This is a genomic window from Paraburkholderia phenazinium (genome assembly GCF_900141745.1).
Taxonomy (GTDB): domain Bacteria; phylum Pseudomonadota; class Gammaproteobacteria; order Burkholderiales; family Burkholderiaceae; genus Paraburkholderia; species Paraburkholderia phenazinium_B.
In genome coordinates, this window is the sequence record NZ_FSRM01000001.1 from 1,032,995 (window position 1) to 1,089,363 (window position 56,369).

The following is a 56,369-nucleotide window of genomic DNA, read 5'->3' on the forward strand; positions in this document are numbered from 1 at the left end:
GGCGAGCTTTGAAATTCCATCGGACAGACCCACGGCGAGCCGTGCAACGCGCTCGCCACCCGCTTCGCGCATTTCGTCGAGCAGCGTCTCGCCGATCTGAAAGATCTGCTCCGCGCGATTGAAGGCCGCCTCACCGGCCTCCGTCATGACGACGCCGCGCCCCGCGGGTTTCAGTAACTGGCGCCCGACCGATTTTTCCAGCTCGCGCACCTGGGCGCTGATGGTCTGCACGGCCATGTCGAGGCGCTCGGCCGCACGCGCGAAGCCACCTTCCTTTACGACGATCCAGAAATAGTAAAGATGGCGGTAGTTCAGCATGGGCGGCGTAAGTTCGATAAAAACGATCCGTCTTTCAGCTTATCACTGAGTTATTCGAACTCATGAGGCCGCAGCCCGAACCAGGATCTGCGTCGTCCGGAATCCCCGACGCCTGTCGTCCAGATTTCCGGAAAGCTGGACGTCCCGTTCGCCGGAATCTCAAAAACCCTTTATAAATCAAAGCGAAAGACTCGCTATCCAGCTGGCATCGACCTTGCAAAGTAGAAGCGCGGCCGCACAGGCCCGACAACTAAAGCATGGAGACAACGATGTCCGATTTCCCCTCCCGGTATTTCTGAATTCGTCGTCTTGTCGCGGCCCGATGCCGTGCACAGGCGATACGTCTATGCGTTCGCATGATGCGCAGCGTGGCAGGCCATTGGCTCATCCACATCGCAGGAATCGTCATGAAGAAATCCTTCCATAAAGTGCTCTATGTCCAGGTGATCGCCGCGATCATCGTCGGCATTGCTCTCGGCCATTTTTCACCCGCTCTCGCTATCGACATGAAGCCGTTCGGCGATGCCTTCATCAAGCTGATCAAGATGGTGATCGGGCCGATCATCTTCTGTACCGTCGTGACCGGCATCGCCGGCATGCAGGATATGAAGAAGGTTGGACGGGTCGGCGGCAAGGCGCTGCTGTACTTCGAAATCGTTTCGTCGTTTGCGCTGGTACTCGGTCTGCTGGCCACGCACCTGCTGAAGCCGGGCGCTGGCTTTAACGTCGATCCTGCGACGCTCGACGGCAAGGAAGTCGCTTCATACGCCGCCAAGGCGCACGGCCAAAGCACCGTCGATTTCCTGATGCACATCATTCCGAACACGATCACGGATGCGTTCGCCCAGGGTGAGATCCTGCAGATCCTGCTGATTGCGATGCTGTTCGGCAGCGTGCTTGCGACGCTCGGCGAGCGTGGCAAGGTGGTCACGGATCTGGTCGAAAGCCTGTCGAGCGTGCTGTTCGGCGTGGTGCGCATCATCACGAAGCTCGCACCGATCGGCGCGTTCGGCGCGATGGCCTTCACCATCGGCAAATACGGTATCGGCTCGCTGCTGCCGATGCTCAAGCTGATCGGCACGTTCTATCTGACCTCGATCGTGTTCGTGGTGGTCGTGCTCGGCGCGATTGCACGGATGGTCGGCTTCAGCGTGCTGCGCTTCGTGGCGTACATCAAGGAAGAAATGCTGATCGTACTCGGCACGAGTTCCTCGGAAGCCGCGTTGCCGCAACTGATGCTGAAGCTTGAAAAGCTCGGTTGCTCGCGCTCGGTGGTGGGCCTGGTGGTGCCGACCGGTTACTCGTTTAATCTCGACGGCACCAACATCTATATGACGATGGCCGTGTTGTTTATCGCCCAGGCGACCAACACCGATCTGACGCTGACGCAGCAACTCACCTTGCTGGCCGTGACCATGCTGACGTCGAAGGGCGCAAGCGGTGTGACGGGCGCCGGCTTCATCACGCTGGCGGCGACGCTTGCCGTGGTGCCGACCATTCCGCTGTCGGGCATGGTGCTGATTCTTGGTATCGACCGCTTCATGAGCGAATGCCGCGCGTTGACGAATATTGTCGGCAATGGCGTGGCCACCGTGGTGGTGTCGGCGTGGGAGAAGGAACTGGATCGCAACAAGCTGCGGGCGGTGTTGCGTGGTGAAGTGGCTGCGATCAAGGAAACGGAAACCGCGGGTGCCTGAACCCGAGCAGCGCGGCGGGCGGAGCGTTGAGGTGATATACCGTCGGCATATGCCACAATAACCGTACCCTACCGACCGGAATCCACTAACGTGACGCGCCGCCTGCTGATCCTCTTCGCGCTCGTCGCCGGGCTCGTGGCAGCGTGCGGGCTCACGTGGAGCATCACGTGGCGGGGAGGCATCGACACTTTGCGACGCAACGCTGCCGTGCGCGTCGACCGCACGACCAACGCACTCAAGAGCACGCTTGAGCGCTACGAATCACTCCCTTATCTGCTGGCCGAGCATCCGTTCGTGCAGGACGTGCTCGTGAGTCCAACCGCGCCCAACGTCGAGCGTGCCAATCGCTACCTCGAAGATCTCAACGTCCACGCCCGGGCCACGGCAACCTACATCATCCAGACGGACGGGTTGTGTGTCGCGGCTAGCAACTGGCACGAGCCCGATAGCTTTGTCGGCGCGGGGTATCAGTTCCGGCCGTATTTCGTGGATGCGGTGAAGGGTGGCGTAGGCCGCTTCTTCGGCATCGGCACGATTTCGCACGATCCGGGCTACTACATCTCGCAGCCGGTGCGGCGGGACGGCAAGATCGTCGGCGTGGCGGTCGTCAAACTCAATCTGGAATGGTTCCAGGGTGTGGATGCCGCGGAGCCGCTGATCGTCACTGACGATCACGGGGTGATTTTCCTGTCGTCGGTGCCGGCGTGGAAATATCACACGGTGCGGCCGTTGTCGGGCGCGGTGGCCGATTCGATCTATCAGACGCGCCAGTACGCGCAGCAGGAGATTCCGCCGTTGCCGGTGACAATCGAACGCACGCTCGAAGGCGATGCGCAGATCGTGCGTGTGGGTGGCGGGCGGTATGCGCCGCGCTATCTTGCCTCGCGGCGTGCAATAGGCGAGCCCGACTGGCAATTGATCACCATGGCGAGCGTCGCCCCGGTCGATGCCGATGCGCGCAACGCTGCCATCGTCACGGGCTTCGGTTACATCACGCTGTGCCTGCTCGCGTTCTACTGGAGAATGCGGCGCGCCCGTGTGCGCGAGATGATGCGCAGCCGCGAGTTGTTGCAATGCGCCTATGCGGACTTGAATCAGCGGGTAGCGGAGCGAACGGCGGACCTGTCGCAGGCGAACGACCAGTTGAAGAAGGAAGTGAGCGAGCGCACGCGCGCCGAACAGGAGTTGCGCGCAGCGCACGATGAGCTGATCCAGGCGAGCAAGCTGGCTGCGCTCGGTCAGATGGCGGCGGGCATTACGCATGAGTTGAATCAGCCGCTTGCTGCATTGCGAGGGTTCTCGGACAACACACGAGTGCTGCTCGAGCGCGGCGATCAGGCCTCGGCGCGCGAGAATCTCGAAGCGATCGCGGCGCTCACCGAGCGCATGGGCAAGATCACCAATCAGTTGAAACTATTTGTGGGACGGGCACGGCCGCGTAGTGCGCGGGCGCCGCTCGCGCGGGCGCTGCGCAATGTGCTGACGCTGCTGCAAAAGCGTCTGCAGGGCGTGGACGTGACTTTGACGGTGGTCGAGAACGAGGCGGGCGCGCAGACCCAGACGCGGACCCGCTTCGATCCGTCCGACGAGCATCCGGAACTCATCGCAAACTGTGATGACCTGCGGCTTGAGCAGGTGTTGATCAATCTGCTTGGGAATGCATTGGATGCTGCGGGGGATCTGGGGGAAAGTAATCTCGCGGCCGGGCGTCCGTCGCTCACCGCAACGCTCCCTCGCATCGAGATCGAAATCGAAGCTGCCGCGGCGACGTTATCGATCTCGGTCCACGATAACGGCCCCGGCATTCCGGATGACGTCCTGCCGCGCCTCTTCGAGCCGTTCTTTACGACAAAGGAAATGGGCCAGGGATTGGGACTCGGCCTCGCGATTTCTTCGTCAATTGCGCGTGACGCCGGCGGTTCGCTCGTGGCCCGCAATGCGCCGGACGGCGGCGCGCTGTTCGTGCTGACGCTACGCCGGGCGCGTGTGCAGGCAACCGATCCGCTCATTGCGGGGTCCTGAATTCAGACGGCTTCAGATGCGCCTGGACGCTTTTAGGTGGTGAGGACAATGGTCAACAATAGTTTGCCCGTGCTGTATATCGAGGACGACGAACTGGTGCGTCGCGCGAGCGTGCAAAGCCTGCAGCTCGCCGGGTTCGACGTCATTGGACATGCGTCGGTCGAATCAGCGGCGCGTTCGATCAACGCGGATTTTCCGGGCGTGATCGTGAGCGATATCCGCTTGCCCGGCGCGAGCGGTCTCGATCTGCTCGCGCAATGCCATGAGCGTGCGCCCGAAGTGCCGGTGATTCTCGTCACCGGTCACGGCGATATCTCCATGGCCGTCCAGGCAATGCGCGACGGCGCCTACGATTTCATCGAGAAGCCATTTGCCTCCGAGCGTCTGATCGAGACGGTGCGGCGCGCGCTGGAACGCCGCACGCTGGTGCTGGAGAATCACGCGCTACGCCGTGAGCTGGCGGGGCAGAACGCGGTGGCGCCGCGCATCATCGGCCGTAGTCCGGTGATCGAACAGGTGCGGCGGCTGATCGCGAATGTGGCGCCGACCGACGCGTCGGTGCTGATCAACGGCGATACCGGTGCGGGCAAGGAACTGATCGCGCGCAGCCTGCACGAACTGTCGCCACGGCGTGACAAGCCGTTTCTCGCGGTCAATTGCGGTGCTCTGCCGGAACCGATGTTCGAGTCGGAGATGTTCGGCTATGAGCCCGGCGCTTTTACCGGCGCGGCCAAGCGGCGCATCGGCAAACTCGAGCACGCTTCGGGCGGCACGCTGTTTCTCGACGAGATCGAGAGCATGCCGTTGGGGTTGCAGGTCAAATTGCTGCGGGTCTTGCAGGACGGTGTGCTCGAGCGGCTCGGCTCGAACCAGCCGATCCGCGTGAATTGCCGCATCGTCGCGGCTGCCAAAGGCGATATGACCGAGCACGTCGCTGCCGGCACGTTCCGGCGCGACCTGCTGTATCGCCTGAATGTCGTGACGATCGCGCTGCCGCCGCTCGCCGAGCGTCGCGAGGACATCGTGCCGCTTTTCGAGCATTTCCTGCTCGACGCCGCGGTGCGTTATCAGCGCCCTGCACCGATTCTGACGGATCGTCAGCGCGCGGGTCTGATGCAGCGCGACTGGCCAGGCAACGTGCGGGAGTTGCGCAATGCGGCTGACCGGCTTGTGCTCGGAGTGGCGGAAGATCCGGTAGCGGCGTCGGTCGATGCGGCGGAGGATTCGCAGTCGCTCAAGGAGCGCGTCGAGCAGTTCGAGCGGGCGGTGATTGCGCAGGCGCTGGAGCAGACCGGCGGCGCAGTGGCGGTGGCGGCGGACCGCTTGCAGTTGGGCAAGGCGACGCTTTACGAGAAGATCAAGCGGTATGGGCTGGCGGTGAAAGGTGACGGCGAGCGGTGAAGTCCCGGATCGCATAGGACCCAACGAGTGCGCCCCAAAAGCAACGCGCCGGTAGCGACAACTCGCTACCGGCGCGTTTTGTATCTGGTGCTTTCGTGCTTTGCTGCTTCAGGCCGCGTTCAGCGCCTTTTCGAGCAGTTGGTCCAGCTCGGCGAACTGCGGCTCGCCCACATAGCGCTTGAGAATCGTACCGTCCTTGGCGACCAGGAAGGTTGTCGGCGTCAACTGGATGTTGCCGAACTGCTTGGCCGCTGAGCCGTCGTCCATCGCGACCTTGAACGGCAGGCGGCGGGTCTGGCTGTAGTTGACCACGTACATCGGCGCGTCGTAGTTCATTGCGACGGCGACGAATTCGAGTCCCTTGCCCTTGAAGCGGTTATACGTGTCGACCATCTTCGGCATTTCCTGGACACAGGTGTCGCAGTTGGTCGCCCAGAAGTTGATCAGATAGACCTTGCCCTTCAGGTCGGCCGTCGAGACTTTCTGGCCCGACAACAGCGTGAAAGTCGCATCCGGCACGTGCTGCTGGCCGTTGAAGGCGAAATAGCCGGCAATCGCGATCGCACCCGCGACAGCCGCCATCGCGATGTAGCGGATCGGGCTGGTGCGCTTCGATGCGGAAGGAGACGGGGTAGGGCTCATGAACGGGACCTCGAGATTCGCGCAGCGTGCGCGGAACGTAGCCACGGTATTGTAGCGCCAATCCCGCGAGGCGGCAGGGCGCTGTCGACACCCTGCCGGGGGTGCTTCTATCGGCGGATAATGGGGTTTTAAGCTTCGAGCCTTCCTGACAGCTTCGTCATGTTCCTATCCGCTTTCTGCCTGCCATTCCTGCGTCTTTTTTCCACCTTCCCCTTGAGCTTCGTTGTCCGGCTGCGTCACCTCTCTTCCGGCTTACCGACGACGGCGGCAACGCGCGCCATCCTGCGCATGAGTCTTTGCGTGGTCGCCGCGGGCGGCTTGCTGGCCGGCTGTTCGCCGACCTACGACTGGCGCACGGTCATGAATAACGACAACGGTTATACCGTCGACCTGCCGGCCAAGCCGGGCAGCGATACGCGGCAGATCGACGTGGCCGGGACTTCGATGAAAATGGCCATGCAGACCGCCGAGGCCGGGCCGGCCGTATTCGCGGTCGGCACGCTGATGCTGCCTTCGGACGACCCGCAGGTGCAGCGCACGGCGCTCGACTTCCTGCGCGACGGACTGGCCCGCAATGTCGGCACCGCGCCGGCCGCGCACGCGGTGCAGATTCCGATGGCCGCCGGTGGTCAGGTGCCGGGCCTCGAGATGACGCTGAGCGGCAAGGCTGGCGAACAAAAGGAGACTCGCACGATCTATGCGCGCTTCGTTGCCCATGGCCGGCATGTCTACCAGGCGGCGATTATCGCCAGTCAGCCGTTGCCGCAGGAGCAGGTCGACCAGTTTTTTCGATCGTTCCAGCTTTATTGAAGACGCCATTTAGCTGCTTCGCGCGGCGTGCAAGGGTGTCGTAGATCGATGCACACAGTGAAAGTTCCTTCGCAGGTTATGACGCTAATAGCCGGATTTTATGGGGATTTTTCCATCACCTGCCGCGCCTGTGGATAACTTTGTGGAGAACTTGGCGGGAGCGGGCCGGGATGCCCGTCCCACGGGCGTCCGGTCACTTTTCCCTGCTTCGGGGACAACCAAAAAACCCAATAAAATCAACGGCCTCTCCAAAGCGCATCAAGTCTACCTTTCAATTGCCTGCGAATTTTCCAGAAATACTTTCGTGTGCATAAGTCAAGTCTTGACAGCGATTTTTTTGCTCTATCCAGCGGCGAATGCACGACGATATTGGACGGCTTCTGCAATTTGAGCGCCACTCGGCGCGTCGGCACCGGCCAGATCTGCAATCGTGCGGGCCACCTTCAGCACGCGGTAATAGGCGCGTGCCGACCAGCCGAAACGATCGCCCGCTTCGCGCAGCAGCGCTTCGCCGGCTGCGTCCGGCCGACAGACCTCGTCGACTTCGCGGCCGCTCAGTTCGCGGTTGGTTTTGCCCTGACGGGCCAGTTGCCGGGCGCGAGCTTCGCCTACCCGCGCGGCAATGGCTACGCTTGGCTCGTTGGTGTTGCTCGCGCGCGCGGAGAGTTCAGCCGGCGTGAGCGCGGGTAACTCGATCTGGATGTCGATGCGGTCCAGCAACGGCCCCGAAAGTTTGCGCAAATAGCGCGCGGCGATTTCCGGCGTGCAGCGGCAGCGTCCGTTCGGATCGCCGCGCCAGCCGCACGGACAGGGATTCATCGCGGCGATCAGCTGGCAGGCTGCCGGGAAATCGGCCTGCAATGCCGCCCTCGAAATGGTGATGCGTCCGGCTTCGAGCGGTTCGCGTAACGTCTCCAGCACGTGGCGGTCGAATTCCGGAATTTCGTCGAGAAACAGCACACCGAGATGCGCCAGCGTGATTTCACCTGGCTGCGGCGGATTGCGCCCGCCCACCAGCGCCGCTGCGCTCGACGAGTGATGCGGCGCCCGGAACGGCCGCTGCCGCCATTGCGCCGGTGAAAAACCCGACATGCTCGCGGACAGCAGCGCTGCAGAGGTGAGCGCTTCGTCGTCGGTCATCGGCGGCAACAGGCTCGGCAGGCGTGCCGCCAGCATCGACTTGCCGGCCCCCGGCGGCCCGACCATCAGGACATGATGACCACCCGCCGCGGCGACTTCGAGCGCCCGGCGCGCGGCGCGCTGGCCGATCACGTCGGCCATATCGGCGGGCGGCACGACGGGGGCCGTGTCGAGTGCAGGTGCGGCGACTGGCGTGAGCCGGCTGTCCGGGACCCCTGCCAGATGCGCGCATAGCGAGGGCAGATCGGCGGCGCCGTAGACGTTGACGCCCGGCACCAGGGCGGCCTCCGCAGCGCTTGCCGCCGGCAGATAGAGTTCGGCCGCCACCTGCTGCGCGTTGCTTCGCGCGGTTCCACATGCCATCGCAAAGGCCCCGCGCATGGGACGCAGTGCGCCTGTCAGCGACAGCTCGCCTGCGAATTCCCGATGCATCAGCGATTCCGCCGGAATCTGCCCACTCGCGGCGAGGATACCCAGTGCAATAGGTAAGTCGAAGCGGCCAGATTCCTTCGGCAGGTCGGCTGGCGCGAGATTGACGGTGATACGGCGCACGGGAAAGTCGAAGTCGCAATTCTGCAGCGCGGCGCGCACGCGCTCGCGGCTTTCGCGTACTTCGAGATCGGGAAGGCCGACGATCGAAAAAGAGGGTAATCCGTTGGCGAGGTGAACCTCGACCGTTACTTCAGGCGCGCGGCCAGCGGCCGGCGCGCGACTGCGCACCACGGCAAGCGACATGTTTTCTCCCGTCAGACGGCGCGCCGGTAGCGCGCACGACTCTCTAAAACGCTGATGACGTCACGGCTCGCTTGCCAGTGATGTGCAATTCAGACTTCGCGCAACCTCAGGACGTGTGCGTCACCGGCAGCTTCTGTTCGATCTCGGCCACGCGCCGCTCCAGTTCCTCGAGGCGGGCGCGCGTACGCACCAGCACCTGGGTTTGCGTATCGAATTCTTCGCGCGTTACCAGATCGAGCTTTGAGAAGCCCTGCGACAGCATGGCCTTGACGTTGCGTTCGACATCCTTCGCGGGCGAGTTCTTGAGCAGATCGCTGATGCGAGCCTGGAAATCGTTAAAGACGTCGTTCGGTTGTTTCATGGTGTTCCCCTTAAATGCACAAAAAGTGTGCATGTGTCATTACGTCTGTGCCCCGGATCGGCGGATGAGCGTTTTTGGTGCATGACCGACCGGTCGGTACGGTTCCATGTGCGCCTTTGGTGCGCGTATTCGTGTCCGTGGCCTGCGAACACTCTAGCAACGATCCAGACGGCGCGCCACCGTCCCCCGCCAACGTTGGCCATCCGGCCAGGGGGAGCGCGGGGCCGCTACCGGCACCGGTTCCAGCGAGTGTGACACTCACATGGCATGCGAGTTGCTGTTACTGCCCGGCGCGCACTGCCGGGTGGTTTTACCGGCACTGCATCGATCCGGTTCGAGTACCAGCCGCGTATCGACGCAACAGTTCAGGGGAAACCAGGTTTCGCAAACGGGTTACGCAACTACAGCGAGGATTTCATGAAACTGATTACCGCAATCATCAAGCCGTTCAAGCTCGATGAGGCGCGCGAGGCCTTGTCGGCAATCGGCGTCTCCGGAATCACGGTGACAGAAGTGAAGGGCTTTGGGCGTCAGAAAGGCCACACCGAGCTGTACCGGGGCGCAGAGTACGTCGTCGATTTCCTGCCGAAGGTGAAGATCGAGGCCGCGGTCTCGGACGACATCGTCGATCAGGCGATCGAAGCGCTCGAGCGTGCCGCACGCACAGGCAAGATCGGCGACGGCAAGATTTTTGTCACGCCGATCGAGCAAGTGATTCGGATTCGCACCGGGGAGACCGGGGCGGACGCCCTGTAAATAGAACGATAGCGACTCGCTACAAGAGGAAAATTAAGATGCGCAAACTATTGATGTCCATGCTGATGGCCGGTTCGCTGCTCGCGGGCGGTATCGGCGCCGCCCTCGCGGACGACGCTTCAGCACCCGCAGCCGCCTCGGCGCCTGCCGCCGATACGACGGCCAGCGCGCCGGCCGCCACAGCATCGGCACCGGCAGCGGACGCCTCCGCACCGGCCACCGCGGCTGCTGCACCTGACGCGTCGGCAGCCGCTGCCGCAGCCGCCCCGGCTGCTCCGACCGCGCCGTTCTCGGTCGACTCGTCGAAGATCAACTCCGGCGACACCGCCTGGATGCTGACCTCCACCGCGCTCGTGCTGTTCATGACGATCCCGGGCCTGGCACTGTTCTACGGCGGCATGGTCCGCAAGAAGAACGTGCTCGCAACGCTGATGCAAAGCTTCGCGATCACCTGCGTCGTGACGATCGTCTGGGTGGTGCTGGGCTACAGCCTGGCGTTCACGCCTGGCGGCATGTTCATCGGCGGCTTCTCGCGCGTCTTCATGGCCGGGATGAACTATATCCACGGCGACAAGGCGACCACGCTGACGGTAAGCCACCTGGCTCCTACGATCCCGGAAACGGTCTACTGCGTGTATCAGATGACCTTCGCGATCATCACGCCGGCCCTGATCACGGGTGCGTTTGCTGACCGTATGAAGTTCTCGGCGATGCTGGTGTTCATGACGCTGTGGTCGATCATCGTCTACTCGCCGATCGCTCACATGGTCTGGGAACCGACCGGCTGGCTGGCTACGGCAGGCATCCTCGACTTCGCGGGCGGCACGGTGGTGCACATCAACGCCGGTATCGCCGGTCTGGTTTGCTGCCTGGTGCTCGGCAAGCGTGTCGGCTACGGCAAGGAAGTCATGGCTCCGCACAATCTCACGCTGACGCTGATCGGTGGCGCGATGCTGTGGGTGGGCTGGTTCGGTTTCAACGCAGGTTCCGCAGTGGCAGCAGACGGCCGTGCCGGCTTCGCGATGTTCGCAACGCAGGTTGCAACGGCAGCCGCAGCACTCGCATGGATGTTTGCTGAGTGGATCGCCAAGGGCAAACCGTCGGTACTCGGCATCGTGTCGGGCGCGGTTGCAGGTCTGGTGGCGATTACGCCGGCTTCGGGCTTCGTCGGCATCGGCGGTTCGCTGGTGATCGGCATTGCTGCTGGCGTGATCTGCTTCTGGTCGGCTACGTGGCTCAAGGGCAAGCTCGGTTATGACGACTCGCTCGACTGCTTCGGCGTGCACTGCGTTGGCGGTATCGTCGGTGCACTGCTGACCGGCGTGTTCGCGGTCAAGGACATCGGCGGCGCGGACGGCAGCGTGATCCTGCAGGCCAAGGGCGTGTTGACGACCCTGATCTACAGCGGCGTGGTGAGCTTCGTCCTGCTGAAGGTGATCGATCTGGTGATGGGTATCCGCGTGACGGAAGAAGAGGAACGCGAAGGCCTGGACGTGAGCCTGCACGGCGAGCACGTCGAATAAGGTTTCAAGGATTTCAAAGCTTTACGATTCACGATCACGAATCAAGCGCAGCGACTTTGGCCCGCCTTCTGGCGGGCCTTTTCTTTGGCGCCGGTTGCGGTGCTATTGCTGGACTATTCGCGGATGAATCGCGGTAGACTGCATCCGAGGAGCAGTTTTCGCCGCCTATCGCGCTCATAGCGAGAATGCATCCGTCCCTGCTTGCGAATGGAGAAACCGTCCCCAAATGGACGAAGCATTTGCTCTACAATCTTTTTTCTCCAGTCTGCGAGTGATCAATGGTTCCGCACCTAGTTACGGCGTTAAACGGCCCGCTGCTCGATCTCGAGCGGAAGATCCTCGACGCTACACCCGCCATCGAACGCTGGTTCCGCCTGGAATGGCAGGAACACACGCCGCCGTTCTATTGCTCGGTCGATCTGCGTAACGCAGGTTTCAAGCTCGCCCCTGTCGACACCAATCTGTTTCCCGGCGCGTTCAACAACCTGCCGCAGGAAGTGTTGCCGCTCGCTGTGCAGGCGGCCATGGCTTCGATCGAAAAGATCTGTCCGGACGCGAAGAACCTGCTGGTCATTCCGGAGCGCCACACGCGCAATGCGTTTTATCTGGAGAATGTCGCCCGTCTGGCGACCATCATGCGGCAAGCCGGGCTCAACGTCCGGTTCGGTACCCTCGACGAGAGCGTCGACGGGCCGGTCACCATTGCGTTGTCGGACGGTCAGAAGATCGTCCTTGAGCCGCTCGAGCGCTCGGCACGCCGGCTTGGCCTGAAGAATTTCGATCCGTGTTCGATTCTTCTGAACAACGATCTTTCCGGCGGCATTCCGCCGGTCCTTGAAAACCTGCACGAGCAGTATCTGCTGCCTCCGTTGCATGCCGCGTGGGCGGTGCGTCGCAAGTCGACCCATTTCTCCTGCTATGACGACGTCGCCAAGAAGTTCGCGAAGATGGTCGAGATCGACCCGTGGATGATCAATCCGTACTTCGCGCACGTAGAAGGCGTCGATTTCCAGGAGCGTACTGGCGAAGAGGCGCTGGCCGATGCGATCGACGGCGTGCTGAAGAAGATCGCCAAGAAATATCGCGAGTACGGCATCTCCGAGAAGCCGTATGTGGTCATCAAGTCGGATGCGGGCACTTACGGCATGGGCGTGATGACCGTGCACGACGCCTCGGAAGTCGCCGCGCTCACCAAGCGCGAGCGCGCCAAGATGGCAACCACCAAGGACGGTCTCGAAGTGCACGACGTGATCGTGCAGGAAGGCGTCTATACGTTCGAGCGGATCGGTGAGGAAGTCGCCGAGCCGGTCGTGTACATGATCGACCGGTATGTGGTGGGCGGCTTCTATCGCGTGCACGGCAGCCGCGAGCGCGATCAGAATCTGAATGCGCCCGGTATGCACTTCGTGCCGCTCGGCTTCGAGCATACGGCTTTGCCGGACGCTCATGCGAAGCCCGGTGTGGCACCACCGAACCGTTTTTATATGTACGGTGTGGTGGCGCGGCTTGGCTTGCTGGCCGCCTCGGTGGAACTGGAAAAGACCGATCCGGAAGCGATCCAGGTCTGATTCGCGGCCAAGGTCTCGCTTCACACCTGGTTGCTGTGGCGTCGAGGTTACGCCTCGTTACGCCACACCGGACCGACGGGCGGCGCGCTTCATGCCGCCGCCCTTTGTTTAACGCATAATGCCAAGCCCATCAGTGCGCATCAGGACTTCCATGGACATTCTCTTTATCGCCGACCCGCTGGATCACTTCAAGATCTACAAGGATTCGACCTACGCGATGATGGCCGAGGCGGCCCGGCGCGGTCACACGCTCTACACCTGCGAGCCGAAGCATCTCGCATGGACCGGTGCAGACGTCGAGGCGAATGCGCGGCGCTTTGCGATTGTCGGCGACGAGTCCGATGGTCATCGCGAGACCTGGTATGCCGCCGATGCCGCTGCCCCGCGCTCGCTGAAAAGCTTTGCCGCCGTGGTGATGCGCAAAGATCCGCCGTTCGACATGGAATACGTGACGTCCACGTGGCTGCTGGAGCTTGCAGAACGCAGCGGCGCCCGCATCTTCAATAAGCCGCAGGCGATTCGGGATCATTCGGAAAAGCTCGCGATCGGCGAATTCCCGCAGTTCGTTGCGCCAACGCTCGTGACGCGCGACGCCACAAGATTGCGCGCGTTTCACGCGGAGCATGGCGATGTGATCCTGAAGCCGCTCGACGGCATGGGCGGCATGGGCGTGTTTCGCGTGAAAGCGGATGGCATGAACCTCGGTTCGATCATCGAGATGCTGAGCCACGACGGCGCGCGTTCGGTGATGGCGCAGAAATTCATCCCCGAGATCAAGGACGGCGACAAGCGCATTCTGCTGATCGGCGGCCAGCCGGTGCCGTATTCGCTCGCGCGCATTCCTCAGGGCAATGAGGTGCGCGGCAATCTTGCCGCGGGTGGGCTCGGCGTGGCGCAACCGCTGACCGAGCACGATCGCAAGATTGCGGAGACGCTGGCGCCGGTGCTCGCGGAGCGCGGTCTGCTGCTGGTGGGCCTCGACGCAATCGGTGATTGGCTCACCGAAGTGAACGTGACGAGCCCGACGTGCTTTCGCGAAATCATGGATCAGACCGGTTTCGACGTCGCCGGAATGTTCATCGACGCGTTGGAGCGGGCGGTCGGATAAGGCAGTCGCCCTGACGGGTTGCCCAGGTGGTCTGTCAGGGCGGCGTCGAGCGAACAAGTGGCGGAAGCGCGAAAATGAGCCTGTTACAATGCCCGCTCTTTAGCGGCGGCCCGCGTCGGTTAGGATCGCCGGCAGGCGCGCCGCTCGAAACCTCAGATTTCGCGCGGGCATGAAGCGCTCGTTCGCTGCGGGGCCGTCTCGGCCTGGCAGGTAGGCAGCGCGGAACGCGGATCCGACCCTCAGACCATCGGCCGGTCGAGGGCGTGACGACCGGGTTAAAACCCGGGCCACGGTTCAGGGCCGTTTTTTGCAGCAAGGCTGACATGGCAGGCATTCTGATCATTGCGCACGCCCCTCTCGCAACGGCGCTCAGGGACTGTATCGCACACGTTTACGGGGGCTTACCGGCCCGCATCGGCGTCATCGACGTCTCACCGGACTGCGATCCTGTGGAGGTCGTGGCATTCGCGCACTCCGAGATCGATCGGCTCAGGGAAGAGAACGGCGCCCTGGTGTTGACCGATATGTTCGGCGCGACGCCTTCCAATATCGCCGCGCGGCTCGCGTCGCTGCCCGATGTGCGCGTACTGGCCGGCGTGAATCTGCCGATGCTGCTACGCGCGGTCTGCTATCGCGCGACGCCGCTCGACACGCTGGTCGACAAGGCGCTGGCCGGGGCGACCAAGGGCGTCCAGGCGGTCGCGCCGGGCACGCCCGCGCCAGTGTGCGCACCGCCTGTGATGGGCGATTGCGTGCCTGCCATGCTGCCGGAGAGCGATCTCACCCACAAGCAGGGCACGACGAGCCTGTAACGGTTTCGGTTTCATCTTTCATAAACATCATTACCCGCGCTTCGGACCATTACATGCTGCAACAGGAAACGACTATCGTGAACAAGCTGGGGCTGCACGCGCGCGCGTCGGCCAAACTGACGCAACTCGCGGGTAACTTCCAGGCGGAAATCTGGATGAGCCGCAACGGGCGGCGCATCAACGCGAAAAGCATCATGGGAGTGATGATGCTGGCCGCGGGCATCGGCAGCACGGTGCTGATCGAAACCGAAGGCTCAGACGAAAAGGAAGCGATGGACGCACTACTGAAACTGATCGCTGATAAATTCGGCGAAGGTCAGTAACGCGGCGCGTTTACAGATTATTTGGGTCGTCACGCCGCGGTTTTCCGCGGCGTTTTTTTTAACGCGTCACAATCGACGCGGTAACACAGCGTGTTGCGCTGCACACTGACCAGGCAGGCGCCAGTAAGCTGCGGAATTTATAATGACGTGCAAGGTCTGAGAGCATTGCAGCGGTCTACCGCGGCATCACACAACTAGAGGAGGTGCGCGTGTCGTTCACGCTGCATGGAATTCCCGTGTCACGCGGTATCGCCATCGGGCGGGCTTATCTGATCGCCCCGGCTGCACTCGACGTCGACCACTATTTAGTCGAGCCCGCCCAGATCGAAGGCGAGGTCGAGCGTTTCCGCTCGGCCCAGCAACTCGTTCATCAGGAGCTCGATATATTGCGCAACGATCTCGCGGCGGATGCGCCGAGCGAGATGGGCGCGTTTATCAACGTTCATTCAATGATCCTGAACGATGCGATGCTCGTCCAGGAAACCATCGATCTGATCCGCACGCGCCGCTATAACGTCGAATGGGCGCTCACCGAGCAGCTGGAGCGCCTGTCACGCCACTTCGACGACATCGAAGACGAATACCTGCGCGAGCGGAAAGCCGATATCCAGCAGGTAGTCGAACGCGTGCTGAAGGCGCTGGCTGGGGCAACGGCTGCGAGTCTGGTCGACAACGTGCACGGCACATGCGACGAAATGATCGTGGTTGCGCATGACATTGCGCCGGCCGACATGATGCAGTTCAAAACGCAAACGTTTCAGGGCTTCGTGACGGATCTGGGCGGCCGTACCTCGCATACGGCGATTGTTGCGCGCAGCCTCGGCATTCCGGCTGCGGTCGGCGTGCAGCACGCCAGCGCGCTGATCCGTCAGGACGATCTGATCATCGTCGACGGCGATCATGGCATCGTGATCGTCGATCCCGCGCCGATCGTGCTCGAGGAGTATTCGTACCGGCAAAGCGAGAAGGCGCTCGAGCAGCGCAAGCTGCAGCGTCTGAAGTTCTCTCCCACGCAGACGCTCTGCGGCACGCGCATCGAACTGTGTGCGAACATCGAACTGCCCGACGATGCGAAAGCGGCGGTGGATGCGGGTGCAATGGGCATCGGCCTGTTCCGCACCGAGTTCCTGTTCATGAATCACAAGGACAAGCTGCCGGCCGAAGAGGAGCAGTTTGCCGCCTATCGCCGCGCGGTGGAACTGATGAACGGGCTGCCGGTGACGATCCGCACGATCGACGTGGGGGCCGACAAGCCGCTCGATTCGATGAGCGGTGGCGATGGCTATGAAACCGCCGCCAACCCGGCGCTGGGGCTGCGTGCGATCCGCTGGAGCCTGTCCGAGCCACAGATGTTCCTCACGCAGTTGCGCGCCATCCTGCGAGCGTCGGTGTTCGGCACGGTGAAGATCCTGATTCCGATGCTTGCGCATGCGCAGGAGATCGACCAGACGCTCGATCTGATTCGCGAGGCCAAACGTCAGCTCGACGACGCGGGTCTTGCCTACGATCCGAACGTGCAGGTCGGCGCGATGATCGAGATTCCTGCCGCGGCGATCGCGTTGCCACTGTTTTTGAAGCGGCTCGATTTTCTGTCGATCGGCACGAACGATCTGATCCAGTACACGCTGGCGATCGACCGCGCGGACAACGCGGTGGCGCATCTGTATGACCCGCTGCATCCGGCCGTGCTGCATCTGATCGCCTTCACGCTGCGCGAAGCGAAGCGCGCGGGTGTGCCGGTGTCGGTGTGCGGCGAGATGGCAGGCGATCCGGCGCTGACGCGTCTATTGCTCGGTATGGGCCTCACCGAGTTTTCGATGCATCCGAGCCAGTTGCTGGTCGTGAAGCAGGAGATCCTGCGCTCGCACGTGAAGAGTCTGGAGAAGCCGGTAGCGGATGTGCTGGCTTCGTTCGAGCCGGAAGAGGTGCAGGCTGCCTTGAAGCGGGTCGCGGCGGTGTGAGCTTGGTTCCTCGCCGCGTGCGCAGGCGTGCACTTCGCGCTTGCACGCGCGGGGAAGCGCTGATCGATTGAGCTTAACTCTACGATGGACGATGCGCGTGGCCGCAGACCGGGCAATCCGGCTGGCGCGCGATGCGCATCGTGTTCCACTCCATTCGCAGCGAATCGAGCATCATCAGGCGGCCGACGAGCGGTGTGCCGATTCCCGCAATCAAACGCAATGCTTCGGCGGCCTGCATCGCGCCGATGATCCCCACCGTCGGCGCAAATACGCCCATGGTCGAACAGGCCACTTCTTCGAACGGCTGGTCCTCCGGGAACACGCACGCATAGCAGGGCGAGGCGGCGTCGCGGAAGTCGAACGTGCTGATCTGCCCATCGAAGCGCAGTGCAGCGCCCGACACGAGCGGCACCCGGTGCGCAAAGCACGCGCGATTGATGGCGTGGCGCGTCGCGAAGTTATCGGTGCAATCGAGCACAACCGTCGCGTGCGGTACCGCTGCGTCGAGCCACGCATCGTCGACGCGTTGCGCGACTGCATCCACTATCACATCAGGATTGAGTTGGGCGAGCGCGTCGCGCCCGGACTCGACCTTGCTGCGACCTACCGAAGCCGTCACGTGCAGAATCTGGCGCTGCAGGTTGGTGAGATCGACGGTATCGGCATCGACAAGCGTCAGCTTGCCCACGCCCGCTGCGGCCAGATACATCGCCGCTGGCGAGCCCAGCCCTCCCGCGCCGATAACGATCGCATGTGCATCGAGAAAGTGCTGTTGCGCCTCGATACCGAGTTCGTCGACAAGAATATGGCGGGAATAGCGGAGAAGTTGATCGTCGTTCATGGCGGGCGCCGAGGTGTGTCGCGCGGAGGCGGCAAACACGCCAGCCGCATTCGAGGTCAGGCGTTGCCTGCTGCGCGAGCATTCGTTCTGTTGATTCTAATCGCGCTGGAGAAAAGGGTCTTCGCAACGTGTCGCGCTGCGAAGACCCTTAGATGAAACTTGCTGCTTAGTTGGCTTGCGATGCCGGAGCCGGCGCGGAAGCCGGCGTGCTCGCCGATGCACCCATGCCTGGAACCGGAGTGGTCGGCTTGACCGCCACCGGCGCCGAAGCGGATTGCTCCGGCTTGTTCTGCGCGAGACGGCGTTCGGAGAGCGACTTCGATTCCTGTACCGGCTTGCCTTCCAGCTTGTTCAGGCCTTGTTGCAGCATGAAGTCGTCGGCCGAACCGAACTCGACCGGCTTGCGGTCGCGGTCCTTCTGGCGTTGTTCCGGCGTCTTCTTGTCGTTCTGCTCTTCAAGCGCGCGCAACTGGTCCATGCGATCCTGCTCGCGTTGTTCCTGTTCCTTCTTCTCGTCCGGATCCTGAGTGTTTGCCAGGTGGTTCGAATAGTCCACTTCGCGCGTCACGAGTGCGTCGTCCGGATCGCCGTCCGCGTACTGGTCAACCGCAACGTCCGGGCGGATACCCTTGTTCTGGATCGAACGGCCGCTCGGCGTGTAGTAGTACGCCGTGGTCAGGCGCAGCGCGGTGTCGGCGGTCATCGGACGCACCGTTTGCACCGAACCCTTGCCGAAGGTCGTCTTGCCGACGATCAGCGCACGATGCTGATCCTGCAGCGCACCGGCAACGATTTCCGATGCCGACGCCGAGTAGGCGTTGGTCAGCACGATCATCGGCACGGTCTTGAAGATCGGCGCTTCGTCCTTCAGCGGGTCGCTGTCAAACGACGGCAGACGGTAGTTATCGTAGGTATCGCGGTAGACCTGCTTCGAATCCGGGATCTGCCCGTTGGTCGAGACCACCACCGAATCCGGCGGCAGGAAGGCGCCAGCCACGCCGACCGCGCTTTGCAGCAGACCGCCGCCGTTGTTGCGCAGGTCGAGCACGAGGCCCTTCAGGTTCGGCTGCTGGCGTGCGATTTCCTGCAGCTTTTCGGCCAGGTCAGGCGTGGTGCGTTCCTGGAAGCTGGTGATGCGGATGTACGCATAACCCGGCGCCAGGATCTTCATCTTCACGCTCTGCACCTTGATGATGGCGCGCGTGACCGTGAGCGGGAACGTGCGGTCATCGGTCTTGCGGAAGATCGTGAGCGTAACCTTGGTGCCCGGATCGCCGCGCATCTGCTTGACGGCCTGGTCGAGCGTCATGCCGCGCACCGGCTTGTCGTTGATACGCGTGATCAGGTCGCCCGGACGGATACCGGCGCGAAACGCCGGGGTGTCTTCGATCGGCGAGATCACCTTGATCAGGCCGTCTTCCGCCGAAATTTCAATGCCGAGGCCCGCGAAGCGGCCCTTGGTCTGTTCCTGCAGTTCTTCGTAATCGGTCTTGTCGAGATACGACGAGTGCGGGTCGAGGCTCGACACCATGCCCTTGATAGCGGCCGTGAGGAGCTTCTTGTCATCGACCGGTTCTACATATTCGTGCTTGATCTGTCCGAAAACTTCGGCAAACAGCCGCAGCTGATCGAGCGGCAGCGGCGCGACGGCGCTGCTGGCGGGTTGCTGGGCCGAGGCGGAAAGTTGCAATGTTGCAAAAACGCCGGTAGCAAGGCCCGCGGCAATCAGGCCGATATTTTTCAGGTTCTTTCGCATAGAGTCTGTTGCGGTCGGAAGCGCGTGGCAGCGTCAAAGAGATGGGGACGGACAAGTATAACTGCACACACCCGCCCAGGCAGTGCACAGCGATAGTAATCGCAATTCGACAGCGCAAGGCGCGCCGGGTTCTGGGGATTTACGCTGGGGAGCAGAGAAATGTGCGGTAACGGGTGAACGGTGATGTCCTGGATCGGCAGTGTACCTTGCGCTGCGTACACCGGCCGGTTCGGGCGAGTGTACACAGCGTGTTTCCTGCAGCGTTGTATTGCGCTTTATGCAGCCAATGCCCAGGGCAAATCGGGAGGTCAGGAGGTCCGTGTGAGGCCAATGAGGCCTACGCGACAGGAAGCCGTTGAGGAGCCCAAACGAGCGGCGCAAACGGCGCCGCTCGCGGGGTTCAGCCCGCCTTGCCTTGCTTCGCGACAGCCGCCGCGGCCTTGGCAATCGCTTCCTGGTCGCCCAGATAGTAGTGCTTGATGGGCTTCAGGTTTTCGTCCAGCTCATACACGAGCGGCACTCCGTTCGGGATGTTCAGGCCGACGATGTCATTGTCCGAAATGTTGTCGAGATACTTCACGAGCGCCCGGATCGAGTTGCCATGCGCGGCGATCAGCACCTTGCGGCCCGATTTGATGGCCGGCGCGATCGATTCGTTCCAGATCGGCATCACGCGGGCCACGGTGTCCTTCAGACACTCGGTCAGCGGCAACTCTTCGCGCGGTACCTTGGCGTAGCGCGGGTCGTTATACGCGGTGCGCTCGTCGGACGGGTCGAGTGCCGGCGGCGGCGTGTCGTAGCTGCGGCGCCAGATCAGCACCTGCTCGTCGCCGAACCTGGCGGCGGTCTCCGCCTTGTTCAGACCCGACAGCGCGCCGTAGTGCCGTTCGTTCAGACGCCACGAATGGACTACCGGCAGGTACATCAGATCCATCTGGTCCTGCACGTGCCAAAGGGTGCGGACCGCGCGCTTGAGGACGGACGTGTAGGCGATATCGAACGTGTAGCCCGATTCCTTCAGCAGCACGCCAGCCTGCTGCGCTTCACGATTGCCTTGCTCGGTCAGGTCGACATCGACCCAGCCTGTGAAGCGGTTTTCCTTGTTCCACGTCGATTCGCCGTGGCGGATGAGAACGAGTTTGTACATAAGATGGCCGGTCGGTAGTAAGGAAGCGGTAAAGCGCGGCGCACGCGGCCCGAATGGGCCGTCGCCATCGCGTCAGGCGGTTATTTTATAATGGTCGGATTGCCCCTTTCTGATTTTTCCGATTTCTCTCTTTTTCGGCGGATTTTCCGTGAAGTTTTTCACCGATTACACAAACCTTGTACTCATCGCGATCGTCCTCATCTCCGGTGGGTTGCTCCTGTGGCCGACCATCAGCCGCCGGGGTCGCGGCGGCCTGACCGCAGCCGCTGCCACCCAGCTGATCAACCGCCGCAACGCCGTAGTCATCGACCTGCGGCCGTCGGCGGAGTTCGCGAACGGTCATTTGCCCGCAGCGCGGCATCTTGAGTTTGCCGAGTTGCAGGCGAAGGTTGGCCAGCTCGTGAAGAACAAGAGCAACCCGGTACTGCTAGTCTGTCAAAACGGCCAGCAGTCGAATAAGGCGGTACGCGTCGTGCAGGACGCGGGCTACGCCGAAGTCCATGTGCTCGAAGGCGGCCTGAACGCCTGGCAGCAGGCCGGCATGCCGGTTGTGAAACAAGGAGCAGCGAAGTGAACAAGGTAATCATGTACAGCACCCAGGTGTGCCCGTATTGCCAGATGGCCGAACGTCTTTTAAAGTCGCGCGGCGTCGAGATTGTCGAAAAGGTGCTGATCGACAAGGACCCGGCCCGGCGTGAAGAGATGATGAGCCGCACAGGCCGTCGTACGGTGCCTCAGGTGTTCATCGGCGAGACGCACGTGGGCGGCTATGATGACCTTTCCGCGCTCGATCGCGCGGGCGGCTTGATGCCGCTGCTCGAAGCTGCCTGAGCGCGGGTTGATTCCAGCGGGTTAATTCCGGCTTCACGCGGGATTGATGCCGGGTTCACGCGCCGAACTGGCAAAACAGCACCAGAACAAGCCGTTGTGTCGGCGCCCGGGTTGGGCGGCGCGCAACGCACCGACCCGGCGCTCCATGGCAGCATGGCGCGCCGCAAATGACCATATTCAGGGAATATCCAATCATGTCCGACGAGAATAACCAGCCGTTCTTCAACATCCAGCGCATCTACCTGAAGGACATGTCGCTCGAGCAGCCGAATTCGCCGGCCATCTTCCTCGAACAGGAAATGCCGTCGGTCGAAGTCGAAGTGGACGTAAAGGCCGAGCGCCTCGCCGATACCGTGTTCGAAATCCTCGTCACCGGCACCGTGACGGCCAAGGTGTCGGACAAGGTCGCGTTCCTGATCGAAGCCAAGCAGGCTGGCATTTTCGATATCCGCAACATTCCGGCTGAGCAGATCGATCCGCTGGTCGGCATTGCTTGCCCGACGATCCTGTTCCCGTACCTGCGTTCGAACATCGCCGACGCGATTACCCGCGCCGGTTTCCCGCCGATCCACCTCGCCGAAATCAACTTCCAGGCCCTGTACGAGCAACGTCTCGCGCAGCTCGGCACGCAAGAAGGCGCGGCGCAGAACGGCGTCACGCACTAAGTGTTGCGCGCAGTGCCGGGTATGAAAGTCGCCGTTCTCGGCGCTGGTGCATGGGGCACCGCTCTCGCGGGCCATCTGGCGGTGCGGCACGATACGGTGCTGTGGGCGCGTGAGCCGGCGCTGGTCGCCGAGCTTGCTGCAACCCAGGAAAACGCCCGCTATCTGGCGGGCGTTGCTTTGCCGGCCGGGCTTCGATATGAGGCCGATCTGGAAGCGGCACTGAGCCACGCGTTGGCTGACGACGCGTTGTGCGTCGTCGCGACGCCGGTGGCCGGTTTGCGCGGTCTGTTTCAGGCCATGCGTGCTGCCGGCAAGGTGCCGGCTCACGTGGTCTGGTTGTGCAAGGGTTTCGAGGCCGATACGCAGTTGCTGCCGCATCAGGTCGTCGCAGCTGAGCTGGCCGGTCACAGCAGCAATGGTGTTTTGTCCGGGCCCAGCTTTGCGCGTGAAGTGGGGCAGGGCTTGCCGGTCGCATTGACTATCGCGAGCGCATCGGCTGCCTGTCGCGAGCGAACCGTGGCGGCGTTTCATCATGGCGCCATGCGTATCTACACGGGGGACGACCTCGTGGGCGTGGAAGTGGGCGGTGCGGTGAAAAACGTGCTGGCGATTGCTACGGGGATCGCCGATGGCCTCGGTCTTGGCCTTAATGCTCGGGCTGCGCTGATCACGCGCGGTCTGGCCGAAATGTCGCGCCTGGGCGTGACGCTCGGTGGCCGGGCCGAAACGTTCACCGGTCTCACGGGTCTCGGCGATCTGATTCTGACGGCCACCGGCGATCTGTCGCGCAACCGCACGGTCGGCGTGCAACTGGCTGCGGGACGCACCCTTGACGATATCCTCGGCGCACTCGGTCACGTGGCCGAGGGCGTGCGCTGTGCGCAAGCTGTGCTGGCGATTGCGCGGGCTCATTCGATCGACATGCCGATTACCGAGGCTGTCTGCGCGGTGCTGTTCGATGGTGTCGCTCCGCGCGATGCCGTAAGCGCGCTGCTGCGGCGGGACGCCAAAGCCGAGTAGGTCGGCGCGGCGGTCACGGTCACGCTTTGACCGGCGTAACGGCTTACGTAGCAAGCACATCCGTCTCAACAACGGTTCAGCCTTCTGCGGATCGGCGATCCGGGCCCTTTCAGGCCCAATAGCCCGTTCCGGATCGCGCTGAACCGTTGTCCTCTCTTCGCTGTCAACGTCTTATCGGCGTTTCGAATGGCGAGGTTCTCCATGCTCCTATCCGGTCAATGTTCGCTCGAAGCGCGCGTCGTCGATATCACGACGCTGACCGTCGACGCGATCGTCAATGCGGCTAATACGTCATTGCTGGGCGGCGGGGGCGTCGACGGTGCGATTCATCGCGCAGCGGGGCGTGCGCTGTTGCGCGAATGCGAGATGCTGGGTGGTTGTGCCACCGGCGACGCGAAAATCACCGCCGGCTATCAGTTGCCCGCCAGGCATGTGATTCACGCGGTCGGTCCAGTCTGGCACGGCGGCGGCCGAGGCGAGGCCGAACGACTGGCGTCGTGTTACCGGCGCTCGCTTGAACTCGCCAGCGAGGCGCAGTGCGCAAGCATCGCGTTTCCAGCGATTAGTTGCGGTATCTACCGTTTTCCGGCGGACGAGGCGGTAAGCATTGCGGTGGGTGCGGTGCTCGAGACCTTGCCGCGCGTGCCGGGAATCGAACGTGTGCTGTTTGCGTGTTTCGACGATGCGATGTTCGCCCGCTATCAAACCGAACTGGCCAGGCGGGCAACGCTGTTGCGTCAGGCGCCGCCTTCGAAGCCGGCTTGACGCCACGCTTCGAATACCACCACGGCCACGGTATTCGACAGGTTCAGACTGCGATTGCCCGGCCGCATCGGCAGACGCACACGCTGTTCGGCGGCGAACTGTTCGAGCACGCCGTCCGGCAGGCCACGCGTTTCCGCACCGAACACGAACCAGTCGCCGGGCAGGAACGCATGCGCGTGAAACGCGCCCGAACCGCGCGTCGTGAACGCGAACATCCGCGCCGGGTCTGGTGTTTCGCTGGCGATGAACGCTGCCCAGTTGGCATGCACATGCATCTGCGCGTACTCGTGATAGTCGAGCCCGGCGCGCTTCATTTTGGCGTCGTCGAGTGGAAATCCGAGCGGTTCGATCAGGTGCAGACGAGCACCGGTATTTGCGCACAGACGGATGACGTTACCGGTATTCGGTGGAATTTCGGGTTCGACGAGGACGACGTTGAACATGATGTGAGCCAGTGGAAACTAGTTTTTCGGTGTGCGCAACGCGACGAAGTTCGTTACGCGCCGCGCCCCGGCGGCCTTCAGCACGTGTGCGAGGGCTTCGAGCGTGGCGCCGGTCGTCATGACATCGTCGACCACGGCGACGTGCAGGCCGCGCACCGGTGCGGCGACTTCAAACGCCCGGCCGACGTTTTGCCGGCGCGCATCCAGATCCAGTCGCGATTGCGGCGCGGTTTCGATCACGCGAGCGACCAACGTGGCGTCGCTGCGCACCCGAAGCGTACGCGCGAGCGGCTTCGCAATCTGCCATGCCTGGTTGTAACCACGTTCGACGAGGCGCTTCGCCGCAAGCGGGACCGGCGCGATCACGTCGGGCCATTCGGAGGCGCTTAGCGAATCGCCCGCGAGACGTGCAAGCCGCTGCGCAAACTCGTCGGCCAGCAGCAGGCGAGCACGAAACTTCAGGCCCACAGCGAGCGAGTCGAGTGGCGCGCGATAGTCGGCCAGCGCGAGCGTCGCGTCGAACGGCGGCGCCGTGGCGACACAGTCCGCACACCGGTAACCGGCGTTCCTGCCGCGACGCGAACTCGGCAACGGAACCGCGCAGACCAGGCAACGCAGGCGCGATTCGTTCGCATAAGCCTCGTCACAGCCTCGACAGAGTGCACTCTGCGACAAATTGCCGCAGAGTGCACAGAGATTCGGCAGGACGGCATGAACAAGGCGCGGCCATGAAGATCCCAGCCGGGTTGCAAGTTTTGCAACCCGGCCGCAAGGTGAAAAAGCCGACACCTGGAATTGCATTGATGGGCCGCCTGCGAAACGCCAGTTACGATGAGTGAAAGGGAGCGAGCGAGTATACTTCGGGCTCTTCGTCCGCGTGACCCCCATGTCCTCAACTCCCGCAAAATCTGGCCGTCCGGCCTATGATTCCCGGCGCCTTCAGCGGATTTTCGATCGCCGCGCCGCCACTTTCGACGAGGTTGCGTTCCTGCCGCGCGAGATCGCCCAGCGTATGCGCGAGCGTCTCGATTACATCAAGGTCAGTCCGGCCGCCGTGCTCGATGCGGGCTGTGGCGCGGGCGACGACCTGCCTGGTTTGCGCGAGCGTTTCCCGGAAGCACCGGTGTTCGGTACGGATCTTTCCCGTGCCATGCTGACCCGCGCGCTGGCGCACGACGCCGGCGACACGAGCTGGCGGCGCTTTCTGCCGGCTTCGATCGGCAAGGCGCTCGGCGCACGCGGCCCGCGCTTTGCCCAGGCCGATTTCTCCGCTCTGCCCTTTACGCCCGGCGCGTTCGAATTCATCTGGTCAAACCTCGCCTTGCACTGGCATTCGCGGCCCGATCTCGTGTTTCCCGAATGGCAGCGCGTGCTCAAGGTAGGGGGGCTGCTAATGTTCAGCACGCTTGGTCCCGATACACTCAAGGAACTGCGTGGCGCCTATGCCGAAGTGGAGGCGGCGCACGGTGTGCCTTCGGCAAAGCATGTGATCGATTTCGTGGACATGCACGATCTGGGCGATATGCTGGTGGACAGCGGCTTCGAGATTCCGGTGATGGATCAGGAAACGCTCACCATCACCTATCAGTCGCCGCAGTCGCTGCTTGCGGATGTGCGCCGTTGGGGTGCCTATCCGTTCGAGCGCGAGGCTGCGGCTTATCCGGGCATGGGCGCCGGGCCGGTGTCTCGGCGCTTGTACAAGGCCCTGCTGGCGGCGCTGGAGGCGCGCCGGCGGGCCGACGGCACGCTTGCCCTGACGTTCGAGGTGATCTACGGACATGCATGGAAGGCTGTGCCACGGATGACCGCCGAAGGTCACGGGATCGTGCGGCTCGAGGACATTGGCCGGGGTCCGTCGAAGAATCGTTGAACCGGAAAGAGGGCATCTGTTATGTCTGAAATTACCGGGACAAAAGTGTTTCCCGAGGTGCGTCAAAACGGCGCAGAGGCTTGTCGGGACTGGCTTGCGGGCCGATAGGGCGTTGCTTGTGGATGCCATAGAACGCGCCTATAATGCGTCAGTTTGTCGCTCGGAGTTCCCACATCCGCAGCGGCAGGCCCGAGGCGCTGGGCAGCAGGAAAGGGCGGTAGGCAACGGTAACAGGCAGGGTTAAGAGGCAACTCGCAGGAGACAGCGATGGCGTCATCTGATCTGCTGGTGGAGTCGGAACCGGTCCTCAAAGACTGGACGATGAAACGCAACTGTTCGGTGTCGCCCAGGCAGTTCGTATGGTTCTATGTGTCGCTTGCGGTGTTTTCGCTGCTGATTGCTTTCATGCTGGATCTGATCGGCGCCTGGCTGGTGCTGCCGTTCACCGGCATTGAGTTGGTGGCGGTCGGTATCGCTTTTGCAATTTACGCACGTCATGCTGTGGATTACGAACGCATCAGGCTGTTTCCGAACCGGCTGGTAATCGAGCGGGTAAGCGCGGAGCAGGTCACGCAGTTCGAATTCAATCCACGCTGGGTGCGGATCGAGCCGGGCGCAACGCCGCGTGACCACATCAAACTGGTTTCGCGTGGCCAGACGATCATGATCGGGCAACACCTCGCGCAGTATCGGCGCGCGCAATTTGCAGGTGAATTGCGCATGTGGCTCAGGCGTTGTTAGACGCATTGAGGCTCGCGCCGTTCAGGAGGAGCGCGAGGCAGCCTTCCAGCGGGGTCGAGGGTTTGAATGGAAAATTTGGGTAAGGAATCTATGAAAACAATCAAGCGAGCCCTGATGGGCGGGCTGGCGCTTACCGGGATGTTCTTTGCCGGTGCCGCGCTGGCAGTGGGTGACAGTCCTGGCGGCCCCGCCGTCAACGAGATCAACCTCCAGCCGCCTGCAACCGCTATCGCTGAGGAGCTCTATCACCTCCACACGTTCATGCTGATCCTCTGTACGGTGATCTTCATTGGCGTGTTCGGCGTGATGTTCTATTCGGTCTTTGCTCACCGCAAGTCGAAAGGCCATAAGGCCGCCCATTTCCACGAAAGCACCACCGTTGAAATCATCTGGACGATTGTCCCGTTCGTCATCGTCGTGCTGATGGCGTTGCCCGCCACCAAGACGGTCATCGCGATGAAGGACACCACCAACTCCGACCTCACCGTGAAGGTGACCGGGTATCAGTGGAAGTGGAACTACGACTACGTGAAGGGTCCGGGCGAAGGCATCAACTTCTTCTCCACGTTGACCACGCCGCGTGCCGAGGTCGACGGCGAACAGGCCAAGACCGATACCTATCTGCAGGAAGTCGACAACCCGCTCGTGGTGCCGGTCGACAAGAAGATCCGCATCATCACCACCGCCAACGACGTGGTCCACTCCTGGTACGTGCCGGCCTTCGGCGTGAAGCAGGATGCGATTCCGGGCTTCGTGCGCGACACGTGGTTCAAGGCCGACAAGGTTGGTACCTTCCGCGGCTTCTGTACGGAGCTGTGCGGCAAAGAACATGCGTTCATGCCGGTCGTCGTCGAAGTGCTTTCGGCTGACGACTATGCGAAGTGGGTCGCCGACCAGCAGAAGAAAATGGCCGCCGGCGCTGACGATCCGAACAAGACCTACACCCTCGCTGAATTGATGGAGCGCGGCGGCAAGGTCTATGCGGCGAACTGCGCGGTCTGTCACCAGCCGACCGGCAAGGGTGGTGGCGCGTTCCCGGCGCTCGACGGCAGCAAGGTTGCCAACGGCCCGATTGCCCAGCACGTGAGCATCGTGCTGAAGGGCAAGAACGTGATGCCGTCGTGGGGGCCTACCCTGAACGACGTCGAAATCGCATCGGTCATCACATTTGAGCGCAACTCGTGGGGCAACCACACGGGCGACATTCTCCAGCCGAAGCAGGTTGCGGATGCGCGCAATGGCAAGCTGCCCGAAGGTGGGGACCACCTCGCGGGCGCGGCAGCAGGCGCAAGCGGTGCGGCCGCCGCTAGCGGCGCTGACGCAACATCGGGCGCTGCAGCGGCGTCGGGCGGCGACGCCGCGTCAGGCGCGGCAGCAGCCCCGGCCTCCGGCGGTTCGGATAGCGCAGCAGCGTCGCAACCGCAGGCAGCCTTGCCGGCCAACGTCTACTTCGAGACCGGCAAGAGCACGCTGCCGGGCGACGCGCAGGCAGCAGTCGCGGCGGCTGCGGATTACGCGAAGGCGCATCCGGATGCCAAGTTCACTCTGTCAGGCTTTACGGACGCCACCGGTTCGGCCGAGCTCAATGCGAAGCTCGCCAAGAGCCGCGCGGAAGCCGTGCGCGATGCGCTGAAGTCGGCTGGCATCGCTGAAGACCATATTATTTTAAAGAAGCCGGAAACGGTCACGGGCGGCAGCGACCCCAAAGAGGCTCGCCGTGTTCAGATCAGTTCCGCAGCCTGACGTGTTCATGGTCAGCACCGCAGTATTCGCTTTAGGAGATTGTCATGTCTAGCGTTGGACACGATGTAGTCGCGGGCCACGAGCACGTACACGGTGATCCGCATGCGCATGGGACGCCGCATGGCTGGCGTCGCTGGCTGTATGCCACCAACCACAAGGATATCGGTACGCTGTACCTGATCTTCTCGTTCACCATGTTCCTCTCCGGGGGCGTGATGGCGCTGATGATCCGTGCCGAGCTGTTCGAGCCGGGCCTGCAGATCATGCGCCCCGAGTTCTTCAACCAGTTGACCACCATGCACGGCCTGATCATGGTGTTCGGCGCGATCATGCCGGCCTTCGTCGGTTTCGCGAACTGGATGGTGCCGCTGCAGATCGGCGCATCGGACATGGCCTTCGCGCGGATGAACAACTTCAGCTTCTGGCTGCTGCCGGTTGCCGCCGTGCTGCTGGTGGGCTCGTTCTTCGCGCCGGGTGGTGCAACGGCTGCGGGCTGGACGCTGTACGCGCCGCTTTCCACGCAGATGGGACCGGGCATGGACTTCGCGATTTTCGCGGTCCACTTGATGGGTGCCTCGTCGATCATGGGCGGCATCAACATCGTCGTGACGATCCTGAACATGCGCGCGCCGGGTCTGACGCTGATGAAGATGCCGATGTTCGTCTGGACGTGGCTCATCACCGCTTACCTGCTGATTGCCGTGATGCCGGTTCTGGCAGGGGCGATCACCATGCTGCTGTTCGATCGCCACTTCGGCACCTCGTTCTTCAACGCAGCTGGCGGCGGCGATCCGGTGATGTACCAGCATATCTTCTGGTTCTTCGGGCACCCCGAGGTGTACATCATGATCTTGCCGGCGTTCGGGATCGTGTCGCAGGTGATCCCGGCGTTCTCGCGCAAGCCGCTGTTCGGCTATAGCTCGATGGTGTACGCCACGTCGTCGATCGCAATCCTGTCGTTCATGGTCTGGGCGCACCACATGTTCGCCACCGGCATGCCGGTGACGGGGCAGTTGTTCTTCATGTACGCCACGATGTTGATCGCTGTGCCGACGGGCGTGAAGGTGTTCAACTGGGTTGCCACGATGTGGCGCGGTTCGCTGACGTTCGAAACCCCGATGCTGTTTGCGGTGGGCTTCCTGTTCGTGTTCACGTTCGGCGGTCTGACGGGCCTGATGCTCGCCATGGCGCCGCTCGACATCCAGTATCACGGCACTTATTTTGTGGTGGCCCACTTCCACTACGTGCTGGTGGCGGGCTCGCTGTTCGGGCTCTTCTCCGGCTGGTACTACTGGTCGCCGAAGTGGACCGGCTGGATGTATAACGAGACGCGCGGCAAGATCCACTTCTGGGGCTCGATGATCTTCTTCAACCTCGCGTTCCTGCCGATGCACTTCGTGGGTCTCGCAGGCATGCCGCGTCGTTACGCCGACTACCCCGCGCAGTTCACCGACTGGAACCAGGTCATCACAATCGGTGCGTTCGGCTTCGGCCTGACCCAGGTGTACTTCCTCTTCGCCGTCGCACTGCCGGCTTACCGCGGCGGTGGCGAACTCGAGAAGGCCAGCGACAAGCCGTGGGACGGCGCCACGGGCCTCGAATGGACCGTGCCGAGCCCGGCTCCGTTCCACACGTTCGAACATCCGCCGACGGTCGAGTAAGCCGAACGGCGTTCCCGGTCCCGGCGCAAGCCGGACCGGGTGCAGCGAAGCGGTAGAGTCGTAGCGTGGTAGAGCGGTGTTCCTTATCAGTGATGTGTCGAGAAACTCCAGCATGACCCGGAATCCCATACAAAGACGTACGCCCGAGCAAATCCGCGCGGGCAACTTGCGGCTCGGTTTGATCATGTTCGCTATCGCCGCCGCGTTTTTCGTGGGTATCTTCGTCAAGCGGAGCTTCTTCTCCTGAAGACGATCGTTGTCGTAGGCGAAGGAAGATGACGGTAATGAGCGACAACGGCGGTAAACGCGACGGCAGCAGCACTGGAAAGAGCAGCTTTGGACAGTCGATGAAGGCTGTTTTCTGGGCGTTTTTCGGCGTGCGCAAGCGGCGCGATCTGGAATCGGACGCAGCGCAGCTCAACCCCTTGCACGTGCTGGCAGCCGCCTTGATTGGCGCGGCCATCTTTATCGCCATACTGATTTTCGTCGTCCGTGCGGTGGTGGGGTAAGTCGGCAACACCGGGCCAAAGATGGCTCCGAAATTAGAGTGAAGCGATGCGGTATCGACGCATCGCCGAAGAGACAGCCGGACTAAACCGGGTCAAGCGGAACAACTGGACTGAAGTGGAGAATCAAGAATGAGCGGTCAAAACGAGAGCCCGTACTACTTCGTACCGCATCCGTCGCGGCATCCGATCAGCGCGGCCATCGGGCTGCTGGTCATGCTGTCATCGCTTGCGGCGTGGATCAACGGCGAGAGCTGGGCGCCTCTGACGGTGCTCGCTGGCTTGCTGTGGTTGCTCTACACGTTGTGGCACTGGTTCGGCGACGCGATCTCCGAGTCCGAAGGCGGCATGTACGGCAAGAACGTCGACAAGTCGTACCGCTGGAGCATGAGCTGGTTCATCTTCTCCGAAGTCATGTTCTTTGGCGCATTTTTTGGCGCACTGTTTTACGCTCGCGAAATTGCCTTGCATCAACTGGGCAGCCTTGACTACAAGCTGATCTGGCCGGATTTCTCGGCTGTGTGGCCGAACAACGGTCCGGCAGCGCTGGTGTCGAATTTCAAGTCGATGCAACCGTGGCCGGTGCCGACCATCAACACGGCGCTGCTGCTCTCGTCGGGCGCGACGCTGACCGTGGCTCACCATGCGCTGCGTGAGAACCATCGCAACAAGACGATCGCCTGGCTGGCCGCGACTGTCCTGCTGGGTCTGTGCTTCCTGTTCCTGCAGGGCTTCGAGTACTACCACGCGTATAACGAACTGAACCTGACGCTGTCTTCCGGCGTGTATGGCTCGACCTTCTTCCTGCTGACCGGTTTCCACGGCTTTCACGTGTTCCTCGGCGGCACGATGCTGACGGTCGTACTGGTGCGCGTGATTCGCGGCCACTTCACGGCGGATCACCACTTCGCGTTCGAAGGCGCGGCCTGGTACTGGCACTTTGTGGACGTGGTGTGGCTCGGGCTGTACGTTGTCGTGTACTGGCTGTAAAGCTTGCCGGCCCGCGCGTAGTATTTTTTACTGGGTTTTGACACCGGACACGTGGGCATTTGAATTGCCGGATTCGCTGCAGATCGCGAAGCCACCGCGTAGTATTCCGGACTGACGCAGCGCCGCCCTCGACCCTGTCAGGGCGGCGTTTTGTTTATGGCGCGGAGTTGTTGCGTGGTACGCGCAGAGGTGAAGTTTGCGCGCGCCCGGCCTAGCGGCCGTAAGGAATACCGGTCGACTGAATCCAGCCCATCCAGTGAGCGAACAGGATGAACAGGAACAGCGAGATCGACAGGCCCACGCGAGTAGCCAGCGACCAGACCATGCGTTTCGTCTTGCCCTTGTCGTGCACCATGAAGTACAGCGCCGAGGCCATGCTGGCGATGATCAGGGCAAAGGCGATGGGAACGAGAATGTGCATGAAATCAGCTGAAATTCAGGAGCGCGAAGGCAATATGGCTATTATCGCACCGTGCGTTGCACCGCGTGTACCGTCGGGGCAGGCGCGATGAAGATCCGCTGGTTGCCCGCGCTGCTGATTCTGATCGTCGTGGCGGTGACGGTGCGGCTGGGGTTCTGGCAGCGTGACCGCGCGCATCAGAAAGAGACGCTGCAGGCCCACATCACGCAGTTCGAAAACGCGCCGGCCGAGCCGATCAGCAGCGCTCCGCTGGCACTGAAAGACATCGAGTTTCACCGGGTGCGCGCGCGTGGCAGTTTCGTCGCCGACAAGGTGGTCTATCTCGACAATCGCCCGTATAACGATCAACCGGGCTTTTACGTCGTGATGCCGTTTAAACTCGCTGATGGTGGCTACGTGCTGGTCAATCGCGGCTGGTTGCCGCGCAACATCAATGACCGCACGGTGATCGAGCCGTATGTCACGCCGCCGGGGCAGATCGAGATCGAAGGTATTGCGCGGGCCGATGCGACCCGCGCGTTCGAACTCGGGCAGGGCGGATCGGCCCCGCATCAGGCGATCCGGCAGAATCTCGACGTGGGCGCTTATGCCGCGGAGACTGGTCTGCCGCTGCAGCCGTTTGTGATCCAGCAGTTGAGCGACGATGGCGACAAGCTTGTGCGCGACTGGCCTGCACCGGATACCGACGTCGAGCGCAACTACGGCTATATGCTCCAATGGTGGGGCATGGCCATCGCGGCGGTCGCGTTCGGTTTGTATGCCGCGCGGCGCGCCGCGAAGAAAGAGCACGCGCCCAGCGCGTAAGCTGTGTCGTGCAGACAAATGCATCGCGCGTGGCCGGCAGCTTGACCGCTCGCGCCGCGCAATCATTGAAAGAGGTTCGGTAGTGTCGACGCAAACTCCCCGTTCGCCGCAAGCCGGCAAATCCGCTGCTCGTCCTGCGGTCACGCCTGGCCAGCCGCGCACCAAAGGTTCATGGCAACGCGGCCGCTGGATGATGCTGCTGATCGCGCTCGTGTGTGCCGCGCCCGTGATTGGCTCGTACTTCACGTACTACGTCATCAAGCCGACCGGCGGCACCACCAGCTACGGCACGCTGATCGAACCGCAGCGGCCGATTCCGGAAGAACTGGTCGTGACCGGGGAAGACGGCAAGCCGGTGAAGCTCACGTCGCTGCGTGGCAAATGGCTCATGGTTTCGGTCGACAACAGCGCGTGCGACAAGGCCTGCGCGACCAAGCTGTATTTCATGCGCCAGATACGCGCAACCCAGGGGCCAGAGCGCGAGCGGGTGGTCGAGGTATGGCTGCGCACGGACGCGGGCAACGTGTCTGACGTGATCCAGAAAGCCTATCCGGACACGCGCAAGCTGATCGCCGATCCGGCTGCCCTGGCTGCATGGCTGCCCGTCGACACCGGCACGACGCTGACCGATCACATCTTCGTGGTCGACCCGAACGGCAATCTGATGATGCGTTTCCCGAAAGATCCGAACCCGAGCAAGATCAAGGGCGACATCACGAAGCTGCTGAAGTGGTCGAGCATCGGTTGATGCGGCGTTTTATCGCACGGCCGGGTGTACCGCGGATTGGATCGTCTGTAGCACCATTGGCCGCTATGTTTCCAGCGAGAAGGTAGAGAGATGTTCGTATTGCAACTGGGCCTGATTGGCTTGTGCATTGCGTTGTTGCCGCTGTCCTATATATGGGTCAAGGCCGACGACAATAAATTCCGCAAGCTGGTGTGGGTCACCACTTTCCTGACGCTGGACCTGGTGATGTTCGGCGGCTTCACGCGCCTGACGGACTCCGGTCTCGGCTGTCCTGACTGGCCGGGTTGTTATGGAACGTCCTCGCCGTTCATCGCTCACGCTGCTATCGCCGCCGCTCACCAGGCTATGCCTACCGGGCCTGTCAGCATGACAAAGGCCTGGATCGAAATGATCCACCGCTATTTCGCCATGGCGATTGGCGTGCTGATCGTCGCGCAGATGCTGATCGCCTGGGTCGCGCGCATCAAGCGTCGGCCGTTGCATGTTTCGCCGTGGTGGCCGACTTCGTTGCTGCTGCTGATTCTCGTGCAGGGTGTGTTCGGCGCGTGGACTGTGACGCTCAAACTGCAACCGGTGATCGTGACCACGCACTTGCTGCTCGGCCTGGCCTTGCTCGGTATGCTGGGCTGGCTGGCTGCGCGCCAGACGCCGCTGCCGGCCTATGAGCCCGAGGCCGCGCAGTGGCGCGCGGCGGCGCTCGCCGGGTTGGCGCTGCTGGTCGTGCAGATCGCGCTCGGCGGTTGGGTCAGTACGAACTACGCGGTGCTCGCCTGTACAGATTTCCCGACCTGCAACGGTCAATGGATCCCGCCGATGGATTTCGCGCACGGCTTTCACCTATGGCGCGCGCTGGGCATGACGGGCGACGGTGAGATGATCACCCAGGATGCACTGGTGGCGATCCACTGGACCCATCGAACTTTCGCCATCGTCGTGATCGCCTATCTGCTGTGGTTTGCGCTGAAGGTGCGTCGCTTCGAATCGCTGCGGCGGCCCGCTGACGGCGTGCTGCTGGTAGTGCTGATCCAGTTCCTCACGGGCCTCTCCAACATCGTCCTGCAATGGCCGTTGCCGATTGCAGTCGCCCATAACGGGGGCGCCGCGATCCTGCTGCTCCTGCTCGTTATGCTAAACTTTCGAATCGCTTCTAGCCGTCCCGGCCGCGCCGCGTTGCCTGCGCGCGATGCCGCGCCAGCGTGACCCCACATGGACAGCACAACTCTTTCCCAGACCCCCGGTAGCCGGATCTCCCAATACATCGCGCTCACCAAGCCGCGCGTCACGCAGCTTGCCGTGTTCTGCGCTGTCATCGGTATGTTCCTCTCCACGCCCGGTATGGTGCCGTGGACGGTGCTGATTGGCGGCACCGTCGGTATCTGGCTGCTGGCCGGTGCGGCGTTCGCCATCAACTGCCTCGTCGAACAGAAGATCGACGCGAAGATGCGCCGTACGTCGTGGCGCCCGTCTGCCCGCGGTGAAATCACCACTCCACAGATCCTGCTGTTTTCCGCCGTGCTCGGCGGGCTCGGCATGTGGACGCTCTATACGTTCGCCAATCCGTTGACGATGTGGCTCACCATTGCCACTTTCGTCGGCTACGCGGTCGTCTATACGCTGCTGCTCAAGCCAGCTACGCCGCAGAACATCGTGATCGGGGGCGCTTCGGGCGCCATGCCGCCTGCGCTTGGCTGGGCCGCGGTCACGGGGCATGTGCCGGGCGACGCATGGATTCTGGTGCTGATCATCTTTGTCTGGACGCCGCCGCATTTCTGGGCGCTCGCGCTGTATCGCCGCAAGGACTACGAAAGCGCCGGTCTGCCAATGCTGCCGAACACCCACGGCGAACAGTACACGCGGCTGCATATTTTGTTGTACTCGGTGATCCTGTTCGCGGTCGCGCTGATGCCGTTTATCTCGGGCATGAGCGGGATCGTGTATCTGGTGGCGGCGGTGCTGCTCGGTGCCGTGTTCCTCGCCTACGCGTGGAAGATCTATCGGGAGTACTCCGATACGCTCGCGCGTCAGTTGTTCCGTTACTCGATCATCTACCTGTCGCTGCTGTTCGCCGCGCTGTTGATCGATCACTATGCACGTGTCCTGATCGGCGCGTAACACCATGCTCACAAACCGGTTTGCGCGTCTCGCGCGTGCTGCCTTGATGGCCTGTGCGCTCGGTGGCGCGATCCTGGCCTCAGGCTGCGGCAAACCCGCCCCCTCGTTCGAGAATCTCGACATTACCGGCAACACGCAATTCGGCACGGACTTCTCGTTGCCCGATGCCAGCGGCAAGACGCACACGCTCGAGGACTACAAGGGCAAGGTCGTGGTGCTGTTCTTCGGCTACACGCACTGTCCGGACGTCTGTCCGACGACCATGGCCGAACTCGCGCAGGCACTGCAGCAGTTGGGCCCCACAGACGCAAGCCGCGTCCAGGTGCTATTCGTCACCGTCGATCCCGATCGCGACACTTCAACCGTGATGTCGCAGTATGTGCCGGCCTTCAATCCGACCTTTGTCGGCTTGCGCCCGGCCGATCAGGCGCAACTCACCAAGGTGACAAAAGACTTCCGCGTGTACTACGCGAAGGTGCCGGGCAAGACGCCGGACAGTTACACGATGGACCATACGGCTGCCAGCTATGTCTTCGATCCGGACGGCAAGTTGCGACTGTTCGCCCGCGATGGCCAGGGCGCCGAACCTTGGGTGCACGACATCAAGCTACTGCTTGGTTAAGGCGTAGCCCCATCTGTCGTCCGCTCGTCCGCATACCCATATGCGATAGCGGTATTTCACTTCTCGCAGAGCCTATGAGACCATTCGCGACCCAGCTGATGGCGCGCGTATTGCGCCGCCAGCCGTTCACCCGAATCTGACATCGATCAGAAATAGCGAGATTTACATGCAGCGCAGAAACATCCTCAAAGCCCTCTCCGCAGTTGTCGCCTCCGCAGCTCTCGTCACAAGCGTCGGCGCTCACGCCGACGACAAGGTCATCAAGGTCGGCACCATCAGCGGTCCCGACGCGCAAATCTGGGCGGTGGTCCAGAAAGTGGCGCAGCGCGAAGGCCTCAACGTGAAGGTCATCGAATTCAACGATTACGTCCAGCCGAACGCCGCTCTCGACGCAGGCGATCTGGACGCCAACAGCTTCCAGCACCAGCCCTACCTCGATAGCCAGGTCAAGCAGCGTGGCTACAAGATCGTCAGCGCGGGCCTGACCTACATTTCCCCGCTCGGCATCTATTCGAAGAAGTTCAAATCGCTGAAGGATCTGCCGCAAGGTGCGAAGGTCGCAGTGCCTAACGATCCGTCCAACGAGAACCGCGCACTGCTGTTGTTGCAGGCACAAGGCGTGATCAAGCTGAAGGCTGGCGCCGGCACGAACGGTAACAGCGCCACGCCGCTCGACGTCGCCGAGAATCCGAAGAAAGTGAAGCTCGTTGAACTGGACGCCGCGCAGTTGCCGCGCTCGCTGTCCGACGTGGACGCTGCTGCGATCAACACGAACTACGCGCTTGCCGGCGGCCTGCAGCCGACTAAAGATGCGATCGCGCTCGAGGACATCCATAGCCCGTACGCGAATCTGATCGCCGTGCGCACGCAGGACAAGGACAAGCCGTGGGTTAAAAAGCTGGTCGCGGCTTATCAGTCGGATGACGTGCGCCAGTTCATCAAAACCCAGTTCAAGGGTTCGGTGGTGCCGTCGTTCTAAGCACGCTGCAGCCACGACGAAGCGCCGCAACGCAAAGTGCCATGGGAGACCATGGCACTTTTTTATTGGGCTTCGCATTGAGGTTCATATTGCGCTTCGTTCGGTGCACCTACAGATCGCGCTCCCAGCGTTCGACCGTCAACTCATGACCGAAGCGCATCTCCGGCGCCACGTCGGCGCAGACAAAACCGGCACGCTCGCAGAGCCGCCGGGATTGTTCGAGCGTCGTGACCGTGGCCAGGGTGAGCCGGGTGTAGCCCGCACGCCTGGCGAAGCGCACACACTCGTCGACCAGTTGCGTGCCGATGCCGAGCCGGCGCATGTCGGGCTCGATATACAGCATCGTGATCCGCGCCACCGTGGCCGATACGCCTGCCACCATGGCCGCGCCGACGATCGCATTGTCCTGTTCGACGATCCAGCACATCTCACGCACCGGATCGTGATGCTGGGTGAAGTCAGCGACGATGCCAGCAAGCAAGCCTTCGAAAGTCTGATCCCAGCCGTGTTCGCTCGCAAACAGGAGGGCTTGCCGGTGCACGAGCCAGCCATATTCGCCTGCGCGCGGCGCCCGTAGCGTCACGACGCCGCGGCGCGGTTGCTCGTCGAGCAGTCGCTCGACGAGCTTCATCGCGCCGATCAACTCTTCCTGCGAGCTTTCCGCGAGGCGTTCCAGTGCCGACATGACTTCTTCGATGGCGGCGACGTCGAGCGGTTCGTAGGCGGCGTACCCCTGGTCGGTGAGCGCGATTAACGACTGCCGCGCGTCGCTCTCCGATGGACGCCGTGTGAGCAGATTGCGGCGTTCGAAGCTGGTGAGCAGGCGGCTTAGATAACCGCTGTCGAGTCCGAGATTGCGCGCCAGCACAGTGGCGGTTTGCGCGCGCCCGCGCGCCAGTTCATGCAGCACACGCACTTCGGTCAGCGAGTACGGGCTCTTTTGCAGACGCTCGTGCAACGCACCGATATGCTTCGTGTAGAAGCGGTTGAAATGGCGGACGGCCTCAACGCGCCGCAGCGCTGCGGAATCGGTCAACGTACGGCTCCCGGAAGTCCTTGAAGGTGTCAGACAACAAACCTATTGGATGACATCCTATCTAAAAACTGCATAAAAAGCGGTAAAACGTACACTCTAACCGGCCACAGCGATTGGTATTACAAAAGTACGCATGCGAAGTCGCGCGATCCGTTCGGTAGCGAACCAGTGGTTCTCTATAGACCCTCAAGATATCTCGAATACGGGTAAATACCGATCACCGGAAACGCCCGGTAAGCCTGTCGCAATCTGCCGGATTCCCTTTACTGTCAAAGGTTTGACGGCGATCGGACCGGTATGGAACAACTCGATTGACTGGTATTATGGTGGTTATATAATGGGCTCTCTCTTCGAAGCCCACGCTCTTCCTTTCGACCCACCTGAGCCCATGGAAACACGCTGGTCCGCATTGATGCCTGACGCCCGCAACGTCACGCCGCTCTATCTGCAGCTCGCGCGCAACCTGGCGACGGCCATCCACTGTGGCGTCTGGTCGGCGGGTGAGGCGTTACCGTCGGAGCGTACGCTGTCGGATGCGATCGGCGTGTCGCGTATTACCGCACGCAAGGCGATCGAATTGCTGGTTGAACAGGGGCTAATCCGCCGCTCGCCGGGTGCTGGCAGTTTCATTACGCCGCGCGTCGAAGATCCACTGTCGCGGCTCACCGGCTTCACGAAAAAGATGCAGCAGCGGGGCTTTCGTCCCGACTCGGTCTGGCTCGAACGCGGCATTCGCGCAGCGAACCGCGACGAGCTGGTGCACCTCGGCCTGTCGCCGGGTGCAGCGGTGACGAGTCTGCGGCGTCTGCGGCGCGCGGACGGCATCGTGATGGCGGTGGAACATTCGGCGCTGCCGGCCGCGATCGTGCCGGACCCGCAGGCGATCGGCGTGTCGCTGTACAGCTATCTGGAGCAGCGTGGCATGGCAGTCGTGCGCGCGCTGCAGCACTTTCGGGCCGTCAACGCGACGAGCGAGATTGCCTCGCTGATGGACATCGAACCGCGCTCGGCGCTGCTGGTGATCACACGTATCGGCTATAGCGCCGACCAGCGGGCGATTGAATTGACAGACACCTACTGCCGGGACGACTACTACGACTTTGTCGCCGAACTGCGTCAATAAGGACGCAATAACGGCGCGGCCCTCGCGCAACGCTGAACGGCGCGGATCAGAAACGTATCGCACTACGTATTATCAGAGAGACTCATGCTGACCGGAAACATACTCACCACCGATGGGTGGATTCACGGCACGCTCGAATACGAAAACGGCCGTATCACGTCGCTCACAGGTGAGCGGGTCGATCCGTCCACCAACGAAGCGCCCTACATCCTGCCGGGCTTTATCGATCTGCACGTGCATGGCGGCGGCGGCGCCGACGTGATGGAAGCGGGCGACGCGATCGACACGATCACGCGCACGCATGCCCGCTTCGGCACTACGAGCCTCCTTGCCACGACGATGACCGCGCCGCGCGAAGAGCTGATGAACGTAGTAGCAAACCTGGGCGACGTGGCCCGTGTGCGTACGCCCGGTTGCTCGCGCGTGCTCGGCGTGCACCTTGAAGGACCGTATATCAATCCGGGCAAGCTCGGTGCGCAGCCGGACGCCGCTGTGTCCGCAGTGCTCGACGAAGTGCTGAAGTACCTGTCGATTGCGCCGATTCGCGTCGTCACGATCGCGCCGGAAATCTCCGGCCACATGGACATCATTTCCGAAATCGCCGCGCGCGGCGTGCGTGTGCAGCTCGGCCATTCGCTCGGCACGTACGACGACGCGGTTGCGGCGCTCAAACATGGAGCGTGTGGCTTCACGCACCTGTTCAATGCGATGTCGCCGCTGCATCACCGCAATCCCGGCATGGTCGGCGCGGCGCTGGCGCACGCTGAATTCGCGGAGATCATCCCTGACCTGCTGCACGTTCACCCGGGCGCAATTCGTGCCGCGATGCGGGCGATTCCGCGCGTGTACGTGGTGACCGACAGCACCTCGGCTACCGGCATGCCTGACGGCGAATACCGCCTTGGCAGCCAGCACGTCACCAAGTGTCTGGGCGGCGTGCGTCTTGCCGACGGTACGCTCGCCGGCAGCACCCTGACGATGGATCAGGCGCTGCGCAATCTGGTATCGCTCGGCCTGCCCATGGCCGACGTTTCAAATCGTCTGTCGCGCTATGCCGCCGACTATCTCGGCATTGAAGACCGCGGCCGCCTCGCGCGCGGTGCCTGGGCCGATATCGTCGTGTTCGATCGCGAACTGGCACTGACCGCGACTTACGTCGAAGGAGAATCAATTGTCGAATATGCTTAACGAAGCGCTGGCGTCCGCTGAGGTGGTCGCCGCGCAGCTTGCGGATACGTCGCACGTGCAGGCGCTGGCGGCGAGACTCGCTGAACAGCCTCGCCATGTCGCGCTGACGGTCGCACGCGGTAGTTCGGACCACGCAGCGAGTTATTTCGCGAGCCTTACCATGAGCCGCATTGGACTGCCGGTCGCTTCGCTGCCGATGTCCGTGGCGACGCTGCAGCAGGCGCCACTGAAGGTGCGCGATCAGCTTGCTATCGCGTTCTCGCAGTCCGGCAAGAGTCCTGATCTGGTGGGTACGATGGCCGCGCTGCGCGAGGCCGGCGCGCTGACTGTCGCGGCCGTGAACGCGCCGCAATCGCCGCTGGCCGATGCCTGCGAATGGCATCTGCCGCTGGTTGCCGGTCCCGAGTTGAGCGTCGCCGCGACCAAGAGCTATATCGCGATGCTGTCCATTTCCGCGCAACTGGTCGCGCACTGGCAGCAAGACGATGCATTGCTTGCCGCGCTCGGAGGCTTGCCCGAAGCGCTGCAAAGCGCCGGCAGACTCGACTGGAGCGAAGCCGTCGAGGAACTGCGTGGCATCGAGCGCATGATCGTGATAGGCCGTGGTCTTGGCCTCGCAATCGCGCAGGAAGCGGCGCTCAAGCTCAAGGAAACCTCGGGCATCCAGGCCGAAGCGTTTTCGAGCGCCGAAGTGCGTCATGGCCCGATGGAGCTGATCGATCGCGACTATCCGTTGCTCGTGTTCGCCCCGCGCGGACCCGAACAGGCCGGACTCATCCAGCTCGCGCGCGATATGCAGACCCGTGGCGCACGCGTGCTGCTGGCCGCGCCGGAAGATGTGCCGGAAGCTACCTTGTCGCTCGTCACGACGGCCCATGCGGCACTCGATCCGATCGCCGCGATTCTTTCCTTTTACGTGATGGCCGCAGGTCTTGCCGCTGCACGCGGACGCAACCCCGATGCGCCGCGCCATCTGAACAAAGTCACCGAAACCCACTGATCGAGTAATCAGATGCGTCGTGTTGAGGAGTCCGTTTTAATGAGCCCATCCCAAGGCCATATTATTCTGCTTGCGCCCATGACCGGTCCGGTCGTACCGCTCGCGAACGTGCCCGACCCTGTGTTTTCGGGCGGCATGTTCGGCGACGGTATCGGCGTAGATCCGCTGGTGGGCCAACTCGTCGCGCCGTGCGACGGCGTGGTCACGCATCTCGCGCGCACCGGCCATGCATTGACGCTGGCCACTGCCGATGGCGCGGAGATTCTACTGCACATCGGCATCGACACGGTCGAGTTGAACGGCCGCGGTTTTACGCCAAAGGTTGTGCAGGGTGCGCATGTGCATACCGGCGATCTGCTGATCGAGTTCGATCAGGACCTGGTGGCATGCAATGCACCGAGTCTCGTGTCGGTGATCGCGGTTGCGAACTCGGACGCGTTCGAGATCGTCGAGCGCGCCGGTGCAGGCATGCTGAAGGCGGGAGAAACCCCGCTGCTGCTGTTGCGTCCGCGCGCCGGTGCGGCAGCGGAAGCTTCGCGCCAGGCGACCAACGTGACCGAAGAAGCGCGTCAGACGGTGACGTTGGTCCACGCAGGCGGTTTGCATGCGCGGCCGGCGGCACGTGCCCGTGAAGCGGCACGTGGTCTCGATGCGCGCGTCGAAGTGCGTTATGAAGGGCGCAAGGCGCCGATTGAAAGTGTCGTTGGTTTGCTCGGCCTGGGCGCGGGCGAGGGCGCCACGGTAGAGATTCTAGGTGTTGGTGCGCAAGCGGCGGCGGCCGTAGAAGCCGTCGCGCATGAGTTGCTGCGCGAAGCGCATGGCGAAACCGAGGAAAAGCCGGCACGCCAAAGCTCCCCGGCACCGCAACCGGTGGCGCAAACAGGTGGCGCGCCACTCGCGCCGAACACGCTTGTTGGCGTGTGCGCGGCGCCTGGCGTTGCGGTCGGCAAGCTGGTGCGATGGGATGACGCCGACCTCGACCCGCCTGAAATTGCGAGCGGCACATCGGCGGCGGAAAGCCGTCTGCTCGACAAGGCGCTGGCCACCGTCGACGCTGAACTGAATTCAACCGTGCGCGATGCGTCGCAGCGCGGTGCGCATGGTGAGGCGGGGATTTTCGCGGTACACCGTGTACTGCTCGAAGATCCGACGTTGCTCGACGCAGCGCGTGATCTGATCAGCCTTGGCAAGAGCGCCGGTTTTGCGTGGCGCGAGTCGATCCGCGCACAGATTGCAGTCCTGACGAAAATCGACGATGCGCTGCTCGCGGAACGCGCAGCCGATCTACGTGACCTCGAAAAGCGCGTGTTGCGTGCGCTCGGCTACTCGAACAACGCGGCGCGGACGCTGCCGGATGAAGCGGTGCTGGTGGCGGAAGAGTTCACACCGTCCGATCTGTCATCGCTCGATCGCACACGAGTCACCGCGCTCGTGATGGCGCGCGGCGGCGCGACCTCGCACGCCGCAATTCTCGCGCGGCAGAGCGGCATTCCCGCGCTCGTCGCCGTGGGCGATGGGCTGCATGCGATTCCCGAAGGCACCCAGGTTGTGGTCGACGCTACCGCGGGGCGAATCGAATTCGCACCGACCGCGCTTGACGTCGAACGTGCCCGCGTAGAACGTACGCGCCTCGCTGACGTACGCGAAGCGAACCGCCGCACGTCGCAACAGGCGGCGATGACCGCGGATGGACGCGCTATCGAAGTGGCTGCGAATATCGCCACGCTCGAAGATGCGAAGACTGCAGTTGAAAACGGTGCCGACGCAGTCGGCCTGCTGCGTACCGAGCTGCTGTTCATTCACCGTGCGTCCGCACCAACGGTAGACGAACATCGTCAAAGCTATCAGTCGATTGCCGACGCGCTGAACGGGCGCACCGCGATCATTCGCACGCTCGATGTGGGCGCGGACAAGGAAGTCGACTATCTGACGCTGCCGCCCGAACCGAACCCGGCGCTGGGTTTGCGCGGCATCCGTCTCGCGCAGGTGCGCCCAGACCTGCTCGACGACCAGCTGCGCGGCCTGCTGGCGGTGCAGCCGCTCGGCGCCGTGCGCATCCTGCTGCCGATGGTGACCGACGTAGGCGAGCTGATCCATCTGCGCAAGCGCATCGACGACTTCGCCCGCGAGCTTGGCCGTACCGATCCGATCGAAGTTGGCGTGATGATCGAAGTGCCGTCGGCCGCGCTGCTGGCCGATCAACTGTCGAAACACGCGGACTTCCTGTCGATCGGCACCAACGATCTGACCCAGTACACGCTGGCGATGGATCGCTGCCAGGCCGACCTCGCCGCCCAGGCTGACGGTCTGCATCCGGCAGTGCTGCGTCTGGTCGCAGCTACCGTGCAGGGCGCGAACAAGCATGGCAAATGGGTGGGCGTGTGCGGCGCATTGGCGGGCGATCCGCTGGCCGTGCCGCTGCTCGTGGGCCTGGGCGTCACCGAACTATCCGTGGATCCGGTGTCGGTGCCGGGCATCAAGGCGCGAGTGCGCAACCTCAATTATCAGCTGTGCCAACAACGCGCCCAGGATGTCCTGGCGCTGGAATCGGCGCAGGCGGTAAGAGCAGTGAGCCGCGAAACCTGGCCGCTGGACTGAACCCTGCATGGTCCACGGCGGAATTTCGCTCAACAACCATGTAAAGCAACGACTCGACGAAGAGACGAAGGATTGGAGATATAGATGGACGGGAATCCGTTTTTGAAGGTGCAGCGACTCGGCCGCGCGCTGATGCTGCCGATTGCAGTGCTGCCGGTCGCAGGGCTGTTGCTGCGACTCGGTCAGAGTGACGTACTGAACATCAAGATGATCGCCGACGCTGGCGGCGCGATTTTCGACAACCTGCCGCTGCTGTTTGCAATCGGCGTGGCAGTCGGCTTCGCGAAGGACAACAACGGCGTGGCGGCGCTCGCGAGCGCGATCGGTTACCTGGTCGAAACCGTGGTGATGAAGGACATCAACGACAAGCTCAATATGGGTGTGCTGTCGGGGATTATCGCGGGTATCGTCGCCGGCATGCTGTACAACAAGTACAAGGACATCAAGCTGCCCGATTACCTCGCGTTCTTCGGAGGGAAACGCTTTGTGCCGATTGTCACGGGGGTGACCTGTCTGGTGATAGGCATTGTGCTCGGCTACGTGTGGCAACCGGTGCAAGCCGCGATCGATATCGCCGGCCACTGGTTGACCACTGCGGGTGCGATCGGAGCCTTCGTGTTCGGCGTACTGAACCGCTTGCTGCTGGTGACGGGGCTGCACCACATCCTGAACTCGCTGACGTGGTTCGTGTTCGGCTCCTTCACGCCGCCGGGCGGCGGTGCCGCAGTGACGGGCGACCTGCATCGTTTCTTCGCGGGCGATCCGACCGCGGGTACTTTCATGACGGGTTTCTTCCCGGTCATGATGTTCGGTCTGCCGGCAGCGTGCCTCGCGATGTATCACGAGGCACCGAAGGAACGCCGTGCGATGGTCTTCGGTCTGCTGGCCTCAATGGCACTGACCTCGCTGCTGACGGGCGTGACCGAGCCGATCGAATTCAGCTTCATGTTCCTCGCACCGGTGCTGTATGTGATTCACGCGCTGCTGACCGGCATTTCGCTGGCTATCTGTTCGGCGCTCGGGATTCACCTCGGCTTCACGTTCTCCGCGGGGCTGATCGACTACATCCTGAACTATGGCCTGTCGACGCGCGGCTGGTGGGCGCTGCCGCTGGGCGTGATCTACGCGGTGGTGTACTACGGTTTGTTCCGCTTCTTTATCCGCAAGTTCAACATGGCCACGCCGGGTCGCGAACCTGCCGGTGCTGACGAGCAGGTGGAGTCGTTCGACAAGGGTGGCTTCGTTGCGCCGGCAGCGGCTGCTACTGCGAGCGCGCCGCGTGCACAGCGTTACATCGCTGCTTTGGGCGGTGCGGCCAATCTGTCTATCGTCGATGCCTGTACGACGCGTCTGCGGTTGTCGGTGGTCGATCCCAGCAAGGTCTCGGAAACGGATCTCAAGACTATCGGTGCGCGTGGTGTGTTGAAGCGCGGTGCAACCAGCGTGCAGGTGATTATCGGACCGGAAGCAGACATCATCGCTGATGAAATCCGGACTGTGATTGCGCAGGGTGGTGGTGTCGAAGCGAAGCCAGCGGTGGTGCCTGCTGCGGCAGCTACGGCCGCTGCGCCGGTTGCGGGCTCGCATGGTGGGCCGCTCGATCCTGATCCGGCTCGCTGGCTCGCCGTGTTCGGTGGTGCGACCAACGTCGTTTCGCTGGATGCGATTGCATCGACCCGTCTGCGTGTCGTGGTGAGCGATCCGACTGCGGTGGATCGGCAGCGCCTTGCTGCGCTCGACGTTGCGTGGGTCTCAGCGGATACGTTTCACGTCGTTGTTGGTGAGGCTGCAGGGCGGTATGCGCAGGTATTGTCGGCGCGTTTGCCGGCGGCAGGCGCAACCGGTGGGGCATCGCCGCAACCGGCCTGATGCGTGCGTGTAACGCGAAAGCGGCATCAAGCGTTGCTCTGTTGCGCTGAGTGATGCTGAAACGAAGAACGGCGCCCAAGGGTGCCGTTCTTCGTTTACCGCTGTCCGTGTTTGCGATTCACGCGGGCGCTGTCACTACTACTCAATCCGCCTTGCGCTTCGCGGCGGCCTCTCCCGGACGGTTCGATTCAAGCCACATCACGTTGATAATGCCAAACGAGAGCGCTACGCCAATACCGAGAATCCAGCTGAAATACCACATCATTCGCTCCTATGAGTCCGTTTCAATCGGCTCCGCTGCGTCATACAAATAAAGGCTTCAATACATCGAATGCCGGTTCTCTTCGAGTGCGGCCGCAGTCACCTTGCCGCGCATCACGCGGTACACCCAGCTCGTATAGATCAGGATGATCGGCAAGAAAATGATCACCGCGATCAGCATGATCTGCAGCGTCATCTGGCTCGAGGTCGAGTCCCACACCGTCAGACTGCTGCGTCCATCCAATGACGACGGCATGATGAATGGGAACATCGAAAAGCCAGCCGTCAGGATCACGCCGACGATCATCAGGCAGGTGCAGATGAACACGCTCTTCTCGAAGCGTGACTTCGCGAGCAGCAATGCCAGCACACCGCCCACCACGCCGATTACCGGTGCCGCGACCATCCACGGGTAGGTGGAGTAGTTGGTGAGCCACAGGCCGGGTGCGCCGATCACACTCTTTAGCAACGGGTTGGCTACCGTATCGAACGGCGCCGCGTCGACGATCTGATAGCCGCCGATCAACGTCGCCACCAGCACGCCAGCGAGCAGGAACAACGCCACAGCAGCGAGCGACGCGATGCGCAAGGCTAACGAGGCACGCCGCGCAATCACGTCATCCGTTTTCATCTTCACAAATGCAGCGCCGTGCGCGGCCAGCATCGACACGCTGACAAGCCCGCACAACACGGCGAACGGATTCAGCAGTGCGAAGAAACTGCCGTGATAGGTGACGCGCAGGTCGGTATCGAATGCGAACGGCACGCCTTGCAGGAGGTTGCCAAAGGCGACGCCGATCACCAGCGCCGGCACGAAGCCGCCGACAAACAGCGCCCAGTCCCACGCGCTACGCCAGCGAGGGTCTTCGCGTTTGCTGCGGTAGTCGAAGCCCACCGGCCGGAAGAACAGCGAGAACAACACCAGCAGCATCGCGAAGTAGAAGCCCGAGAACGAAGCCGCGTAGACGAGCGGCCATGCTGCGAACATCGCGCCGCCTGCGGTGATGAACCAGACCTGGTTGCCTTCCCACGTCGCGCCGACGGTGTTCACGACGATGCGCCGCTCGGAGTCGGTCTTCGCGATGAACGGCAGCAGGATGGCTGTGCCCATATCGAAGCCGTCGGTAACGGCGAAGCCGATCAGCAGGACGCCGATCAGGACCCACCAGATCACTTTGAGGGTTGCGTAATCCATGATGATTTTTCCCTTTTACACAGCTAGGACAGCTTGCGCAGTCTGATGGCCGATCATGCAACAGTGGTACTCAGCGGCTTGGACGGCTGACCCTGTGGCGGCGTCTCATGGTGATACCGTCCCGTATGCAATGACGACGGACCGAGCCGCGCGTATTTGAACATCAGCGTGATTTCGATCACGAACAACGCCGTGTAAAACACCACGAAGCCGCCGATGCTCAGATACAGGTCCGAGGCCGTCAGGCTCGAAGCCGACAGCGCGGTGGGCAGGATGCCTGCAATCGTCCACGGCTGACGCCCCAGTTCGGCGACGATCCAGCCGAATTCCGCCGCAATCCACGGCAATGGAATCGCCCACACGGCCCAGCGCAGGAACCAGCGGCGCTTGTCCAGCAGCAGCGAGCGCTGCGCGCAGAACCAGAACGCGAGCAGGAAGGTCACGAGGAACAGGATGCCGAGGCCAACCATCATGCGGAATGAGAAGAACACCGGCAACACCGGCGGAATCGTCTTCTTCGCCGCCTGGGCGATCTGGTCCGGCGTGGCATCCGTGACGTTGGGTGTGAACTGCTTGAGCATCAGCGCGTAGCCGAGATTGTCCTTGTGCAGCGCGAAGGCGACCTTGGCGTCGTCGGTGGCATTGCCTTGTTTGAGCTGCTGCAGCGCGCCGTACGCAATCATGCCGTCCTTGATGCGCAGCTGGTTTTGCGCGATCAGATCCTTCAGACCGAGCACCGGCTCATCGAGCGAACGCGTTGCGATGATACCGAGCGCGTATGGAATCCGGATCGCGTAGTCAGTCCGCTCCTCCTTCTGGTTCGGGATGCCAAATATCGTGAATGGTGCGGGCGCCGGCGCGGTCTCCCATTCCGATTCAATGGCGGCGAGTTTGACCTGCTGGACTTCGCCGGTGCGGTAGCCGGATTCGTCGCCGAGCACGATCACGCAGACCGTCGATGCGAGGCCGAAGCCCGCCGCTATCGCGAACGAGCGTAGCGCGAATTCCGTGTCGCGCCGCTTGAGCAGGTACCACGACGAGATGCCGAGCACGAACATCGAAGCCGTCACATAGCCGGCGGAAACCGTGTGCACGAACTTCACCTGTGCAACGGGATTGAACAGCACCGCGTAGATGCTCGACAGTTCCATCCGCATGGTTTCGTAGTTGAACTCGGCGCCGACCGGATTGTTCATCCAGCCGTTGGCGACCAGAATCCACAACGCGGACAGGTTCGAACCCAGTGCAACGAGGAAGGTGACGATCAGATGCTGCACCCGTGACAACCGTGGCCAGCCGAAGAAGAACAGGCCGACGAAGGTCGACTCGAGGAAGAACGCCATCAGCCCTTCGACCGCGAGCGGTACGCCGAAGATATCGCCGACGTAATGGGAGTAGTACGACCAGTTGGTGCCGAACTGGAACTCCAGCGTGAGACCGGTGGTGACGCCCATCGCGAAGTTGATGCCGAACAGCTTGCCCCAGAACTGCGTCATGTCCTTGTAGATCTGCTTGCCGGTCATCACGTAGACGGATTCCATGATGACGAGCAGCCAGGACAGTCCGAGCGTAAGGGGTACGAACAAAAAGTGATAAAGCGCCGTCACCGCAAACTGGAGACGCGAGAGGTCGACGACTTCGCTACCGGGCATGTTGATCACCTTGAGACGGATGCGGGGCGGGCGCGGAGAGCAGCGCCTGCGCGACGAGCGCGGGCGGCATGGACATGTTCTCCGCCATGGGATGATTAAAAAACGCGTACTTGAGCACCATCAGGAGTGCAAATTTGATGGCAAGCACGATGGCGATATCTCGCCCGAAGGTCGGTCCGCGTGCCCAGGCGGCGATTCGCGCGCGCAGGGCAGGGCGAGGCGGAGTCCTCTCGTGTAGCGTTATGGTCATGATCGGTCGATGGTTCGACTTCACACCGGTTTACCCGGCCGGATCCAGGCCGCGCAGACGGCTTGGAGAATGCATAACGATATTAAGATAGGGGCTGGCAGCGAGGAAGTTCGCGACTGTGGCATTGGGTCGCGTAAGCATGCCGTCCACGTCACTAATACAAGCAACCTTGCGCTACGTCAAGGAAATGGGGTGGGGTTGCGACGTGGTAAATGAAAAAGCCCCGCCGTCTTACGAGGGCAGGGCTGATGTCTTACAGGGCGCGGACTAGTATCTGACGGCGCCGAGTGCCGCTATTTTGCGTTAAGCGTACTCGTTCAATGCGCTGCGCATTTTCTTCATGGCGCTCGCCTCGATCTGGCGAATGCGCTCGGCCGACACGCCGAATTCGTCTGCCAGGTCGTGCAGCGTCGAACCACCCGAACCGTCATCCTGCACCTGCAGCCAGCGGGCTTCGATAATCCGGCGGCTGCGTGCGTCCAGCGATTCGAGAGCGCTGGCGATGCCGTCGCTTTGCAACTTGTCGCGCTGACGCGCTGCCAGCACGGCGGTCGGTTCGCTATGCGAATCGGCCAGATAGGCGATCGGCGCGTACGATTCCTCGCCGTCCTCCACCTGACCTTCCAGTGCGATATCGCCACCGGATAGGCGCGTTTCCATCTCGGCCACTTCCTCGCGCTTGACGTTCAGTTCCTTGGCGAGACCTTCGATCTCGTCCGGCGTGAACGCGCCCAAGCCCTGCTTGTGGCTGCGCAGGTTGAAGAACAGCTTGCGCTGCGCCTTGGTGGTGGCGACCTTCACCATGCGCCAGTTGCGCAGGATGTATTCGTGGATCTCGGCCTTGATCCAGTGCATGGCGTACGACACGAGACGCACGTTCTGCTCCGGATCGAAGCGCTTCACGGCCTTCATCAGGCCGATATTGCCTTCCTGGATCAGGTCGGCATGCGGCAGGCCATAGCCCAGATAGTTGCGCGCGATCGACACCACCAGTCGCAAATGCGACAGGACGAGGCGGCGCGCGGACTCCAGGTTACCCTGCTCGCGAAATTCGGTGGCGAACTGTCGTTCCTCCGCCGGCGTCAGCATCGGAATCCGGTTCACGGCCTGGATGTAGGCGTCGATATTGCCCAGTTGACCGGGCAGCAGCGAAGAATGCGAGAGCGCCAGTGCACCTGCCGAAGCGGCCTTAGCCGACGACGGGCTCAGAGTACTCGGAAGGGTCATTGCGTTGCTCACGTAGAAAACTCCTTTGGAATCAGCCAAAAGCTCAGTCGAACTTCGACTCCAGCGTGGATGTTAGCACTCTCAATATCCGAGTGCTAATACTTAGAGTGTGTGGGGGTATCATGGTTCCCGCCTGGCTATCGAAATTTGATTTTCAATAGCATCATACGCTTTCTACGCTTTGACGGGGATGAGCGTAGGATTTGCTCTGGATGGGGGCACCTTGGTGAACTGTCACCAGTTTTCGGCCTTTTCGAGTATTGGTCTGCTGAATTCCGACTTTCTTCTTATGATTTCTTGCGCCCGTGGCTTTCGGTATATGGGGTGCAGGACCGGCTTTTTCAAGGGCAATTTATGCGCGGTGGGTACCGCGATTGAAGTTGGATCGCGGCCGCGCCGCAATGTTCCAGCGTCCCTTCGACAGCTGACGTGGGGGCGGGCTTCGTATGTCGGCAGCAGTGTCTGGCGGTCTACCGGTTTTGGTGCCCTTCGCGAACGGCGGTATCAAAGAGCCCAAACCTGGTATAAATTTCAGCCAGCTATATTTGCAACGTAACTTCTAAGACCGCGGCCGCTGTCGGCCCGTCGAGGCAAAGGGGCTGAGCAATGTCCGCAAAGGTGATCGAGGCGATTCGTGGGCTCGAGCGCGACCGCTTTCGAGCGATGGTCGATGGCAACGGACCGTTGCTCGACTCGCTGCTCTCCGAGACCGTCAGCTATGTCCACACGAATGGCAAACGGGAAACGAAGCGGCAGTTCATCGACGGAATCACGGCGGGGCGCCGTCGTTATCGGCAGATCGAGATCCAGTCACAGGAGGTGCTGCCGGTGGGGCGTGAAACCTGTGTGATCGTCACGGGGCGAGCGCTCATCGAGATGGAGGCGAACAACGGCGCGTTGCTGTTCCCGATTGCCTATACGGCACTGCATGCGCAGGAAGACGGTGAGTGGCGGCTGGTCGCATGGCAGGCAACGCGTTGCGCGATCGAGTGAGGCCGGTGGGCTTCTCTCGCCGGGACGCTGGGTGAGCGACCCGTGCTCGTAGGCGCGGCAGATCGTGCCGCGCTCTCTTAAGGTTGTTGTCTGCTTTTGCGTCTGAGTTGAGCAGCCGGTTGCCGTCAGGCCGCGACTCTACGGTCGCGCTCTTGCCACACCGCCGGATTTACCACTTCTGCCATATCTGTCCCGGCCGCCTCGTTTGTTCCGATTGCCCGGTTCACCGCGCTGACAACGGCATCCACGACCGCCGTCGCAGGTTCCGGGCTAACTCCAACGCCGTAACGGACCGCCTGCTCCCCGACCCTGCAGCCCACGAACACCGCCGTGCGCCCATCGGTGGTACGCGTGCTTTCAAACGAGATGACCTCAATCGTCCGCCCCGCAGCTGCAGCGAACGCGGCGGCGACGCGCCGGGCGTGTTGCTCGTGCGGCGCATGCTGCGCGTCTTGCGCCCCTTGCGCCTCGGACGGCGCACGGGGCCGATTCGTCGCCGCCACATTGACGTCGCGATCTTCCCACCGCACGGTTGAAGCGTTGACCCGCCGCGCCGGCCCTGCGGTCTCGAAGTACTCGCGGGCGAACAACGCACAGATCGCCTCACCGCTGATCTCGGCGCCACTGATATCTGTGGCGGCCTGCACCGCGTGGCTGAACTCGATCTGCACGCGGCGCGGCGGCGTGAAGCCCATGCCGCGTTCGAGCAGGTAGGTCGAGCCACCTTTGCCCGACTGGCTGTTCACGCGGATCACAGCGTCATAACTGCGGCCCACGTCGGCCGGGTCGACCGGCAGATAGGGCACTTCCCACACGGCGTCCGGCTTCTGCTGGGCAAAGCCCTTGCGAATCGCGTCCTGGTGCGATCCCGAGAACGCCGTATAGACGAGATCGCCCGCATACGGATGGCGCGGATGCACCGGCAACTGGTTGCAGCGCTCTACCACGCGGCGTACCGCGTCGATATTCGAGAAGTCGAGGCCAGGGTCGATGCCCTGGGTGTAAAGATTCATCGCCAGCGTGACGAGGTCGACATTGCCGGTGCGCTCGCCATTCCCGAAGAGACACCCTTCGACGCGATCCGCGCCCGCCAGCACGGCGAGTTCGGCGGCGGCGACCGCGGTGCCGCGATCGTTATGAGGATGCACCGACAGCACGATGCTGTCCCGGTAGCCGAGATTGCGGTCCATCCATTCGATCTGATCGGCGTACACGTTCGGCATCGCGGCTTCGACCGTAGCGGGCAGATTAACGATCATCTTGTGATCGCGCGTGGGCCGCCACGTCTGGGCGACGGCGTCGCACACCTCGCGGGCGAACGGCAGCTCGGTCATGCTGAAGGTCTCGGGCGAATACTGGTAGATCCAGTGCGTCTGCGGCCGTGCTTGCGCGTACTGCTTGATCAGCCGCGTGCCTTCGACCGCGAGCGCCTTCACTTCGTCTTTCGACTGGTTGAAGACGATCTTGCGGAACGCCGGTGCGATCGCGTTGTACAAGTGGACGATCGCGCGCGGCACGCCTTCGAGCGCCTCGAAGGTGCGCGCGATCAATTCTTCGCGCGACTGGACGAGCACCTGGATCGTCACATCGTCGGGAATGCGCTTCTCGTCGATCAGCTTGCGCACGAAATCGAAGTCGGTCTGCGAGGCCGACGGAAAGCCGACTTCGATTTCCTTGAAGCCGATCCGGACCAGCATCTCGAAGAACTCGAGCTTTTGCGCGATGCTCATGGGCTCGATCAGCGACTGGTTGCCGTCGCGCAGGTCGGTGGCCATCCAGATGGGGGCTTGCTGGATCGTGCGGCTGGGCCATTTTCGGCCGGTCAAACGGACGGCGGGGAACGGCCGGTATTTTTCAGCGGGATTGCGCAACATGATGAGCCTCGTTCGTTCTGTCGTATGCAAAGGGGCGTGGCCTCGAGCGGCTGGCGGGTTGCCACGGATGCGACCTTCGCGATTCGTCCGAACGGTAAACGGACGAATACAAACGACTGACAGGTTGTAAAAGGAACTACGGTTTGGGGTGCAACGGAAACTGCGGGACTACTTTGAGGACCGGCTTTGAACCGCTGGGGCGGCCAACGCGCGGCGCTACGCCTGGCTTACGCTAGACGTAGCGATAGGGGCCGCGCTAGGCGGCCGGAGGTAATTCGGAGGGTGTTCGGGAGGGAACGCATGAGTCAAATGTATGCGAGCGGGCCGCAGCGTGTCAACCGCGGATGCGCACAATGGATCGTTGCGCAGCCTCGCGTGAAGCGCCGTAACGCCCGCGCGAAGCCCGTCACGCCGAGATTCGGGCGATCTCCGCGATCACGCCAATCTGCCGTTCGATCGCGCTCGGCACGGGCGCTTCGCCGCGCAGTACGGCATCGATCCACGCAGCGGTGGTAGCGGCGTCGCGTGCTTCGGGCAACTCGACTTCGGGGGCGTCTGCCGAGGAGCGCTCGGCGGCCACGCGTGTTTCGCAGATGCCGTCATGCAGCCAGTCGATCTGCACCTGCCGGCGCGTATCGGCGACGGCTTCGCCTTCTGTGCCGCGTGCGAGCAGCGCACCACCTGCGGCCGCATCCGGATGAGTGACGAACAATTGGGTCAGGGCGTCACGATAGGGTGGATGCGTGTAGTTCACGAGCCGCAGCCCGGGCGGCGCGAACGGTTGCAGGATCTTGACGAGCGTATGCGTGGAATTGCGCACGCCCATCCGGCGGCGCAGCGCCAGCAGGCGCGCGAGCTTCGGCGCGAGCGCGGTGATCGGCGCAAAGGCAAGACGGCGCGAGGCGAGGCTGTCTTCGATCTGCGCATGGTCCTGCGCGTGCGCGATCTGCAGATGGGTGAAGATCTCGGCGCTGGTCACGCGGCCCGGGTCTTCAGTGACGCCGTGCACGAGCACCGGCACCCCTTCACGGGCCAGCAGCAGCGCGAGCAGCGGCACCAGGTTCGGCTGCTTGCGCGCGCCGTTGTAGCTGGGGATGGAAACCGGCCGGTAGGCGCTGTGTGCAATCTGGATCGGCTCGAACGAGGCGTGGGCGGCCGCCAGCATCGCGGCGAGCTCGTCAGCGGTTTCGCCCTTGACCCGGTATGCCAGTAGCACCGCGCCGAGTTCGAGATCGGAGACGCGTCCGTCGAGCATCGCGCTGTAGAGCGCGTGCGTGTCTTCGGGCGTCAGCGCGCGTGCGCCGTTCGGGCCGCGGCCAATCTCCTTGATAAAGCGGGCGCAGGGGAAGTCGGGGACGGCGGTATCGGCGGATTCGGTCATCGGGCTTAGTGGGGCTGGGTGGCCAGGCGCGCCATTGACGGCGTCGGCCACGGTATTCAAAGGGTGTTCGCGTTGTCTGCGGCGGGATCGGTTGCGCTATTCGCAGATATACCCGCAGCGGTATCTGTAGTGAGTATCGCATCTATGGCGTTTCCGCAAGTTGACACAGGGCTGCAAGCGTCAGCGGCTCATCTCATGCCGGGCGCCACCGCTGGGCCTCTCTGGACTGCCGGGTTCGCGCGCAGCCCATTCACCCTCGCGTTAAACTCAATGCTTTATTGCCGCGCTCGCGGCGCTTACTAAAGATTGGAGAACGGGATGAGTTACGTGTTTGCTCCCGCACCGGTAGTCGCGGTGCCGGTCGTCGGGTCCAGCGATCAATTCGCGGTGCGTCGTATTTACTGCGTGGGCCGTAATTACGAAGCGCACGCGCGCGAGATGGGGCACGATCCTGACCGTGAACCGCCGTTTTTCTTCAGCAAGCCCGCGGATGCCGTCGTCTATGTCGCTCCGGGCGAGACTGGCGAATTTCCGTACCCGGCCCAATCGAAGAACGTCCACTTCGAAATGGAACTGGTCGCGGCGATCGGCAAGCCGGGCAAAGACATTCCGGTCGGAGAGGCGCTGGAACATGTGTATGGCTACGCGCTCGGGCTCGATATGACGCGGCGCGATTTGCAGGCTGAAGCGAAGAAGCTGGGCCGCCCCTGGGATACCGCGAAGGGCTTCGACCACTCGGCACCGCTCGGCCCGATCCATCCGGTTTCGAAGATTGGACAAGTCGATAAGGGCGCGATCTGGCTCACCGTCAACGGTGAAGAAAAGCAGCGCTCGGATGTGTCGCAGCTGATCTGGTCGGTGGCGGAGACGATTGCGTATC

At 62.4% G+C, this 56,369-nt stretch carries 54 protein-coding genes and 1 pseudogene (2 of these 55 running past the window's edge); 37 read left to right on the plus strand and 18 right to left on the minus strand.

Annotated elements, in window-relative coordinates:
• Positions 1-318: the 5' portion of a LysR family transcriptional regulator gene (locus tag BUS06_RS04855; RefSeq protein ID WP_074263237.1), read on the minus strand. 564 nt of this gene lie to the left of the window's left edge; 318 of the gene's 882 nt are visible here — the first part of the coding sequence; it begins with the start codon at positions 316-318; its stop codon lies beyond the left edge, outside the window.
• Positions 319-725: 407 nt separating this feature from the next.
• Between BUS06_RS04855 and BUS06_RS04860 the strand changes: the two genes are divergently transcribed.
• From BUS06_RS04860 to BUS06_RS04870, 3 genes are all read left to right on the plus strand, one after another.
• Positions 726-2,015 (plus strand): dicarboxylate/amino acid:cation symporter, encoded by a 1,290-nt coding sequence (locus BUS06_RS04860; RefSeq protein ID WP_074265917.1) that lies wholly within the window; start codon positions 726-728, stop codon positions 2,013-2,015.
• 90 nt (positions 2,016-2,105) lie between these two features.
• Positions 2,106-4,037 (plus strand): sensor histidine kinase, encoded by a 1,932-nt coding sequence (locus BUS06_RS04865; protein WP_143787460.1) that lies wholly within the window; start codon positions 2,106-2,108, stop codon positions 4,035-4,037.
• 48 nt (positions 4,038-4,085) lie between these two features.
• Positions 4,086-5,438 carry a sigma-54-dependent transcriptional regulator gene (locus BUS06_RS04870; protein ID WP_074263239.1) on the plus strand — a complete coding sequence of 451 codons (1,353 nt, stop codon included), beginning with the start codon at positions 4,086-4,088 and terminating at the stop codon, positions 5,436-5,438.
• Positions 5,439-5,546: 108 nt separating this feature from the next.
• Here the strand turns inward: BUS06_RS04870 and BUS06_RS04875 are convergent, their stop codons facing one another.
• A complete protein-coding gene (locus BUS06_RS04875; protein ID WP_074263240.1) occupies positions 5,547-6,080 on the minus strand; it encodes a peroxiredoxin family protein in 534 nt (177 codons plus the stop codon).
• A gap of 159 nt (positions 6,081-6,239) precedes the next feature.
• Between BUS06_RS04875 and BUS06_RS04880 the strand changes: the two genes are divergently transcribed.
• Positions 6,240-6,890, plus strand: coding sequence for a hypothetical protein (locus BUS06_RS04880; protein WP_074263241.1), 651 nt, complete (start codon positions 6,240-6,242; stop codon positions 6,888-6,890).
• A gap of 342 nt (positions 6,891-7,232) precedes the next feature.
• Here the strand turns inward: BUS06_RS04880 and BUS06_RS04885 are convergent, their stop codons facing one another.
• Complete coding sequence (locus tag BUS06_RS04885) at positions 7,233-8,765, minus strand: YifB family Mg chelatase-like AAA ATPase (RefSeq protein ID WP_074263242.1); 1,533 nt, start codon at positions 8,763-8,765, stop codon at positions 7,233-7,235.
• Between the two features lie 106 nt (positions 8,766-8,871).
• Positions 8,872-9,126: an accessory factor UbiK family protein gene (locus BUS06_RS04890; protein WP_074263243.1), complete on the minus strand. Its 255-nt coding sequence runs from the start codon at positions 9,124-9,126 to the stop codon at positions 8,872-8,874.
• Positions 9,127-9,543: 417 nt separating this feature from the next.
• Here BUS06_RS04890 and BUS06_RS04895 point away from each other — a divergent pair, with 417 nt between their 5' ends.
• The 7 genes from BUS06_RS04895 (at position 9,544) to ptsP (BUS06_RS04925) (ending at position 17,177) form a co-directional block, all read left to right on the plus strand.
• Positions 9,544-9,882 carry a P-II family nitrogen regulator gene (locus BUS06_RS04895; protein WP_006048089.1) on the plus strand — a complete coding sequence of 113 codons (339 nt, stop codon included), beginning with the start codon at positions 9,544-9,546 and terminating at the stop codon, positions 9,880-9,882.
• A gap of 38 nt (positions 9,883-9,920) precedes the next feature.
• On the plus strand, positions 9,921-11,405 hold the full coding sequence (locus BUS06_RS04900) for an ammonium transporter (RefSeq protein ID WP_074263244.1): 1,485 nt from the start codon (positions 9,921-9,923) through the stop codon (positions 11,403-11,405).
• A 278-nt stretch (positions 11,406-11,683) separates the two neighbouring features.
• Positions 11,684-12,973, plus strand: a complete 1,290-nt coding sequence (gene gshA / locus BUS06_RS04905; RefSeq protein ID WP_074263245.1) for a glutamate--cysteine ligase — start codon at positions 11,684-11,686, stop codon at positions 12,971-12,973.
• Between the two features lie 151 nt (positions 12,974-13,124).
• Positions 13,125-14,081, plus strand: a complete 957-nt coding sequence (gene gshB, locus BUS06_RS04910) for a glutathione synthase (protein ID WP_074263246.1) — start codon at positions 13,125-13,127, stop codon at positions 14,079-14,081.
• Positions 14,082-14,404: 323 nt separating this feature from the next.
• On the plus strand, positions 14,405-14,893 hold the full coding sequence (locus BUS06_RS04915; protein WP_074263247.1) for a PTS sugar transporter subunit IIA: 489 nt from the start codon (positions 14,405-14,407) through the stop codon (positions 14,891-14,893).
• A gap of 53 nt (positions 14,894-14,946) precedes the next feature.
• Entirely contained in the window at positions 14,947-15,216 is a 270-nt protein-coding gene (locus tag BUS06_RS04920) for an HPr family phosphocarrier protein (protein WP_074263248.1), read from the plus strand.
• Positions 15,217-15,425: 209 nt separating this feature from the next.
• Positions 15,426-17,177 carry a phosphoenolpyruvate--protein phosphotransferase gene (gene ptsP, locus BUS06_RS04925; RefSeq protein WP_074263249.1) on the plus strand — a complete coding sequence of 584 codons (1,752 nt, stop codon included), beginning with the start codon at positions 15,426-15,428 and terminating at the stop codon, positions 17,175-17,177.
• Between the two features lie 79 nt (positions 17,178-17,256).
• Here ptsP (BUS06_RS04925) and BUS06_RS04930 read toward each other — a convergent pair whose 3' ends face one another.
• The 3 genes from BUS06_RS04930 to gpmA all read right to left on the minus strand — a co-directional run bounded on the left by BUS06_RS04930 (position 17,257) and on the right by gpmA (position 20,921).
• The gene (locus tag BUS06_RS04930; protein ID WP_074263250.1) at positions 17,257-18,018 is read right to left on the minus strand and encodes a HesA/MoeB/ThiF family protein; all 762 of its coding nucleotides are present in this window, start codon (positions 18,016-18,018) and stop codon (positions 17,257-17,259) included.
• A gap of 166 nt (positions 18,019-18,184) precedes the next feature.
• Complete coding sequence (locus BUS06_RS04935) at positions 18,185-19,774, minus strand: S41 family peptidase (RefSeq protein ID WP_074263251.1); 1,590 nt, start codon at positions 19,772-19,774, stop codon at positions 18,185-18,187.
• Positions 19,775-20,174: 400 nt separating this feature from the next.
• Positions 20,175-20,921 (minus strand): 2,3-diphosphoglycerate-dependent phosphoglycerate mutase, encoded by a 747-nt coding sequence (gene gpmA, locus BUS06_RS04940; protein ID WP_074263252.1) that lies wholly within the window; start codon positions 20,919-20,921, stop codon positions 20,175-20,177.
• 148 nt (positions 20,922-21,069) lie between these two features.
• Here gpmA and BUS06_RS04945 point away from each other — a divergent pair, with 148 nt between their 5' ends.
• The 5 genes from BUS06_RS04945 to BUS06_RS04965 all read left to right on the plus strand — a co-directional run bounded on the left by BUS06_RS04945 (position 21,070) and on the right by BUS06_RS04965 (position 24,202).
• Complete coding sequence (locus BUS06_RS04945; RefSeq protein ID WP_074263253.1) at positions 21,070-21,495, plus strand: rhodanese-like domain-containing protein; 426 nt, start codon at positions 21,070-21,072, stop codon at positions 21,493-21,495.
• Entirely contained in the window at positions 21,492-21,752 is a 261-nt protein-coding gene (gene grxC, locus BUS06_RS04950) for a glutaredoxin 3 (protein ID WP_074263254.1), read from the plus strand. The genes BUS06_RS04945 and grxC overlap by 4 nt, the downstream gene beginning before the upstream one ends.
• Positions 21,753-21,946: 194 nt before the next feature.
• The gene (gene secB, locus BUS06_RS04955) at positions 21,947-22,417 is read left to right on the plus strand and encodes a protein-export chaperone SecB (protein ID WP_074263255.1); all 471 of its coding nucleotides are present in this window, start codon (positions 21,947-21,949) and stop codon (positions 22,415-22,417) included.
• 21 nt (positions 22,418-22,438) lie between these two features.
• Entirely contained in the window at positions 22,439-23,437 is a 999-nt protein-coding gene (locus BUS06_RS04960; protein WP_074265918.1) for an NAD(P)H-dependent glycerol-3-phosphate dehydrogenase, read from the plus strand.
• A 201-nt stretch (positions 23,438-23,638) separates the two neighbouring features.
• A complete protein-coding gene (locus BUS06_RS04965) occupies positions 23,639-24,202 on the plus strand; it encodes an O-acetyl-ADP-ribose deacetylase (protein WP_074263256.1) in 564 nt (187 codons plus the stop codon).
• Here BUS06_RS04965 and trmL read toward each other — a convergent pair.
• Positions 24,175-24,645 (minus strand): tRNA (uridine(34)/cytosine(34)/5-carboxymethylaminomethyluridine(34)-2'-O)-methyltransferase TrmL, encoded by a 471-nt coding sequence (gene trmL / locus BUS06_RS04970; protein ID WP_074263257.1) that lies wholly within the window; start codon positions 24,643-24,645, stop codon positions 24,175-24,177. The two genes, BUS06_RS04965 and trmL, sit on opposite strands and share 28 nt — an antisense overlap.
• An 18-nt stretch (positions 24,646-24,663) precedes the next feature.
• Positions 24,664-25,320 (minus strand): ComF family protein, encoded by a 657-nt coding sequence (locus BUS06_RS04975; protein WP_254368757.1) that lies wholly within the window; start codon positions 25,318-25,320, stop codon positions 24,664-24,666.
• A 211-nt stretch (positions 25,321-25,531) separates the two neighbouring features.
• Between BUS06_RS04975 and BUS06_RS04980 the strand changes: the two genes are divergently transcribed.
• The 7 genes from BUS06_RS04980 to BUS06_RS05005 all read left to right on the plus strand — a co-directional run bounded on the left by BUS06_RS04980 (position 25,532) and on the right by BUS06_RS05005 (position 32,156).
• Positions 25,532-26,515, plus strand: coding sequence for a methyltransferase domain-containing protein (locus BUS06_RS04980; protein ID WP_074263259.1), 984 nt, complete (start codon positions 25,532-25,534; stop codon positions 26,513-26,515).
• Between the two features lie 267 nt (positions 26,516-26,782).
• The gene (locus BUS06_RS04985) at positions 26,783-27,256 is read left to right on the plus strand and encodes a DUF2244 domain-containing protein (RefSeq protein WP_074263260.1); all 474 of its coding nucleotides are present in this window, start codon (positions 26,783-26,785) and stop codon (positions 27,254-27,256) included.
• 66 nt (positions 27,257-27,322) lie between these two features.
• Positions 27,323-28,999: a cytochrome c oxidase subunit II gene (gene coxB / locus BUS06_RS04990; protein ID WP_074263261.1), complete on the plus strand. Its 1,677-nt coding sequence runs from the start codon at positions 27,323-27,325 to the stop codon at positions 28,997-28,999.
• A gap of 44 nt (positions 29,000-29,043) precedes the next feature.
• Positions 29,044-30,660, plus strand: coding sequence for a cytochrome c oxidase subunit I (gene ctaD / locus BUS06_RS04995; protein ID WP_074263262.1), 1,617 nt, complete (start codon positions 29,044-29,046; stop codon positions 30,658-30,660).
• Between the two features lie 112 nt (positions 30,661-30,772).
• Positions 30,773-30,907 carry a cytochrome oxidase small assembly protein gene (locus tag BUS06_RS38065; RefSeq protein WP_217272797.1) on the plus strand — a complete coding sequence of 45 codons (135 nt, stop codon included), beginning with the start codon at positions 30,773-30,775 and terminating at the stop codon, positions 30,905-30,907.
• 37 nt (positions 30,908-30,944) lie between these two features.
• Positions 30,945-31,169, plus strand: a complete 225-nt coding sequence (locus tag BUS06_RS05000; RefSeq protein WP_074263263.1) for a DUF2970 domain-containing protein — start codon at positions 30,945-30,947, stop codon at positions 31,167-31,169.
• A 129-nt stretch (positions 31,170-31,298) separates the two neighbouring features.
• The gene (locus tag BUS06_RS05005; RefSeq protein ID WP_074263264.1) at positions 31,299-32,156 is read left to right on the plus strand and encodes a cytochrome c oxidase subunit 3; all 858 of its coding nucleotides are present in this window, start codon (positions 31,299-31,301) and stop codon (positions 32,154-32,156) included.
• Positions 32,157-32,367: 211 nt separating this feature from the next.
• On the opposite strand, the gene BUS06_RS05010 is transcribed toward BUS06_RS05005, so the two are convergent.
• Positions 32,368-32,577, minus strand: a complete 210-nt coding sequence (locus tag BUS06_RS05010; protein ID WP_074263265.1) for a twin transmembrane helix small protein — start codon at positions 32,575-32,577, stop codon at positions 32,368-32,370.
• 87 nt (positions 32,578-32,664) lie between these two features.
• Between BUS06_RS05010 and BUS06_RS05015 the strand changes: the two genes are divergently transcribed.
• The 6 genes from BUS06_RS05015 to BUS06_RS05040 all read left to right on the plus strand — a co-directional run bounded on the left by BUS06_RS05015 (position 32,665) and on the right by BUS06_RS05040 (position 37,842).
• The gene (locus BUS06_RS05015; protein ID WP_074263266.1) at positions 32,665-33,381 is read left to right on the plus strand and encodes an SURF1 family protein; all 717 of its coding nucleotides are present in this window, start codon (positions 32,665-32,667) and stop codon (positions 33,379-33,381) included.
• Positions 33,382-33,463: 82 nt separating this feature from the next.
• Positions 33,464-34,129: an SCO family protein gene (locus BUS06_RS05020; protein WP_074265919.1), complete on the plus strand. Its 666-nt coding sequence runs from the start codon at positions 33,464-33,466 to the stop codon at positions 34,127-34,129.
• 90 nt (positions 34,130-34,219) lie between these two features.
• On the plus strand, positions 34,220-35,329 hold the full coding sequence (locus BUS06_RS05025) for a COX15/CtaA family protein (RefSeq protein WP_074263267.1): 1,110 nt from the start codon (positions 34,220-34,222) through the stop codon (positions 35,327-35,329).
• Positions 35,330-35,335: 6 nt separating this feature from the next.
• On the plus strand, positions 35,336-36,241 hold the full coding sequence (gene cyoE / locus BUS06_RS05030) for a heme o synthase (protein ID WP_074263268.1): 906 nt from the start codon (positions 35,336-35,338) through the stop codon (positions 36,239-36,241).
• A 4-nt stretch (positions 36,242-36,245) separates the two neighbouring features.
• Positions 36,246-36,863, plus strand: coding sequence for an SCO family protein (locus BUS06_RS05035; protein ID WP_074263269.1), 618 nt, complete (start codon positions 36,246-36,248; stop codon positions 36,861-36,863).
• Positions 36,864-37,029: 166 nt separating this feature from the next.
• A complete protein-coding gene (locus BUS06_RS05040; protein ID WP_074263270.1) occupies positions 37,030-37,842 on the plus strand; it encodes a MetQ/NlpA family ABC transporter substrate-binding protein in 813 nt (270 codons plus the stop codon).
• A 109-nt stretch (positions 37,843-37,951) separates the two neighbouring features.
• Here the strand turns inward: BUS06_RS05040 and BUS06_RS05045 are convergent, their stop codons facing one another.
• Positions 37,952-38,878, minus strand: a complete 927-nt coding sequence (locus BUS06_RS05045) for a bifunctional helix-turn-helix transcriptional regulator/GNAT family N-acetyltransferase (RefSeq protein WP_074263271.1) — start codon at positions 38,876-38,878, stop codon at positions 37,952-37,954.
• Positions 38,879-39,266: 388 nt separating this feature from the next.
• On the opposite strand from BUS06_RS05045, the gene BUS06_RS05050 reads away from it, so the two are divergent.
• The 5 genes from BUS06_RS05050 (at position 39,267) to nagE (ending at position 46,656) form a co-directional block, all read left to right on the plus strand.
• Entirely contained in the window at positions 39,267-40,001 is a 735-nt protein-coding gene (locus BUS06_RS05050) for a GntR family transcriptional regulator (RefSeq protein WP_074263272.1), read from the plus strand.
• A gap of 84 nt (positions 40,002-40,085) precedes the next feature.
• Positions 40,086-41,189, plus strand: coding sequence for an N-acetylglucosamine-6-phosphate deacetylase (gene nagA / locus BUS06_RS05055; protein ID WP_074263273.1), 1,104 nt, complete (start codon positions 40,086-40,088; stop codon positions 41,187-41,189).
• Positions 41,182-42,189 (plus strand): SIS domain-containing protein, encoded by a 1,008-nt coding sequence (locus tag BUS06_RS05060; RefSeq protein WP_074263274.1) that lies wholly within the window; start codon positions 41,182-41,184, stop codon positions 42,187-42,189. The genes nagA and BUS06_RS05060 overlap by 8 nt, the downstream gene beginning before the upstream one ends.
• A gap of 39 nt (positions 42,190-42,228) precedes the next feature.
• Positions 42,229-44,787, plus strand: coding sequence for a phosphoenolpyruvate--protein phosphotransferase (gene ptsP / locus BUS06_RS05065; protein WP_174567503.1), 2,559 nt, complete (start codon positions 42,229-42,231; stop codon positions 44,785-44,787).
• A gap of 84 nt (positions 44,788-44,871) precedes the next feature.
• On the plus strand, positions 44,872-46,656 hold the full coding sequence (nagE, locus tag BUS06_RS05070; RefSeq protein WP_074263276.1) for an N-acetylglucosamine-specific PTS transporter subunit IIBC: 1,785 nt from the start codon (positions 44,872-44,874) through the stop codon (positions 46,654-46,656).
• 142 nt (positions 46,657-46,798) lie between these two features.
• On the opposite strand, the gene cydX is transcribed toward nagE, so the two are convergent.
• The 5 genes from cydX to rpoH form a co-directional block, all read right to left on the minus strand.
• On the minus strand, positions 46,799-46,918 hold the full coding sequence (gene cydX / locus BUS06_RS05075) for a cytochrome bd-I oxidase subunit CydX (RefSeq protein WP_074263277.1): 120 nt from the start codon (positions 46,916-46,918) through the stop codon (positions 46,799-46,801).
• Positions 46,919-46,975: 57 nt separating this feature from the next.
• The gene (gene cydB, locus BUS06_RS05080) at positions 46,976-48,112 is read right to left on the minus strand and encodes a cytochrome d ubiquinol oxidase subunit II (RefSeq protein WP_074263278.1); all 1,137 of its coding nucleotides are present in this window, start codon (positions 48,110-48,112) and stop codon (positions 46,976-46,978) included.
• A 53-nt stretch (positions 48,113-48,165) separates the two neighbouring features.
• On the minus strand, positions 48,166-49,764 hold the full coding sequence (locus tag BUS06_RS05085; RefSeq protein WP_074263279.1) for a cytochrome ubiquinol oxidase subunit I: 1,599 nt from the start codon (positions 49,762-49,764) through the stop codon (positions 48,166-48,168).
• Entirely contained in the window at positions 49,754-50,014 is a 261-nt protein-coding gene (cydP, locus tag BUS06_RS05090) for a cytochrome oxidase putative small subunit CydP (protein WP_074263280.1), read from the minus strand. The genes BUS06_RS05085 and cydP overlap by 11 nt, the downstream gene beginning before the upstream one ends.
• A gap of 303 nt (positions 50,015-50,317) precedes the next feature.
• Positions 50,318-51,253, minus strand: coding sequence for an RNA polymerase sigma factor RpoH (gene rpoH / locus BUS06_RS05095; RefSeq protein WP_074263281.1), 936 nt, complete (start codon positions 51,251-51,253; stop codon positions 50,318-50,320).
• A 411-nt stretch (positions 51,254-51,664) separates the two neighbouring features.
• On the opposite strand from rpoH, the pseudogene BUS06_RS38135 reads away from it, so the two are divergent.
• Positions 51,665-51,804 (plus strand): annotated as a pseudogene (locus tag BUS06_RS38135) (acyloxyacyl hydrolase); the annotation flags it as partial.
• A 43-nt stretch (positions 51,805-51,847) separates the two neighbouring features.
• Positions 51,848-52,234, plus strand: a complete 387-nt coding sequence (locus BUS06_RS05100; protein ID WP_074263282.1) for a nuclear transport factor 2 family protein — start codon at positions 51,848-51,850, stop codon at positions 52,232-52,234.
• A 125-nt stretch (positions 52,235-52,359) separates the two neighbouring features.
• Here the strand turns inward: BUS06_RS05100 and leuA are convergent, their stop codons facing one another.
• Entirely contained in the window at positions 52,360-54,108 is a 1,749-nt protein-coding gene (gene leuA, locus BUS06_RS05105) for a 2-isopropylmalate synthase (protein WP_083611346.1), read from the minus strand.
• A 406-nt stretch (positions 54,109-54,514) separates the two neighbouring features.
• Positions 54,515-55,489, minus strand: a complete 975-nt coding sequence (ybiB, locus tag BUS06_RS05115; RefSeq protein WP_074263283.1) for a DNA-binding protein YbiB — start codon at positions 55,487-55,489, stop codon at positions 54,515-54,517.
• 318 nt (positions 55,490-55,807) lie between these two features.
• Here ybiB and BUS06_RS05120 point away from each other — a divergent pair, with 318 nt between their 5' ends.
• Positions 55,808-56,369 carry the 5' portion of a fumarylacetoacetate hydrolase family protein gene (locus tag BUS06_RS05120; RefSeq protein ID WP_074263284.1) on the plus strand. The gene runs 137 nt beyond the window's last position, so the window shows 562 of its 699 coding nt (coding positions 1-562); its start codon is at positions 55,808-55,810; the stop codon falls past the right edge of the window.

Bases quoted from the DNA above. Each gene is read 5' to 3' on its own strand.
- BUS06_RS04860 (WP_074265917.1), top strand. From the start codon at position 726: ATGAAGAAATCCTTCCATAAAGTGCTCTATGTCCAGGTGATCGCCGCG.
- BUS06_RS04870 (WP_074263239.1), top strand. From the start codon at position 4,086: ATGGTCAACAATAGTTTGCCCGTGCTGTATATCGAGGACGACGAACTG.
- BUS06_RS04875 (WP_074263240.1), bottom strand. From the start codon at position 6,080: ATGAGCCCTACCCCGTCTCCTTCCGCATCGAAGCGCACCAGCCCGATC.
- BUS06_RS04880 (WP_074263241.1), top strand. From the start codon at position 6,240: ATGTTCCTATCCGCTTTCTGCCTGCCATTCCTGCGTCTTTTTTCCACC.
- BUS06_RS04885 (WP_074263242.1), bottom strand. From the start codon at position 8,765: ATGTCGCTTGCCGTGGTGCGCAGTCGCGCGCCGGCCGCTGGCCGCGCG.
- BUS06_RS04890 (WP_074263243.1), bottom strand. From the start codon at position 9,126: ATGAAACAACCGAACGACGTCTTTAACGATTTCCAGGCTCGCATCAGC.
- BUS06_RS04895 (WP_006048089.1), top strand. From the start codon at position 9,544: ATGAAACTGATTACCGCAATCATCAAGCCGTTCAAGCTCGATGAGGCG.
- BUS06_RS04900 (WP_074263244.1), top strand. From the start codon at position 9,921: ATGCGCAAACTATTGATGTCCATGCTGATGGCCGGTTCGCTGCTCGCG.
- gshA (WP_074263245.1), top strand. From the start codon at position 11,684: ATGGTTCCGCACCTAGTTACGGCGTTAAACGGCCCGCTGCTCGATCTC.
- gshB (WP_074263246.1), top strand. From the start codon at position 13,125: ATGGACATTCTCTTTATCGCCGACCCGCTGGATCACTTCAAGATCTAC.
- BUS06_RS04915 (WP_074263247.1), top strand. From the start codon at position 14,405: ATGGCAGGCATTCTGATCATTGCGCACGCCCCTCTCGCAACGGCGCTC.
- BUS06_RS04920 (WP_074263248.1), top strand. From the start codon at position 14,947: ATGCTGCAACAGGAAACGACTATCGTGAACAAGCTGGGGCTGCACGCG.
- BUS06_RS04930 (WP_074263250.1), bottom strand. From the start codon at position 18,018: ATGAACGACGATCAACTTCTCCGCTATTCCCGCCATATTCTTGTCGAC.
- BUS06_RS04935 (WP_074263251.1), bottom strand. From the start codon at position 19,774: ATGCGAAAGAACCTGAAAAATATCGGCCTGATTGCCGCGGGCCTTGCT.
- gpmA (WP_074263252.1), bottom strand. From the start codon at position 20,921: ATGTACAAACTCGTTCTCATCCGCCACGGCGAATCGACGTGGAACAAG.
- secB (WP_074263255.1), top strand. From the start codon at position 21,947: ATGTCCGACGAGAATAACCAGCCGTTCTTCAACATCCAGCGCATCTAC.
- BUS06_RS04960 (WP_074265918.1), top strand. From the start codon at position 22,439: ATGAAAGTCGCCGTTCTCGGCGCTGGTGCATGGGGCACCGCTCTCGCG.
- BUS06_RS04965 (WP_074263256.1), top strand. From the start codon at position 23,639: ATGCTCCTATCCGGTCAATGTTCGCTCGAAGCGCGCGTCGTCGATATC.
- trmL (WP_074263257.1), bottom strand. From the start codon at position 24,645: ATGTTCAACGTCGTCCTCGTCGAACCCGAAATTCCACCGAATACCGGT.
- BUS06_RS04980 (WP_074263259.1), top strand. From the start codon at position 25,532: ATGTCCTCAACTCCCGCAAAATCTGGCCGTCCGGCCTATGATTCCCGG.
- BUS06_RS04985 (WP_074263260.1), top strand. From the start codon at position 26,783: ATGGCGTCATCTGATCTGCTGGTGGAGTCGGAACCGGTCCTCAAAGAC.
- coxB (WP_074263261.1), top strand. From the start codon at position 27,323: ATGGAAAATTTGGGTAAGGAATCTATGAAAACAATCAAGCGAGCCCTG.
- ctaD (WP_074263262.1), top strand. From the start codon at position 29,044: ATGTCTAGCGTTGGACACGATGTAGTCGCGGGCCACGAGCACGTACAC.
- BUS06_RS38065 (WP_217272797.1), top strand. From the start codon at position 30,773: ATGACCCGGAATCCCATACAAAGACGTACGCCCGAGCAAATCCGCGCG.
- BUS06_RS05000 (WP_074263263.1), top strand. From the start codon at position 30,945: ATGAGCGACAACGGCGGTAAACGCGACGGCAGCAGCACTGGAAAGAGC.
- BUS06_RS05005 (WP_074263264.1), top strand. From the start codon at position 31,299: ATGAGCGGTCAAAACGAGAGCCCGTACTACTTCGTACCGCATCCGTCG.
- BUS06_RS05010 (WP_074263265.1), bottom strand. From the start codon at position 32,577: ATGCACATTCTCGTTCCCATCGCCTTTGCCCTGATCATCGCCAGCATG.
- BUS06_RS05015 (WP_074263266.1), top strand. From the start codon at position 32,665: ATGAAGATCCGCTGGTTGCCCGCGCTGCTGATTCTGATCGTCGTGGCG.
- BUS06_RS05025 (WP_074263267.1), top strand. From the start codon at position 34,220: ATGTTCGTATTGCAACTGGGCCTGATTGGCTTGTGCATTGCGTTGTTG.
- cyoE (WP_074263268.1), top strand. From the start codon at position 35,336: ATGGACAGCACAACTCTTTCCCAGACCCCCGGTAGCCGGATCTCCCAA.
- BUS06_RS05035 (WP_074263269.1), top strand. From the start codon at position 36,246: ATGCTCACAAACCGGTTTGCGCGTCTCGCGCGTGCTGCCTTGATGGCC.
- BUS06_RS05040 (WP_074263270.1), top strand. From the start codon at position 37,030: ATGCAGCGCAGAAACATCCTCAAAGCCCTCTCCGCAGTTGTCGCCTCC.
- BUS06_RS05050 (WP_074263272.1), top strand. From the start codon at position 39,267: ATGGAAACACGCTGGTCCGCATTGATGCCTGACGCCCGCAACGTCACG.
- nagA (WP_074263273.1), top strand. From the start codon at position 40,086: ATGCTGACCGGAAACATACTCACCACCGATGGGTGGATTCACGGCACG.
- BUS06_RS05060 (WP_074263274.1), top strand. From the start codon at position 41,182: ATGCTTAACGAAGCGCTGGCGTCCGCTGAGGTGGTCGCCGCGCAGCTT.
- ptsP (WP_174567503.1), top strand. From the start codon at position 42,229: ATGAGCCCATCCCAAGGCCATATTATTCTGCTTGCGCCCATGACCGGT.
- nagE (WP_074263276.1), top strand. From the start codon at position 44,872: ATGGACGGGAATCCGTTTTTGAAGGTGCAGCGACTCGGCCGCGCGCTG.
- cydX (WP_074263277.1), bottom strand. From the start codon at position 46,918: ATGTGGTATTTCAGCTGGATTCTCGGTATTGGCGTAGCGCTCTCGTTT.
- cydB (WP_074263278.1), bottom strand. From the start codon at position 48,112: ATGGATTACGCAACCCTCAAAGTGATCTGGTGGGTCCTGATCGGCGTC.
- BUS06_RS05085 (WP_074263279.1), bottom strand. From the start codon at position 49,764: ATGCCCGGTAGCGAAGTCGTCGACCTCTCGCGTCTCCAGTTTGCGGTG.
- cydP (WP_074263280.1), bottom strand. From the start codon at position 50,014: ATGACCATAACGCTACACGAGAGGACTCCGCCTCGCCCTGCCCTGCGC.
- BUS06_RS05100 (WP_074263282.1), top strand. From the start codon at position 51,848: ATGTCCGCAAAGGTGATCGAGGCGATTCGTGGGCTCGAGCGCGACCGC.
- leuA (WP_083611346.1), bottom strand. From the start codon at position 54,108: ATGTTGCGCAATCCCGCTGAAAAATACCGGCCGTTCCCCGCCGTCCGT.
- ybiB (WP_074263283.1), bottom strand. From the start codon at position 55,489: ATGACCGAATCCGCCGATACCGCCGTCCCCGACTTCCCCTGCGCCCGC.